The organism is Acinetobacter sp. 226 (assembly GCF_048147925.1).
Lineage (GTDB): Bacteria > Pseudomonadota > Gammaproteobacteria > Pseudomonadales > Moraxellaceae > Acinetobacter > Acinetobacter pecorum.
The window spans coordinates 1-57,671 of sequence record NZ_JAYWYX010000015.1; the positions used below are offsets into that span (position 1 = coordinate 1).

Annotated in this window: 53 protein-coding genes, 7 tRNA genes and 2 pseudogenes (1 of these 62 running past the window's edge); 20 read left to right on the plus strand and 42 right to left on the minus strand. The window is 43.0% G+C overall.

The window, feature by feature from the left end:
- Nucleotide 1 precedes the first annotated feature (1 nt).
- From VXP95_RS08510 to VXP95_RS08550, 9 genes and pseudogenes are all read right to left on the minus strand, one after another.
- Nucleotides 2-78, minus strand: a tRNA-Asp gene (locus VXP95_RS08510).
- A gap of 12 nt (nucleotides 79-90) precedes the next feature.
- Nucleotides 91-166 (minus strand) — tRNA-Val (locus tag VXP95_RS08515).
- A 69-nt stretch (nucleotides 167-235) separates the two neighbouring features.
- Nucleotides 236-312 (minus strand) — tRNA-Asp (locus VXP95_RS08520).
- A gap of 14 nt (nucleotides 313-326) precedes the next feature.
- Nucleotides 327-402: transfer RNA gene (locus VXP95_RS08525), tRNA-Val, on the minus strand.
- A gap of 21 nt (nucleotides 403-423) precedes the next feature.
- Nucleotides 424-500 (minus strand) — tRNA-Asp (locus tag VXP95_RS08530).
- A 48-nt stretch (nucleotides 501-548) separates the two neighbouring features.
- Nucleotides 549-625 (minus strand) — tRNA-Asp (locus VXP95_RS08535).
- A gap of 28 nt (nucleotides 626-653) precedes the next feature.
- Nucleotides 654-729 (minus strand) — tRNA-Val (locus tag VXP95_RS08540).
- Nucleotides 730-1,223: 494 nt separating this feature from the next.
- Nucleotides 1,224-1,757 (minus strand): cell wall-recycling L,D-carboxypeptidase ElsL, encoded by a 534-nt coding sequence (elsL, locus tag VXP95_RS08545; protein ID WP_416711845.1) that lies wholly within the window; start codon nucleotides 1,755-1,757, stop codon nucleotides 1,224-1,226.
- A gap of 140 nt (nucleotides 1,758-1,897) precedes the next feature.
- Nucleotides 1,898-2,251, minus strand: a pseudogene (locus VXP95_RS08550) (YbaN family protein); the annotation flags it as partial.
- Between the two features lie 87 nt (nucleotides 2,252-2,338).
- On the opposite strand from VXP95_RS08550, the gene VXP95_RS08555 reads away from it, so the two are divergent.
- The 3 genes from VXP95_RS08555 (at nucleotide 2,339) to dapE (ending at nucleotide 4,737) form a co-directional block, all read left to right on the plus strand.
- Nucleotides 2,339-3,214 carry a DUF1853 family protein gene (locus tag VXP95_RS08555; protein ID WP_416711846.1) on the plus strand — a complete coding sequence of 292 codons (876 nt, stop codon included), beginning with the start codon at nucleotides 2,339-2,341 and terminating at the stop codon, nucleotides 3,212-3,214.
- A 115-nt stretch (nucleotides 3,215-3,329) separates the two neighbouring features.
- Nucleotides 3,330-3,479 carry an entericidin A/B family lipoprotein gene (locus tag VXP95_RS08560; RefSeq protein WP_064096407.1) on the plus strand — a complete coding sequence of 50 codons (150 nt, stop codon included), beginning with the start codon at nucleotides 3,330-3,332 and terminating at the stop codon, nucleotides 3,477-3,479.
- 121 nt (nucleotides 3,480-3,600) lie between these two features.
- On the plus strand, nucleotides 3,601-4,737 hold the full coding sequence (dapE, locus tag VXP95_RS08565; protein ID WP_064102467.1) for a succinyl-diaminopimelate desuccinylase: 1,137 nt from the start codon (nucleotides 3,601-3,603) through the stop codon (nucleotides 4,735-4,737).
- A gap of 63 nt (nucleotides 4,738-4,800) precedes the next feature.
- On the opposite strand, the gene VXP95_RS08570 is transcribed toward dapE, so the two are convergent.
- The 6 genes from VXP95_RS08570 to pilG form a co-directional block, all read right to left on the minus strand.
- Nucleotides 4,801-5,259 (minus strand): hypothetical protein, encoded by a 459-nt coding sequence (locus tag VXP95_RS08570; protein ID WP_064096409.1) that lies wholly within the window; start codon nucleotides 5,257-5,259, stop codon nucleotides 4,801-4,803.
- 3 nt (nucleotides 5,260-5,262) lie between these two features.
- Complete coding sequence (locus VXP95_RS08575; protein WP_416681359.1) at nucleotides 5,263-9,720, minus strand: Hpt domain-containing protein; 4,458 nt, start codon at nucleotides 9,718-9,720, stop codon at nucleotides 5,263-5,265.
- Between the two features lie 168 nt (nucleotides 9,721-9,888).
- Nucleotides 9,889-11,961 carry a methyl-accepting chemotaxis protein gene (locus tag VXP95_RS08580; protein ID WP_064096411.1) on the minus strand — a complete coding sequence of 691 codons (2,073 nt, stop codon included), beginning with the start codon at nucleotides 11,959-11,961 and terminating at the stop codon, nucleotides 9,889-9,891.
- A gap of 46 nt (nucleotides 11,962-12,007) precedes the next feature.
- Entirely contained in the window at nucleotides 12,008-12,544 is a 537-nt protein-coding gene (locus tag VXP95_RS08585; RefSeq protein WP_064102470.1) for a chemotaxis protein CheW, read from the minus strand.
- 5 nt (nucleotides 12,545-12,549) lie between these two features.
- Nucleotides 12,550-12,918, minus strand: coding sequence for a response regulator (locus tag VXP95_RS08590; protein WP_064096413.1), 369 nt, complete (start codon nucleotides 12,916-12,918; stop codon nucleotides 12,550-12,552).
- A gap of 27 nt (nucleotides 12,919-12,945) precedes the next feature.
- The gene (gene pilG, locus VXP95_RS08595; RefSeq protein WP_064096414.1) at nucleotides 12,946-13,329 is read right to left on the minus strand and encodes a twitching motility response regulator PilG; all 384 of its coding nucleotides are present in this window, start codon (nucleotides 13,327-13,329) and stop codon (nucleotides 12,946-12,948) included.
- Nucleotides 13,330-13,615: 286 nt separating this feature from the next.
- On the opposite strand from pilG, the gene VXP95_RS08600 reads away from it, so the two are divergent.
- The 4 genes from VXP95_RS08600 (at nucleotide 13,616) to VXP95_RS08615 (ending at nucleotide 20,389) form a co-directional block, all read left to right on the plus strand.
- Nucleotides 13,616-14,263: a hypothetical protein gene (locus VXP95_RS08600; protein WP_416711869.1), complete on the plus strand. Its 648-nt coding sequence runs from the start codon at nucleotides 13,616-13,618 to the stop codon at nucleotides 14,261-14,263.
- Between the two features lie 51 nt (nucleotides 14,264-14,314).
- The gene (locus VXP95_RS08605; protein ID WP_416681352.1) at nucleotides 14,315-15,442 is read left to right on the plus strand and encodes an efflux RND transporter periplasmic adaptor subunit; all 1,128 of its coding nucleotides are present in this window, start codon (nucleotides 14,315-14,317) and stop codon (nucleotides 15,440-15,442) included.
- A 24-nt stretch (nucleotides 15,443-15,466) separates the two neighbouring features.
- The gene (locus VXP95_RS08610; protein WP_416711847.1) at nucleotides 15,467-18,574 is read left to right on the plus strand and encodes an efflux RND transporter permease subunit; all 3,108 of its coding nucleotides are present in this window, start codon (nucleotides 15,467-15,469) and stop codon (nucleotides 18,572-18,574) included.
- Between the two features lie 96 nt (nucleotides 18,575-18,670).
- Complete coding sequence (locus tag VXP95_RS08615; protein ID WP_416711848.1) at nucleotides 18,671-20,389, plus strand: proline--tRNA ligase; 1,719 nt, start codon at nucleotides 18,671-18,673, stop codon at nucleotides 20,387-20,389.
- A gap of 58 nt (nucleotides 20,390-20,447) precedes the next feature.
- Here VXP95_RS08615 and VXP95_RS08620 read toward each other — a convergent pair whose 3' ends face one another.
- The 9 genes from VXP95_RS08620 to VXP95_RS08660 form a co-directional block, all read right to left on the minus strand.
- Nucleotides 20,448-21,743, minus strand: coding sequence for a hypothetical protein (locus tag VXP95_RS08620; RefSeq protein ID WP_416706030.1), 1,296 nt, complete (start codon nucleotides 21,741-21,743; stop codon nucleotides 20,448-20,450).
- A 21-nt stretch (nucleotides 21,744-21,764) separates the two neighbouring features.
- Entirely contained in the window at nucleotides 21,765-24,050 is a 2,286-nt protein-coding gene (locus VXP95_RS08625; protein WP_416711849.1) for a hypothetical protein, read from the minus strand.
- Between the two features lie 33 nt (nucleotides 24,051-24,083).
- Entirely contained in the window at nucleotides 24,084-24,806 is a 723-nt protein-coding gene (locus tag VXP95_RS08630; RefSeq protein ID WP_144724008.1) for a hypothetical protein, read from the minus strand.
- An 11-nt stretch (nucleotides 24,807-24,817) separates the two neighbouring features.
- Entirely contained in the window at nucleotides 24,818-26,920 is a 2,103-nt protein-coding gene (locus VXP95_RS08635) for a hypothetical protein (protein WP_416711850.1), read from the minus strand.
- Nucleotides 26,921-27,127: 207 nt separating this feature from the next.
- Nucleotides 27,128-27,697: a dCTP deaminase gene (dcd, locus tag VXP95_RS08640; RefSeq protein WP_004280726.1), complete on the minus strand. Its 570-nt coding sequence runs from the start codon at nucleotides 27,695-27,697 to the stop codon at nucleotides 27,128-27,130.
- 124 nt (nucleotides 27,698-27,821) lie between these two features.
- Nucleotides 27,822-28,415 carry a LysE family translocator gene (locus VXP95_RS08645; RefSeq protein WP_416711851.1) on the minus strand — a complete coding sequence of 198 codons (594 nt, stop codon included), beginning with the start codon at nucleotides 28,413-28,415 and terminating at the stop codon, nucleotides 27,822-27,824.
- 260 nt (nucleotides 28,416-28,675) lie between these two features.
- The gene (apbC, locus tag VXP95_RS08650) at nucleotides 28,676-29,941 is read right to left on the minus strand and encodes an iron-sulfur cluster carrier protein ApbC (RefSeq protein WP_416711852.1); all 1,266 of its coding nucleotides are present in this window, start codon (nucleotides 29,939-29,941) and stop codon (nucleotides 28,676-28,678) included.
- A gap of 294 nt (nucleotides 29,942-30,235) precedes the next feature.
- On the minus strand, nucleotides 30,236-31,024 hold the full coding sequence (locus tag VXP95_RS08655) for a hypothetical protein (protein WP_416681338.1): 789 nt from the start codon (nucleotides 31,022-31,024) through the stop codon (nucleotides 30,236-30,238).
- A 387-nt stretch (nucleotides 31,025-31,411) separates the two neighbouring features.
- Nucleotides 31,412-32,215, minus strand: coding sequence for a hypothetical protein (locus VXP95_RS08660; protein ID WP_064096426.1), 804 nt, complete (start codon nucleotides 32,213-32,215; stop codon nucleotides 31,412-31,414).
- A gap of 183 nt (nucleotides 32,216-32,398) precedes the next feature.
- Here VXP95_RS08660 and metG point away from each other — a divergent pair, with 183 nt between their 5' ends.
- Both metG and VXP95_RS08670 read left to right on the plus strand, forming a co-directional pair.
- On the plus strand, nucleotides 32,399-34,459 hold the full coding sequence (metG, locus tag VXP95_RS08665) for a methionine--tRNA ligase (protein ID WP_416711853.1): 2,061 nt from the start codon (nucleotides 32,399-32,401) through the stop codon (nucleotides 34,457-34,459).
- Nucleotides 34,460-34,600: 141 nt separating this feature from the next.
- Complete coding sequence (locus VXP95_RS08670; RefSeq protein WP_074383447.1) at nucleotides 34,601-34,957, plus strand: hypothetical protein; 357 nt, start codon at nucleotides 34,601-34,603, stop codon at nucleotides 34,955-34,957.
- 214 nt (nucleotides 34,958-35,171) lie between these two features.
- On the opposite strand, the gene VXP95_RS08675 is transcribed toward VXP95_RS08670, so the two are convergent.
- Both VXP95_RS08675 and VXP95_RS08680 read right to left on the minus strand, forming a co-directional pair.
- The gene (locus tag VXP95_RS08675) at nucleotides 35,172-35,525 is read right to left on the minus strand and encodes a hypothetical protein (RefSeq protein ID WP_141667080.1); all 354 of its coding nucleotides are present in this window, start codon (nucleotides 35,523-35,525) and stop codon (nucleotides 35,172-35,174) included.
- 30 nt (nucleotides 35,526-35,555) lie between these two features.
- Nucleotides 35,556-36,137 carry a hypothetical protein gene (locus tag VXP95_RS08680; protein ID WP_416681329.1) on the minus strand — a complete coding sequence of 194 codons (582 nt, stop codon included), beginning with the start codon at nucleotides 36,135-36,137 and terminating at the stop codon, nucleotides 35,556-35,558.
- A gap of 96 nt (nucleotides 36,138-36,233) precedes the next feature.
- Here VXP95_RS08680 and VXP95_RS08685 point away from each other — a divergent pair.
- Nucleotides 36,234-36,415 (plus strand): annotated as a pseudogene (locus VXP95_RS08685) (MBL fold metallo-hydrolase); the annotation flags it as partial.
- 66 nt (nucleotides 36,416-36,481) lie between these two features.
- Here the strand turns inward: VXP95_RS08685 and VXP95_RS08690 are convergent.
- The gene (locus VXP95_RS08690; protein WP_404793566.1) at nucleotides 36,482-36,598 is read right to left on the minus strand and encodes a hypothetical protein; all 117 of its coding nucleotides are present in this window, start codon (nucleotides 36,596-36,598) and stop codon (nucleotides 36,482-36,484) included.
- A 265-nt stretch (nucleotides 36,599-36,863) separates the two neighbouring features.
- Between VXP95_RS08690 and VXP95_RS08695 the strand changes: the two genes are divergently transcribed.
- The gene (locus tag VXP95_RS08695; RefSeq protein ID WP_416711854.1) at nucleotides 36,864-37,844 is read left to right on the plus strand and encodes an MBL fold metallo-hydrolase; all 981 of its coding nucleotides are present in this window, start codon (nucleotides 36,864-36,866) and stop codon (nucleotides 37,842-37,844) included.
- A 393-nt stretch (nucleotides 37,845-38,237) separates the two neighbouring features.
- Entirely contained in the window at nucleotides 38,238-39,425 is a 1,188-nt protein-coding gene (locus VXP95_RS08700) for an ammonium transporter (RefSeq protein WP_416711855.1), read from the plus strand.
- Between the two features lie 70 nt (nucleotides 39,426-39,495).
- On the opposite strand, the gene VXP95_RS08705 is transcribed toward VXP95_RS08700, so the two are convergent.
- Nucleotides 39,496-40,119 carry a LysE family translocator gene (locus tag VXP95_RS08705; protein ID WP_064096433.1) on the minus strand — a complete coding sequence of 208 codons (624 nt, stop codon included), beginning with the start codon at nucleotides 40,117-40,119 and terminating at the stop codon, nucleotides 39,496-39,498.
- A 102-nt stretch (nucleotides 40,120-40,221) separates the two neighbouring features.
- The gene (locus tag VXP95_RS08710) at nucleotides 40,222-40,404 is read right to left on the minus strand and encodes an NF038215 family lipoprotein (RefSeq protein ID WP_416706040.1); all 183 of its coding nucleotides are present in this window, start codon (nucleotides 40,402-40,404) and stop codon (nucleotides 40,222-40,224) included.
- Between the two features lie 184 nt (nucleotides 40,405-40,588).
- Between VXP95_RS08710 and VXP95_RS08715 the strand changes: the two genes are divergently transcribed.
- The gene (locus VXP95_RS08715; RefSeq protein WP_416711856.1) at nucleotides 40,589-41,470 is read left to right on the plus strand and encodes a 1-aminocyclopropane-1-carboxylate deaminase/D-cysteine desulfhydrase; all 882 of its coding nucleotides are present in this window, start codon (nucleotides 40,589-40,591) and stop codon (nucleotides 41,468-41,470) included.
- Here the strand turns inward: VXP95_RS08715 and VXP95_RS08720 are convergent.
- A complete protein-coding gene (locus VXP95_RS08720) occupies nucleotides 41,461-41,784 on the minus strand; it encodes a DUF4870 family protein (RefSeq protein ID WP_064096436.1) in 324 nt (107 codons plus the stop codon). The genes VXP95_RS08715 and VXP95_RS08720 overlap by 10 nt on opposite strands.
- Before the next feature lie 193 nt (nucleotides 41,785-41,977).
- Between VXP95_RS08720 and VXP95_RS08725 the strand changes: the two genes are divergently transcribed.
- A complete protein-coding gene (locus VXP95_RS08725; protein WP_416711857.1) occupies nucleotides 41,978-43,177 on the plus strand; it encodes an NAD(P)/FAD-dependent oxidoreductase in 1,200 nt (399 codons plus the stop codon).
- Nucleotides 43,178-43,206: 29 nt separating this feature from the next.
- Here the strand turns inward: VXP95_RS08725 and VXP95_RS08730 are convergent, their stop codons facing one another.
- The 7 genes from VXP95_RS08730 to eat form a co-directional block, all read right to left on the minus strand.
- Nucleotides 43,207-43,359: a hypothetical protein gene (locus tag VXP95_RS08730; protein WP_171254956.1), complete on the minus strand. Its 153-nt coding sequence runs from the start codon at nucleotides 43,357-43,359 to the stop codon at nucleotides 43,207-43,209.
- A 129-nt stretch (nucleotides 43,360-43,488) separates the two neighbouring features.
- A complete protein-coding gene (locus VXP95_RS08735; RefSeq protein ID WP_171254957.1) occupies nucleotides 43,489-43,656 on the minus strand; it encodes a hypothetical protein in 168 nt (55 codons plus the stop codon).
- Between the two features lie 68 nt (nucleotides 43,657-43,724).
- Nucleotides 43,725-45,572, minus strand: coding sequence for a mechanosensitive ion channel (locus VXP95_RS08740; protein WP_416711858.1), 1,848 nt, complete (start codon nucleotides 45,570-45,572; stop codon nucleotides 43,725-43,727).
- A gap of 201 nt (nucleotides 45,573-45,773) precedes the next feature.
- Nucleotides 45,774-46,100, minus strand: coding sequence for a hypothetical protein (locus VXP95_RS08745; RefSeq protein ID WP_416681371.1), 327 nt, complete (start codon nucleotides 46,098-46,100; stop codon nucleotides 45,774-45,776).
- A 139-nt stretch (nucleotides 46,101-46,239) separates the two neighbouring features.
- Nucleotides 46,240-47,055: an ethanolamine ammonia-lyase subunit EutC gene (eutC, locus tag VXP95_RS08750; protein WP_064102490.1), complete on the minus strand. Its 816-nt coding sequence runs from the start codon at nucleotides 47,053-47,055 to the stop codon at nucleotides 46,240-46,242.
- A gap of 9 nt (nucleotides 47,056-47,064) precedes the next feature.
- Nucleotides 47,065-48,450, minus strand: a complete 1,386-nt coding sequence (locus VXP95_RS08755) for an ethanolamine ammonia-lyase subunit EutB (RefSeq protein ID WP_064096441.1) — start codon at nucleotides 48,448-48,450, stop codon at nucleotides 47,065-47,067.
- Nucleotides 48,451-48,475: 25 nt separating this feature from the next.
- On the minus strand, nucleotides 48,476-49,918 hold the full coding sequence (gene eat, locus VXP95_RS08760; RefSeq protein WP_416711859.1) for an ethanolamine permease: 1,443 nt from the start codon (nucleotides 49,916-49,918) through the stop codon (nucleotides 48,476-48,478).
- 149 nt (nucleotides 49,919-50,067) lie between these two features.
- Here eat and VXP95_RS08765 point away from each other — a divergent pair, with 149 nt between their 5' ends.
- The 5 genes from VXP95_RS08765 to VXP95_RS08785 all read left to right on the plus strand — a co-directional run bounded on the left by VXP95_RS08765 (nucleotide 50,068) and on the right by VXP95_RS08785 (nucleotide 53,929).
- Nucleotides 50,068-50,490 (plus strand): hypothetical protein, encoded by a 423-nt coding sequence (locus tag VXP95_RS08765; RefSeq protein WP_064096443.1) that lies wholly within the window; start codon nucleotides 50,068-50,070, stop codon nucleotides 50,488-50,490.
- Nucleotides 50,491-50,767: 277 nt separating this feature from the next.
- Entirely contained in the window at nucleotides 50,768-51,700 is a 933-nt protein-coding gene (locus tag VXP95_RS08770; protein ID WP_064102492.1) for a transporter substrate-binding domain-containing protein, read from the plus strand.
- 62 nt (nucleotides 51,701-51,762) lie between these two features.
- The gene (locus VXP95_RS08775) at nucleotides 51,763-52,506 is read left to right on the plus strand and encodes an amino acid ABC transporter permease (RefSeq protein WP_416711860.1); all 744 of its coding nucleotides are present in this window, start codon (nucleotides 51,763-51,765) and stop codon (nucleotides 52,504-52,506) included.
- Entirely contained in the window at nucleotides 52,506-53,189 is a 684-nt protein-coding gene (locus VXP95_RS08780) for an ABC transporter permease subunit (protein WP_416706045.1), read from the plus strand. Before VXP95_RS08775 ends, VXP95_RS08780 begins: the two co-directional genes overlap by 1 nt.
- Before the next feature lie 14 nt (nucleotides 53,190-53,203).
- Nucleotides 53,204-53,929 (plus strand): amino acid ABC transporter ATP-binding protein, encoded by a 726-nt coding sequence (locus VXP95_RS08785; RefSeq protein ID WP_171254964.1) that lies wholly within the window; start codon nucleotides 53,204-53,206, stop codon nucleotides 53,927-53,929.
- Between the two features lie 69 nt (nucleotides 53,930-53,998).
- Here VXP95_RS08785 and VXP95_RS08790 read toward each other — a convergent pair whose 3' ends face one another.
- Nucleotides 53,999-54,760 (minus strand): ferredoxin--NADP reductase, encoded by a 762-nt coding sequence (locus VXP95_RS08790; RefSeq protein WP_416711861.1) that lies wholly within the window; start codon nucleotides 54,758-54,760, stop codon nucleotides 53,999-54,001.
- 85 nt (nucleotides 54,761-54,845) lie between these two features.
- Between VXP95_RS08790 and gigC the strand changes: the two genes are divergently transcribed.
- On the plus strand, nucleotides 54,846-55,724 hold the full coding sequence (gigC, locus tag VXP95_RS08795; RefSeq protein WP_064096449.1) for a LysR family transcriptional regulator GigC: 879 nt from the start codon (nucleotides 54,846-54,848) through the stop codon (nucleotides 55,722-55,724).
- Between the two features lie 34 nt (nucleotides 55,725-55,758).
- On the opposite strand, the gene VXP95_RS08800 is transcribed toward gigC, so the two are convergent.
- The 4 genes from VXP95_RS08800 to upp form a co-directional block, all read right to left on the minus strand.
- The gene (locus VXP95_RS08800; protein ID WP_416706047.1) at nucleotides 55,759-56,379 is read right to left on the minus strand and encodes a cold shock domain-containing protein; all 621 of its coding nucleotides are present in this window, start codon (nucleotides 56,377-56,379) and stop codon (nucleotides 55,759-55,761) included.
- 170 nt (nucleotides 56,380-56,549) lie between these two features.
- On the minus strand, nucleotides 56,550-56,909 hold the full coding sequence (locus tag VXP95_RS08805) for a hypothetical protein (protein ID WP_416711862.1): 360 nt from the start codon (nucleotides 56,907-56,909) through the stop codon (nucleotides 56,550-56,552).
- Between the two features lie 202 nt (nucleotides 56,910-57,111).
- Entirely contained in the window at nucleotides 57,112-57,405 is a 294-nt protein-coding gene (locus tag VXP95_RS08810) for a cold-shock protein (RefSeq protein WP_064096452.1), read from the minus strand.
- An 84-nt stretch (nucleotides 57,406-57,489) separates the two neighbouring features.
- Nucleotides 57,490-57,671, minus strand: the final stretch of a protein-coding gene (gene upp, locus VXP95_RS08815; protein ID WP_064096453.1) for a uracil phosphoribosyltransferase. It continues 454 nt past the right edge of the window; the window shows 182 of its 636 coding nt (coding positions 455-636); its start codon lies beyond the right edge, outside the window; its stop codon occupies nucleotides 57,490-57,492.

Consider the following 57,671-nt stretch of genomic DNA (forward strand, 5'->3'; position numbering starts at 1 on the left):
ATGGCGCAGCGGACGGGGCTCGAACCCGCGACCCCCGGCGTGACAGGCCGGTATTCTAACCAACTGAACTACCGCTGCATCGTAAGAATCTGGTGGGCGCTGACGGGATCGAACCGCCGACATTCTGCTTGTAAGGCAGACGCTCTACCAACTGAGCTAAGCGCCCTGATAAAGATTGTCAATCTTTAGTTTATTAAATTCAGGCTCAGGGACCTCAATTTAATTTCTCTTGAAATGGCGCAGCGGACGGGGCTCGAACCCGCGACCCCCGGCGTGACAGGCCGGTATTCTAACCAACTGAACTACCGCTGCATCGCAAAAGAATCTGGTGGGCGCTGACGGGATCGAACCGCCGACATTCTGCTTGTAAGGCAGACGCTCTACCAACTGAGCTAAGCGCCCTCAAAAGGTCTATCGTATAAATGGCGCAGCGGACGGGACTCGAACCCGCGACCCCCGGCGTGACAGGCCGGTATTCTAACCAACTGAACTACCGCTGCACTTACACAATGTCTCTAATGTGGCAAACGAAAATCAAGATCTTAAAGTGGCGCAGCGGACGGGGCTCGAACCCGCGACCCCCGGCGTGACAGGCCGGTATTCTAACCAACTGAACTACCGCTGCAACTATAAGGTCTCAACGTGAAAGAGCTTGGTGGGCGCTGACGGGATCGAACCGCCGACATTCTGCTTGTAAGGCAGACGCTCTACCAACTGAGCTAAGCGCCCTTTCTAAACGTCTATCATCGTTTGATGGGTGCATTATAGAGAATCTGCACAGCCTGTCAAACGCTTTTCGGAATGTTTTCCACTTTTTAGGTGTGAGTGATTAAAAAATAGGTTGTTTGTTAAAAAAAACAACACTTTTTGTTTATTTTTTAAGTCTCTACCGAAATTTTTTAATTTTCAAAATGAAAGTTGAAGCAAAATTTTGTGTCTTACCTTGCGAAGTTTCAGTCTTAGTGATGCCATGTGCTGCAATTCTGATTAAGGATTATACAAAGCTTTAAAATACTCGACGTTGTGTTCATGTAATCTTTCAGCTGTCATTTATTTTTATTCAGAACATGACAGAAAACCTAATCTGCAACTCATGATTTAATCCGTTTCATGCGAGGAAAATACCATCTGGGTCAGATTGATGAATTTCTTCTGCTGTCTCAAACAAGCAGATTCAACCCATAAAAATAAAATCATTTTCACATGATCTTAAAATCTACATTTTATTCGCTCTTGGAAAAATCCAGCAAATTTAGATCCAATGGCTGCTCTGAAATATAAACCAGTGCATCCTCACTGATCAGGTCAAATAGTTCAGCGATCTCTGGATTACGCATGCGGATACAGCCATGAGACAATGGCTCCCCCATCTTTTCAGTTTCTGGAGTGCCATGAATATAGATATATCGTTGATAGGTATCACAGCCCGGGCCTTGATTAAAACCAGCTTCAAGGCCACTCAGCCATAAAATGCGTGTCAGAATCCAGTCCCGCTGCGGGAATTCTGCCGCCAATTCGGCATTATAAATTTCACCTGTCGCCTGACGTGCAACAAATACACTATTTAAGGGAGCATCCTGACCAAATTTTTCGGCGACCTTGTGCCAGCCACGAGGAGTCTGGCCACTGTTTTCAGTTTCGCCAATACCATTTTTACCCGTAGAGATCAGATATTGCCTGTCTAGACGTGGCAGATACAGTTTTTGTTGAGCAAGGTCAATCAGGATGTCGGCTTGATCGAGCTGTAAGGTATTCATGACTTGTTATTCTCTGACTCTACTTTCTTTAATTCTGCTTTGTTTGACTTTTCTGGATTTAACTGGCTCTCTGCAGACTGCGCTGCCGGCATATCTGTCTTTTCTAGGTCGACTAGATTTTGCTGAATGATGACCGGATTGGGTTCAGGGCGTCGCCATAGCCAGATCGCGACAATGAGCATGGTAATATCAGTAAATGCTTTGACTGCCAACGGCGCCGTGGTAAACAGCATGATAATTCCACTGATCAGCATCATAATACTGGCTAACCATTTGGCCTTACGCGGCACAGTACCGTGGGCACGCCAATCTCTTAAGGTCGGGCCATATTTAGGATGATTCAATAACCAGGCATCCATTTGTGGCCAGCCTTTGGATGAGGCCCAGGCGGCCAGAATCAAAAAGACCGTTGTTGGCATACCCGGCAGGATTGCACCGATAAAGCCCAGGATCACAAACAGCACCACCAGACTTCGCCAAAACAACACTTTCATACATCAACCCTAACCGCAGAATTCAGGTAGTATAAAGCGTTTTCCGATACTGTCCGTTGTATTTCTGCACTTTTCACAGGTTGTACTATGCCCTTTTCCAGTTTAAACCAAAATCTTGTAGAAGTATGGCAACGTTATCAACATCCTCTGGTGCGTCAGTTGGCATTCGCTGTCGGCAGTCCGAATATCTTGTCCGGTATTCCGGATAAACTTGAGCTTATGCATCACTTTGAACTGCATGACAGCCAGACCTGGCAGCACTATCTCAGCCGTTACCATCCACGTTTAGAATTTCTTGATCAGCATCCAGAAGAATTAATCGAATTTGTGCAGCAACTGAAAAGTACACGTTTAGGGCTGCGCTTTGAAATGCTGATCTGGTTCTGGTTACTGGATGATGCCTATCATCCGTATCAGCTGCTTGCTCATAGTCTGCAAAAGATTGAAGGCGCAAAAACCCTGGGGGAGCTGGATTTTCTGTTATTAAATACTGATACAGGACAGATTGAACATTGGGAAGTGGCATTAAAATATTATCTGGCCGAAGCAGATTTTAGCCTGCCACATTGGTATGGCCTGAACCGTACCGATACTCTGATCAGAAAAATGAAACATTTCACACAAAAACAATTCCAGTTTGATGAGGCTTTGCAGTATTCCATTCAAAGACGATATTGCATCCTGAAAGGACAGTTATATCTACCTGCACATCGTGCTGACCAGCCGATTCCTGCGTGGATCAATACCGAACGTCGTCTGGGTTTATGGGGACAGTATATTCCTGCAGCCCGGCACGGTTTCTACCGTCTGCAACGACATGAATGGATTTATCCGCAAGCCCAGCCAAGTAGTTTGACTGCGCGCTGGTGGACGAATGGACTTTATAAAAAAGCCGACAGCAACGATTTTTATATGTACCGACAACCGGTGCTGATTCTGAACTCATCGCATAAGCCCCTATAAAGCATTACATTTATTAACCGAAGCACTATGAAAACCACATATTTTTTAGAGCGTATATTTTTTACTCTAAGTCCCACATCATAATAATTTTATTATTGATTATACGGAGATGATGATGAAAAAAATTCTTGCTGCTTCATTAATGATGGCTTTTGTATTGACTGGCTGTAACACCGTAAAAGGCATGGGCAAAGATGTGTCTAAAGCGGGGAATGCAGTAACCAACACTGCTGAAAAAACTTCTGATGAAATTCGTCAAAACTAGTTTTTTCCTGATCGTTCACAGAACCCTATCTTAGATAGGGTTTTTTTATCTCATTCATTCACATTCAAGCTCATATTCGCCTATCATAGGGCCGAGAAAATTATCGACTGTTGAAAACTGCATGAGCTCTTCCGCTACCCTCGATTTAAGTCTGCAACTATTACGCCAGCCTTCCGTTACCCCTATCGATCATGACTGCCAAAATATTATGGCTGAACGTCTAGAGAAGGTTGGTTTCAATATTGAATCCATGCGTTTTGAAGATGTAGATAACATCTGGGCACGCAAAGGTACAGAAGGCCCGGTATTCTGTTTTGCTGGCCATACCGATGTCGTTCCAACAGGGAATCTTGATGCCTGGAACTCAGATCCATTTTTACCTGAGATCCGTGATGGCAAGCTTTATGGTCGTGGCAGTGCCGACATGAAGACCGCTTTGGCAGCTATGGTGGTTGCAACAGAACGTTTTGTAGAAAAACATCCAGACCATAAAGGCTCGATTGCCTACCTGATCACTTCAGATGAAGAAGGTCCGTCGATTAATGGTACGGTGAAAGTGATTGAAACACTCGAAGCGCGTAATGAAAAAATCACCTGGTGTCTGGTTGGTGAGCCGTCTAGTACCAATACGTTGGGTGATATTGTCAAAAATGGCCGTCGTGGTTCGTTAAATGCCAATCTCACAGTCAAAGGCAAACAGGGTCATGTGGCCTATCCCCATCTGGCGGTAAATCCGATTCATACTGCCTCTAAAGCGATTGCCGAGTTATGTGACACAGTCTGGGATCATGGCAATGAATATTTCCCGGCAACCTCTTTCCAGATTTCCAATATCAATGCAGGTACAGGCGCAACCAATGTTGTTCCCGGTACCATGAACCTATTGTGCAACTGGCGCTATTCAACCGAAGTGACTGCCGAAGAACTCAAATCACGTACCTTGGAAATTCTGGATCGTCATGGTGTGGACTATGATGTTTCCTGGACTTTGTCGGGCTTGCCTTTCCTGACTCCTGTCGGCGAACTGGTGAATGCAGCTAAAAATGCTATTCTGAATGTAACAGGCACTGAAACCGAACTATCCACTTCAGGTGGTACTTCTGATGGCCGCTTTATTGCGCCTACCGGTGCACAAGTACTGGAGCTTGGCGTGTTAAATGCTACGATCCACCAGATCAATGAGCATGTCAATATTGCCGACCTAGAGCCACTGGCTGAAATTTATGAGCAGATCCTGGTCAACTTACTTGCGAATTAAATAAATAGATAACGTAATAAAAAAGGAACTCTATAGAGTTCCTTTTTTAGTTGTTGCTTTTAGTTACAGTCCAATTGCAGCCTGAATATGGGTCATATTTGGAATATGGAACAGCCGCTCATCCATGCGCACATATTGAAAGATGGCAGGATCATTTACCTGCTGATCGACATCGACTACTTCGGAAATACGAATCCGGATGGTGTTCGGCATTTCATTGCACATCAGGGCAAAGCGCTGATTGATTTCATCGCCCTCAATCACCAATGCCACCCCATTTTGACGTAACGGATCATTCACTGCATAGACCGGCAACTGTGCCTCATGCCATTCCACGGTCTTGACCTGGGTATTGCTATCCAGGGCTGACAGGACAATGTTTTGTGGCAACAGCATCGGTTCTTTACCATGACAGTCAATAATATAGGCATCAATAAATCCGGTCGATACCGTAATCAGATGCTGAAGTTCCTGCTGGCTAATCTGATCAGCCAGTTTGCCGCTTGAATTGGTCTGACTCATGTATTACCCCTGTTTTTCAGCAATCAGTTGTTGAATATTGGCCAGCAGTTCCGCTTCCTGGAACGGTTTACCCATATAGTGCGTTACGCCCAGGCTAAATGCACGTTCACGATGTTTCTCACCGGTACGTGAGGTAATCATGATAATCGGCAAGTCACGGTGAATATCATGGTGACGGACCAGATTGGTCACTTCAAAACCGTCCATGCGCGGCATTTCGATATCCAGCAACATTAGATCCGGTCTGACGTTTTCAAGCTGCTCGATCGCATCCACACCATCTTTGGCAGTGACAATATCATAGCCTTGACGTTCAAGCAGACGCGACGTTACCTTACGTACAGTCACCGAGTCATCGACAATCATTACCAGACGGCGTGCATTGGAATAACGTGATCCATCACGCTGATCATGCAGCTGTTTGACACGCTGTGTCGCCTGAATCTGACGGGCAATATTCTGTCCATCAAGAATCAGACAAACCTGACCATCACCCAGAATCGTAGCACCCGCCACTACACCGATAGTGGCAAACTGATGTCCAATCGGTTTCACTACAATTTGCGCTCGTGAACCGACCAGCTGATCGACCAGCAAGGCAATGGTTTGACCACTATTGCCTTTGATCAACAGCACCGGCAATGAATGTCCAACATTATTCAGACGTGGAATCGGCTGGTTACCCACAAATTCAGATAAATAACGCAGCTTATATTTTTCGCCATCGATCTTGAAATAGTCGTCGTTACTGTTGAAGTACGTTTCCAATGTGATCGGCGCAATACGCACAATTCGGTCAATCTGAGCCAGAGAAATCGCGTATTGCTGATCGCCTACTTTCACCATCAAGGCATCGCTGACTGCTACGGTAGTCGGTACACGAATGGTAAAGATAGTGCCTTGGCCCAGTTGTGAACTGACCGACACATGACCACCCAACAATTTGATTTCACTTTGTACTACGTCCAGACCGACTCCACGACCGGAAATCTGGGTCACTGCTTTCGCGGTACTGAATCCCGGATGGAAAATAAACTGTAACAGCTCTTCCGAATCCAGTGTCTGGTCTTCTTTGATCAGGCCTTGACTTAAGGCCTTCTCACGAATTTTCTCTGCATCAATCCCCTTACCATCATCACTAAAGGACACGATCACATCGGTTCCCTGACGGCTGATATTCAAGACAATCGAACCGACTTCCGGCTTGTTCAGTGCGATACGATCTGCAGTATCTTCCAGACCGTGATCAATTGCATTACGCAGCATATGCTCGAATGGGGTGACCAGACGCTCCAGAATATTCCGGTCCAGTTCACCTTCGGTATTTTGCACGATCAGTTCTGCAGGACGGTTCAAGGTGGTCGAGGTTTGACGCACGATACGCTGTAAACGCGGCAGCATCCGGTCAAACGGAACCAGACGGGTACGCATCAGGCTTTCCTGAATTTCGGCCTGAATACGGGATTGTTGTAATAACAGCCCTTCAGTTTCGCGAATTTTGTCGGCTAAGGTACTCTTGAAGTCGACCAAATCCGATGCAGATTCTGCCAGTGATTTAGACAGCTGGTTGAGCGACGAATACTGGTCCATTTCCAGCGGGTCAAAGTCAGCATAGCGCGAATTCTCTGAACCATGTTTGGCAATAATCTGTGATTCCAGCTCTCCTTCCATTCGACGCAACTGATCGGCAAGACGCTTGATCGCCAGTTCCATTTCGTTCAGTGTATTGCCAAGCTGGCCCAGATCCATCTCGATACGTGAACGGTTAATCGAGTTCTCACCAGACAGGTCAATCATCTTCTCGACCAGATCGGCAGAGATACGGATCATCTCGTTATTGGTATCGCTGGCTCCACTATCCGCCCATTCACCCATCATGTGTGGTGGTTCAGTACCATCGCCTTCAACAAAGCCAAAGTCGCTGACCACCAGATTGTCTGTTTTCGCCAGACGCTCAGGCAATTGTGCCGTGACATCCACAAAGGCGATCTTTTTCAGACTGCTGTGCAGCTGCTCAAAACCGCTATAGTCGCGCTGGAAAATCGCCTGTCTTAACCAGGTCAGGGTTTTCTGCAACAGACCATCATAGGCATTCGAGTTAAACTGATAGACGGCAAACTGCTCGAAAGACGTTTCCAGCTCATAGGCAACGCTGGCCACTTCTTCAACATCTACCATACGTGCGCCACCCTTGATACTGTGGGCAGCACGCTGTAATTGCAGCAATAAACTACGGTCACTACGCTGGTCAAACCATTGATTGAGCAGCTTCTCGGCATTTACCAGAATTTCTTCGGCTTCTTCGAGGAAAGATTCTTCTACAATGGATTTCAGTTCATCTTCTTCAGAACGTTCCACTGAACTATCATTAATTGCATCAGCAGAAGGTTGCGAAATTGCCGGTAATTCTTCAGTTTCAGCCAGATCAGCAACTGGTTGCTCCGTCGTTGCTGATTCTGCCAGTTGCGGTTCAGAAATTGCTGTAGCTTCAATCTCTTCCACTTCAATTGCAGCAGCTGCGCTTTCAACAGCAGTCCCAGCCTGTCCAGAAACTAGCGACTGAATATTCTGCAGAATTGAAATCGCTTCCGTTGCAGGATAGTCAATGCCTTCATCACGAATGGATTGAATCCGGTCCGAAACGTTGTCCTGTACCAGACGGATAACCTGGATTAAAGCAGGGGTCACGGCAATTTGCTGGCGGATTACACGTTCATAAATGCTTTCCAGTTCATGCGCAATCAAGCCGATATGTGAAGCTGAGATCATGTTTGCACCACCTTTTAAGGTATGCAAATGACGCATCAGGTTATTCAGCGAAGCTGTATCATCCTGCTTTTTGCTCCAGGTATTCAGGTCTTCATCAATGCCTGCAAGCAATTCATCCGCTTCTTCCAGGAAGATACTTAATAATTCTTCATCAAAATCACGGTTGGTTTCAGCACTTTGCTGCTGCTGACGATCCAAAGCAATACGCTGGCTCAAGCCTGCAAAATCGACACTGCCTGTTGCCACAGGTTCGGCTGCCTGGGTAACTTCTGTCGTTACCTGAACATGCTGAATTGCATGATCTTCAGCAGGTATTTCAAGATCCTGCTGCACAAATGCAGACAATTCACTGAGTATTTTTTGAATTTCTTCATTCAGAATGACACGCTGCCCTGCGGCCAGGGTATCAAACAAATGAATAAACTCTTGATGCGCCTGTGCAAACAGCTCATAGGCATAATTGCTCTTCAATAACACTGGCTTTTCAAGCAATGCATCATAAGCCGATTTCAGATCACTGGTAAATTCATGAATGCCCTGGGCTGCCCGGCTCTCTGTATGGGCCAGCAATTCTGCAGCCTGCTGACTGAGTGCCTGAATATATTCCGGATAATCAACCTGGGCGCGTTTATCAAATTCAAACTCGGCATCCAACAACAGATCAATATCCAGTTCAACCAGTTTGGACACCAGACCCTGGGTCTGAATGCTATTTTCAGTAACGGCAAAGCCATAATCATGCCAGACACGTTCAAAGGTCGCATAAACCGTATCCAGTTTTGCGATATTGCCCTGACGTAGCAGGTGCAGATAGTCACTCACGAACTCCGCATACTGAATCAGTAAAGCAGTTTCTTTTGAAGTAGAAGCAATTTCATCCTGTAGCAAAGTTTTGAACAGATGTTCCACCTTGGAGCTGGCTTCAAAAATCTGCTCAATCTGCGCCATGGATGAACTGCCGCGCAGGGTATGAATCGCACGGATCAGGGCATTATAATCTTGTGATTTTTCATCTTCAGTACGAAGGAAAGTCGCAATCGTATCCAGATGCTCTTCTGCTTCTTCAATAAAGATTGCCACTGTCTCTTCAATATCACTGCGAACAGGGATTTCTACTTGAGCTAGAGCTGGCTCAGCTGCACCTAACCCATTGTCTGCATTATCTGCAAATTCAAGACCTGTTATTTGACCTTCTGCAGTTAAATGATCTGCCAATATCAATAATTCCTGCAGTGCAGGTTCAGGTGTAATTTGTTGTTGTAATTGTTGCCCCAACAGCACCATTGGGCGCAGATCGAGATCAAGCGGCTGGACTTGTTTGAATTTCGGATATAAAGCATATTGATAGATATTCAATACTGCTTGAGCAAATTTCTGCACGGTCGGTGTCAGTGGAATTGAACCCGACAAAACCCGATTCAGGGTATCTTCCACTGCCCAGGCCATCTCTCCTGCCGATTTGGCACCGACCATACGGCCTGAACCTTTCAAGGTATGAAAATGGCGACGAATAGTCTTCAGATTTTCTTGATGATCTGGATGACTTAACCATTCTGGAAATAAAGCATTTAACTCAACGAAGATTTCTTCAATTTCTTCAACAAAAATTTCAAGAATTTCTGCATCTTGGTCAAGATAACTATCTTCAGGAAGCGTTGTCGTTTCAACTAAATTTTTTAATATTTCTTTCATAGCTCATGCTTCTTACGTTATGCCGCCAAGAAGGGCGCTCAAACTTAATTGTGACCGTCACGCGATACCTAACGTATGAAGTTAAGTACATCTTGTCGAGGCTTTATCTGTATTTCTTGAACGTGTCTCAACCGCAGTCAAGACACATTTCCCCCATCATTTCTGACTTTATTCAGGCAGTTTAAAGTCAGCTACAGATTCACGTAATGCATCGGCCATGTTTGCCAGTTCAGATACCGAACGCGCTGTATCGAAAGTCGCACTGGTGGTTTGCGAGGTAATTTCCTGTACGACATTCATCGTGGTCGCAATATGACCCGCAGAAGCCGACTGCAGTTTCGCAGCATCAGAAATGTTCGCAATCAGTTTTGCCAGGTTATTCGATACCGTTTGAATCTCATCCAGTGCCACACCGGCATCTTTAGACAGGTTCGCACCACGTACAACCTCAGCCGTGGTTTGTTCCATCGAGATTACGGCTTCGTTCGTATCCGTCTGAATGGTTTTTACCAGACCTTCAATCTGCTTGGTTGCAGAGGCAGAACGTTCCGCAAGACGCTGTACTTCATCGGCAACGACCGCGAAACCACGACCTGCTTCACCCGCCATCGAGGCCTGAATCGCTGCGTTTAATGCCAGGATGTTGGTCTGGTCGGCAATATCGTTAATCAGGGCTACGATGTTACCAATTTCCTGAGAAGATTCACCCAGACGTTTAATACGTTTTGAAGTTTCCTGAATCTGTTCACGAATCGTGTCCATACCCTCAATCGAGCGATGTACAACATCAGCACCATTCGCAGCAATTTGTACTGAACGCTCTGCTACCACCGCTGATTCATCGGCGTTGGCAGATACCTGGTCAATCGACATCGCCATTTCGTTAATCGCTGCAGAAGCACCAGCAATTTCTTGTGCCTGATGTTCAGATGCTTCAGCTAACTGGTTGGTAATGCTTTGTGTGGTCGCGGTATATTGCGCAACTTCTTGTGAAGTTTCAGTAATACGCGATACCAGGTCACGTAACTGGTCGATCGCAAAGTTAATCGAGTCGGCAATCGCACCGGTAAAATCTTCAGATACCGTTGCATATGAACGCAAATCACCATCTGCAAGGTCGGCGATCTCATCGAGTAAACGTAAAATCGCATTCTGGTTACGGTCATATTCTTCTTGTAAACGGCCTACACGCTGCTTATCTGACAAGCCACGCAGAGAAAGTAACTTGAATACACACAGCAAGAAACCGACTAATAATGCAATCAGCAGGACAGCTGGAACTACCGTTTTAAGACCTGAGTTACCTGATAATTTATTCAGGTTGTCTAAAAGCACATCAGACTGGGAAAAAATTGATGCAGCGGCCTGACGAACTTTGACGATCTGTGCAGAGTTTTTAAGAATAATTGCTGATGCAGATTCGAGTACGTCATCATATTCAGCCTTGATTCCTTCCAGAGATTCACGCAGGGTTGGATCATCAATACGCTGTACACCCAGTTCAGCAGAACCATTTAACTGAGCGTTTAAATATGAGCCGAAAGTTTCGGTATCGGCACTGAAGTCATCTGCAGATTCACGTGAACCATCAGTACCCGTCAGTACCAGACTGATCGAACGCAAGATACGTTCCGCAATAAATACCTGGTTTTTGGCAATAACAACCTGGTTCGACGGCATGTCTTGACGTGCCATCTGGTCAACCATCAAGTTATATTCAGCTTGAATCCCCGGAATTGCCTCACCAATCGCGATGTTGGTGTCGTATAACTGGTTAATAATCTTTTGTTGCGAGGTAATCAGATCAATACTGCTGGAAACTTCTGTCCACTGTTTATCAACCGCCTGCAACGCATCATTATTGGAGTGAATACTTTTAACTGTCTCAAGATTTTCAGCAAAGGCTTTTTGCGAGTCAGTCAGGTTTTTCATAGCTTCTGGCGTACCTGAAGCGGTCGCCTCAGTCGCCTGGCGCGAAATGGTTTGCGAGAGGAGACGCAGGTCACCCAGACTCTGAGTGAGTTCGTTGGTACGTGGTACACTATAAAAAAGATACAATAAAGTGATCAGTGCGGCTAAAAGACAGCCTGCTGCTCCATAGATCAGCGGTTTTGATTTCTCACTATCACCGAAGACACGTGATAACTGATCTATTTGCGTTTGAATCTTAGCTAAAAAAGCATTACCGCCCTTGCGGCCAGTGCTCTCACCTGTATTTTTCTTTTTAAGTTTAAAGCCCATGCAGCCTCTCCCCGGTTGACGCCTTGCTTACTTTCGAGCGCGACATTTAATTTATAAATTTTATAGATGCGTTCATAAATTTTGGATTTTGCAACAGACGACTGAATAAAAACACATGCCACTGCTGGTTGTGCTGATGGAAAAACCCCTGACAATATTCTTGTAAGTTTTTATCCAATTCAGATTTCTTCGAAAAGAAACTTTTCTTATTGAAATGTTGTATACCCAAAACTTGATCTACGACCAAACCCACATACTGGTCATTATGGTTGATGCATAATACTTTTTGAGTCGGTGAAAATTGGCTGCTTTGCCCTGATACATATTGCGTCAGATCAGAAACAGACAACAGTCTTCCCCGGATATTCGCCAAACCCAATACCCAGGCTTGTGTCTTGGGTACCGGCGTATATTTTGGGGGATAAATCACTTCTGATACTTCCCCCAGCGGAGCAACAAAATATTGCCCCATCATCTCAAAAGCAATGCCCGACCATCGGTTAACTTCATTGCCATTGGAAACGTAGTTTTTATTTCCACGTTTCGCAATGCGAAGCAATTCGATAAATCCATTTGCTGCCATAGAGCTTATCCTGCATTGAGGTGCTGCTTAATTACATCTATTAATTGTTTTTCATCGACTGGTTTTGTTAGATAGTCCGCTGCGCCTTGACGCTTGCCCCATACGCGGTCAGTAGCCTGATCCTTGGTACTCACAATCACGATTGGAATGTGTTTGGTTGTTGCCCCACGTGCAATCTGGCGGGTCGCCTGAAAGCCATTCACGCCCGGCATCACTACATCCATCAGAACCAGATCCGGCAGTTCTGCCTGTGCCATGGTGACCCCATCTGCCCCATTAGCTGCTTCAATCACATCAAAGCCATGTTTAGAAAGAATCTCTCTAAAGCGAAAAGTTTCTGTCGGTGAGTCATCCACAATTAGGATACGTGCCATGCCAATTCCCCAAAAAAATCAAATATATTAAGCACTAATATGGTTACGGATTGCAGTTAGCAATTCATCTTTACTAAAAGGTTTGGTCAGGTATTCATCGGAACCCACGACACGACCTTTGGCCTGATCAAATAAGCCATCTTTACTTGATAGCATAATCACAGGAATATTCTGGTAATTCTGAGAGTTTTTGATTAAGGCGCAGGTCTGATAACCATCTAGGCGCGGCATCATAATATCTACAAAAACGATATCCGGATTTGCTTCGGCAATTTTTGATAAAGCCTCAAAACCATCTACCGCAGTAATGACTTCATAACCTTCACGCTGAAGAAGAGTTTCTGCAGTACGACGAATGGTCTTTGAGTCATCAATAACCATAATTTTTAGATTTTGGAATTTATCGTCCATTTGTTTAACCCTTCCCATTTTAGAAACTATATGCCATAAGGCTCATAGGATTATTTTATTACGATCGATAAACATTTTTAACATAAAGTCACTTGCATTATCAATGAACATTTTCTACACAAGTAGACAAAATCATTTATTTTTAACAACAGCTTCACATTTTATTATGGTTATTGGTTTTTTTTTGACTAACGGTAGTTTTTTATTGATAAATTTAAGTCTAATATAACAAGATTATTACTTTAAAATAAGTAATTTAGCCAACTTTAAATTCGGGGAGCCAATGATGATTCAGTTTTCAACAAAACTTGCTGTCATTGATAAAAATAAAATGACTGGTCAATTCATTGTTGCTGTATTGTTGCTCTTGCAGCTCAGCTTAACTTGTGCGAGCAGTAACCAGCTCCCACAAAAAGCCACTTGGTATCGTTATTACGACAGTAAAGGTGTGGCCAATATCAGCACCAATGTAACGCCCAATCATATCCGTTATGGTTATGAGGCACTTGACCAGAATATGCAGGTCATAAAACGTGCCCGTCCTTATAACGCTGAAGCCGATATCAGACAAGCCCCGCAACGTGCTCAACAGGCGCAGCGGATTGCGGAAGACCATAAACTTAAGCGAGCCTATAACAATAGTCAGACTGCCTTGCAAAAAAAGAATGACAGCCTGACCCAGTTAAAAAAGCAGATTGATTTTCAGCAAGAGCAAATTAAGCAATTGCAAAAAGATCGGATCATGTTCGTTCGCCAGGAACGGGAATATTTACGTAAAGGTCAAAATCCACCGGCGCACCTCAAAACCATGCTGGAAAATAATCAGAAAAATCTCATTTCCCAAAAAGAGAATATTCAATCTTTACAAAGTCGCTATCGAAATCTGGAAGCAGAATACGACAAAATTATCGCCCGTTTAAAAGCACTTGAATAAATGCAAATAGTTGGCCAAGGCTTTGATTCATAGCCAACTAAAAGGACTCATATGCAACCTGCACCGCACTCTCATGATTTAAATATGCTTTCGCCGCGCTCTGTGCTAATCGTGAGTGCACTTTGCTTAAATATGTTTTCAGTGGCTTGCGACAAAAATGAACCTGCAGTGCAAGCCGAAACCCCAAAATCTATTGAAGTCATTTCACAGGATTTAGTTGCGGTTCAATCTGGCAATTCAGTTCAAAAAACCGCATTTACCGGCACCATCCGTGCAGTCAATCAAAGCAGCATACAGGCACAGGTCTCTGCCACTGCTACCAGCGTAAACGCGCAGGTAGGTCAATCAGTTAACAAGGGACAGGTACTGGTACGCCTGAATAACCAGGACAATGCAGCCCGTCTGGCACAAGCACGTGCCAACCTGGCCTCCACTCAAGCGCAAGCCAATCAGGCCCGCAATATGATGCAGCGTAAAAAGCGCCTGCTCGATCAGGGTTTTATTTCAAAAGTAGAATATGAACAAAGTCAGGTGGACTATCAGGCACAGCTGGAAAATGTCCGTGCCCAGCAAGCCAATGTTGATATTGCCCAGAAAGCAGATCGTGATGGCATCATGACCAGCCCGATCAGTGGTGTAATTACCCAGCGCCAGGTTGAGCCTGGCCAGACCGTTGCAATTGGACAAACCCTGTTTGAAATCGTCGATCCGAAACGGCTGGAAATTCAGGCACGCGTACCCAGTGATCTGCAATCAGGTTTAAGGCTGGGCAGTAAAATCGAATACACTATTCAAGGTAATCCAAACCGGCTCACTGCCGTAATTAGCCGGATTTCCCCTATTGCAGATCAGGCCAGTCGCCAGATCGAATTCTTTGCCACGCCAAATGAAACCATTCCCTCGCTAAGTATCGGCTCCTTCGTTGAAGGCAACATTCTGAGTTCACAACAGATTTCCGGACAGCTGATTCCATTGGATACCATTCAGGATATCCAGAACAAACCCTATGTCTGGGTGATTCGCCAGAATAAAATTATCAAGGTCAATGTTCAGGTACTAGAACAGCGTTATAGCGATAACATTGCCGTGGTTCAAGGACTGGAAAATGGTGATCAGGTCAGCCGGGTTAAGTTTAGCGAAGCCGATCTGCAAAAAACTGTCACCCTTCGCGCCAACTAAAGCCATTCATACAGGATCATTGATATGTGGTTTACCCGAATTAGTGTGAAGTATCCGGTTTTCACCATCATGATGATGTTCTGCCTAATGGTGCTGGGGCTGGCTTCATGGCAGCGGATGGGCGTTGAAGAATTCCCTGATGTCGATTTCCCTTTTGTGGTGATCTATACCAATTATCCAGGCGCTTCTCCGGAAACGGTTGAATCGGAAATCACCAAGAAACTCGAAGATCAGATCAATACCATTTCCGGTTTGAAACAGGTGATTTCCCAGTCTAGTGAAGGCCTGTCCATCATCACCACCGAATTTAATCTAGATGTGACCTCTACCACAGCAGCTCAGGACGTGCGGGATAAAATCGCCTCTGTGACTGCTGAATTCCGGGATGAAATTCAGGAACCGATTGTCGAACGTTATGATCCGACAGCAAATGCAGTGATGTCGATTGTATTTGAATCTGACAATATGGACGTAAAAACACTGAGTTCATATCTGGACCAGCGGATTGTGCCACAACTGCGTACAATCCCAGGGGTCGGTACGGTCAATCTGTTAGGTGATGCACAACGCCAGATCCGGATCCAGGTAGAGCCGCAAAAACTGCAAGCTTTTGGTATCGGTGTAGATAGTGTCATTAATACCTTAAAGGCAGAAAATATTGAAGTCCCGGGAGGCACTCTCAAGTCTGGGAATTCGGAACTGGTCATTGAAATCAATTCCAAAGTGCTGCATCCCCTCGCCTTCGGTGATCTGGTCATTGCCAATAAAAACGGCGTACCGATTTTTCTCAGACAAGTGGCCAATATTCAAGACAGTCAGGCAGAGCTGGAATCCGCTGCCTTTTTGAATGGTAAAGCTGCAGTTGCAATTGATATTTTGCGCAGTTCAGATGCAAACGTTATTGAAGTAGTAGACAAGACCTACGCAGCTTTAGAAAATATTGAAGCACAGCTTCCGCAAGGCACCACCTTACAGGTGGTGGTGGACGCCTCCAAAAGTATCCGTGGTACCATTGGCGATGTAGCCCGCACTATTGTGGAGGGTGCAGTGCTGGCTGTGCTGATTGTCCTGCTGTTCCTGGGTTCTTTCCGTTCAACCGTAATTACCGGTTTGACTCTGCCCATTGCACTCTTGGGCACGCTGACCTTTATCTGGGCCTTTGGCTTTAGCATCAATATGATGACTTTGCTGGCACTGTCCTTGAGTATTGGTCTGTTGATCGACGATGCGATTGTGGTGCGTGAAAATATTGTCCGGCATGCCGATATGGGCAAAGATCATGTGACTGCTGCACTCGATGGCACCAAAGAAATTGGACTCGCTGTACTGGCCACCACGCTGACCATTGTTGCCGTATTCCTGCCTGTGGCCTTCATGGGCGGTATTATTGGCCGCTTTTTCTACCAGTTCGGGGTCACGGTAAGTATAGCCGTGCTGATCTCAATGTTTGTCAGCTTTACCTTGGACCCGATGCTCTCTGCACACTGGGCAGAAAAGAAAAATGATCCGAACAGAAAACCAGGCCGGATACAACGTTTTTTTAACTGGATTTCCGGCAAACTGGATAATTTAAGCCATGTCTATGAAAAACTGCTAAAACTGGCACTGCGGTTTAGATTTATCACCCTGCTGATTGCCGTTGCTTCATTATTTGGTGCCTTGGGGTTATCCAAGCTGATTGGTACCGAATTTGTACCGGTCCCGGATAAAGGCGAAATCAGGATCAAGTTTGAAACACCGGTCGATTCATCACTTGAATATTCACAAGCCAAACTGCAGCAGGTGGATCAGATTATTCGTCAACATCCGGAGGTCAAAGCCACCTATGGGGTGATTAATGGTGCAACCGACCGCGGTAAAAACCATGTCAGTTTACGGGTGACCGTGACACCGCGTACCGAGCGTGAAAAAACCCTGAATGAGCTGAATAATGAATTCCGCCAGCGTCTGCAATCGGTTGCCGGAATCAGCATTACCTCGGTGGCATCCGCTGATGAAACCGTATCAGGTGGTCAGAAACCGATCATGATTTCAATCAAAGGACCTGATCTGGATGAACTGCAAAAAATTTCCGATCGTTTTATGACGGAAATGGCTAAAATTGATGGCATTGTTGATCTGGAAACTTCATTGAAAGAGCCCAAGCCGACGCTTGGTGTCCAGATCAATCGTGTCCTGGCCAGTGATCTAGGCTTATCGGTGAATCAGATTGCCAATGTGGTCCGTCCACTGATTGCCGGTGATGATGTCACCACCTGGCAGGATGAAAAAGGTGAAACCTATGATGTAAATCTGCGCCTGACCGAAAACCAGCGTAGCTTGCCAAGCGATTTACAGAATATGTATATCACTTCGAATAAAACCACTGCCAGCAATCAACCAATTCTGGTTCCTCTTTCAAGCGTGGCCAAATTTGAAGAAAAGCTCGGCGCTTCGCAGATTAACCGACGTGATCTGGCTCGTGAAGTACTCGTAGAAGCGAATACGTCTGGACGCCCTGCAGGCGACATCGGGGCTGATATCAGCCGCTTGCAAGAAAATTTCGATATGCCACCGGGCTATAGTTTTGACACCCAGGGTTCCAATGCCGATATGGCAGAATCTGCAGGTTATGCCTTGACCGCGATTACCCTATCAATTGTATTTATCTATATTGTACTCGGTTCGCAGTTCAACAGCTTTATTCACCCTGCGGCAATTATGGCTTCATTGCCATTGTCGCTTATTGGGGTATTTCTGGCCTTGTTCCTGTTTAATTCGACCATGAACCTGTTTTCGATTATCGGGATCATCATGCTGATGGGACTAGTGACCAAGAATGCGATTCTGCTAATCGACTTTATCAAGAAAGCCATGGACCGCGGTGAAGACCGTTATGATGCGATTATTGAAGCAGGTAAAACCCGTCTGCGTCCCATTCTGATGACCACCAGTGCCATGGTGATGGGGATGGTTCCGCTGGCCTTGGGACTAGGCGAAGGGGGGGAACAAAGTGCACCCATGGCACACGCCGTGATTGGTGGCGTGATTACCTCTACCCTGCTGACTTTGGTGGTGGTCCCGGTGATCTTTACCTATCTGGATGACTTTAAGAATTTTATGCTGCGTCAGGCATGTAAAATCATGGCATAATTTAATGCAACACAATGAGGTGACATTCCCAAATGCTCACCTCATTTTTTATTGTATAATCCCTGCTTTAACGCTTAATTTTTTAGGACAGTTTCCATGCGCGCGAGTCGCTTTTTATTTGCAACTTTGAGAGAAACCCCGAACGACGCTGAAGTTATTTCGCATCAGCTCATGCTTCGTGCCGGTATGATTCGTAAGTTGGCTTCAGGTTTATACACCTGGTTGCCGATGGGCGTTCGCGTATTAAATAAAGTTGCAGCGATCGTTCGCGAAGAAATGAACAATGCCGGTTCTCTTGAAGTACTGATGCCTGTAACTCAACCGGCATCACTTTGGGAAGAGTCTGGGCGTTATGTACAGTATGGCCCTGAACTGCTACGTTTCAAAGACCGTCATAACAATGATTTCGTGCTTGGCCCAACACATGAAGAGGTCATTACTGATCTTGCACGTAACGAGTTGAAAAGTTACAAGCAATTGCCTGCCAATTTCTACCAGGTACAAACCAAGTTCCGTGATGAAATCCGTCCGCGTTTTGGTGTGATGCGTTCACGTGAATTTATCATGAAAGACGCTTATTCTTTCCATGCCGATCAGGAATCTTTGCAAGAAACTTACGACAAAATGTACGAAGCCTACTGCAAAATCTTTACCCGCTTAGGTTTAGATTTCCGCCCAGTACAAGCGGACACTGGCTCGATTGGCGGTTCAGGTTCACATGAATTCCATGTCCTGGCTTCAAGCGGTGAAGATGATATCGCGTTTTCGACTGAATCTGACTATGCCGCCAACATTGAAATGGCTGAGGCGGTGCTTGTCGGTGAACGTGCAGCACCCACACAAGAACTCAAACTGGTAGATACGCCAAATCAGAAAACCATTGCTGATGTATCTGCCTTCTTAGGTACAGATCCTGCTCATTCAGTAAAAGCGTTGCTTGTACAAGGTGTTGCGGCTGAAGAAAGTCAAGATGTACCTGTGGTTGCGCTGTTCCTTCGTGGTGATCATGAACTGAATGAAATTAAAGCTGAAAAACATCCTTTAATTGCAGCGCCACTGACTTTTGCAACCGAAGAACAAATTCAGGCTTTAGGTTTAACTGCTGGTTTCGTTGGTCCTCAAGGTCTGGTAGAAAAAGGTTTAACTGTCATTGCGGATCGTGCAGCATCTGTATTGTCTGATTTTGTTGCTGGTGCAAACAAAGCAGATCAACACGCAACTGGCGTAAACTGGGAACGTGATGCACAGTTCACTGAAGTTTATGATCTGCGTAACGTGGTTGAAGGCGACCCTTCTCCAGATGGCAAAGGTACACTTCAGATCAAACGTGGTATTGAAGTGGGTCACATCTTCCAGTTAGGTCAGAAATATTCTGAGGCTTTGGGCTGTAAAGTTCTTGGTAAAGATGGCAAACCATTTACTGTAACCATGGGCTGTTACGGGATTGGTGTGACACGTGTGGTAGCTTCTGCAATCGAGCAAAACTTCGATGAGAAAGGTATTATCTGGCCTGAAGCGATTGCGCCTTTTGAAGTTGCGATTGTGCCAATGAATGCGCATAAGTCACCACGTACCATGGAAGCAGCTGAAGCACTGTATGCAGAATTGACCGCAGCGGGTTATGACGTCATTCTTGATGACCGGGATGAGCGCCCAGGCGTGAAGTTCTCCGATCTTGAAATTACCGGTATTCCACACCGTATTGTAATTGGTGAAAAAGGTCTGGATGCGGGTACGTTTGAGTATAAAGGCCGTCGTGATGCTGAATCTGTAAATATTTCTAAAGAAGAGTTATTAGCGAAAATCGCAAAGTAATTCCTTCTTACCATAAAAAATCCCGCTTCATGCGGGATTTTTTATGGTTATCTCAGCCTCAACAGAATTTATGACCACCAAAGCAGTTCGGCTTAAAATCTTGACCTTGTAATTTTAAATTGTTTAGAGGGAAATCAATTAAAGTCGGGTTTTTAATTTCACTTACATCCAGTGAACCGCCAACAATACAACCACTGATAATGCCTCCACAAATTCGGACATTATTAGTCAAGTCATGGTTAATTCCTGCAATCGTTTGTTGTAAAACCTCATTTGTAATTTGTACTTTATCTGATGGAGAGATACTGCCTAAATCCACCTCATCCTCCATTGCCAGCCACCATCCTTGATTCGCAGCGACTGCTGCACCTGGCCAAAGAATTTTTTGTGATTGTAATGATAAGGATGCCGGGTTATTTAAATATAAAGCATGGATTAAGCCAAGATTTTGATTTACTGTAATATCAGTCTTGAGACCTGTTAAATAGCCCGTAATTTGCTTATCGAGGGTCAGAGCACCATTTAACAACTGCGCTTTTAATGGACCACTGAAATCTATACGCTCCACTGTGCCTGTTCCTTTCAAGACAATTTCCTTCATACGTGTTCCTGAAACAATAGTAGAAGGAATAGCAAATGGGGCTGTTGATTCCTGCAAAGTGAAGGAATAATCATTTGATTTATAATGCAAATCAAGAGGCAAGGTTAAATCCCCTAATTTACCCCTCACAGTACCTTCAATATATTGGCCCGTAGATGCATAGTCCATAACCCGAGAAGCTGTGTTTGCTACACCTGATGCTGCTTTAGTCTTCATATAACCACTAAAACTGTTAATCCCATTAGGTGTATTGCTATTTTCAGCACCCAAAGTCAAAAGACCCTGAATTTTTTCGGCGCTTAGACGAAAGCCTAGGACTTCACGAGTAGATGCCTGATTTGGATTTTTAATCGCAAATTGAAGAAATGGATTGGTGATCAATGCTGAACTACTTGCGCGATCATCGGCAGTATAGTTCGAATTCGCGGGCAGACCACTTAATGCGATATTATCAATATCAATATCACAGCCTGCCGCCCCATTCACGCCACCGCAACCCAGTTGTAGCTTTTTAATATTGGTATTGATCTCCATCTCGGCTTCTAAACCTAATTTATAGAAAGAAATATTGGACTGATCATAGTTATTACCAAGATTATCTATTTGTTTAAAACCTTTTTGTACTTCCATCGAAAGAAGTGCCTGACCCTCTACCGTAGATAATTCTTCATCATTTAAGCTGGTCATTGCAAAACTTTGTTGTGTAATCGCACACATTGCTACAACCAGACTATTTAAAAGTATTTTTTTCATTTTAATGTCCTTATATTCTTATTAGCGTGGCGTAATACCCATCGTGCTACGAATCGTCCCGCCAGTCAGCGCAATATTTGCTATGTTTTGCATATTGCCATTGGTGGCCATTGCAAAATTGCTTTTAAATGGTGTCGCAATATTATTTGTATAATTCAGTTTGACCTGATTATCTAAAGTTACTGTATCGGCACTGACACGGATTTTTCCTTTAACACCCAAATGACCTTCCATCCGGTTAAAGTTAATTGAAGAAGTTTTTAATGCTCCAGTTGAATCCATATCTTCATTGACGATACTAAAATAGCTCCCCAGATTATTTTTTTCTGCATTTTCTTCTGCAGTAAGGGGTCTGAATTTAAAGTTTGCATCAAAAGATAAAAAATTAGTATCTGGTGAATCGCTGGTCGGATCCACTCCTGGAATGATGAGGAGCTCACCATTTCCATCGAGTTTAAAAGCAATATTGGTCAAAACATCATCACGTTTAGAAAAATTATCGTAAGGCACATAGCCCCCGCACTTAGCGACCGATGCATTGGTACAATTGTATTTAGAGCCTGGTAATTGACCAATCGCAAGCTCAGCTTTAGCCCCTATCAGCAGTTTATCGGCACGAATATAAATACCTTCATCTTCATAGCCAATAATACCTTCCGACTTGATCAGGGCATCGATATTCCTAAAACCCGCATAATAGTTAACTGCCTCACCATGATCGCCATTCTTGCCATCAATCAATATAATTGAGGTTGTGCTTGGCAAACCGGTTTTTTTATCAATTCCGTAACCTTCTGTAGATACCATCATGTTATAAGCAATTGCCTGCTTATTGTCTGCTCCATAAGTCGTTCCCGACAAGGCAACATTGGCATTCAAATTATAGATAGGAATACCGATTCCCCAAGAACCTCCGTCCCCACCAATTTCCGCCAAAGAGTTATCTGATATAAAGCGTGCTTTCGCAGCAATGGATTGAAAATCCATTCCACGCACGGCGATAAAGGCAAAATCTTCTCCATTCGCGGTAGTACTGAGTATTTGTTTAAGCACATTACTACTACTGCCTAGCGTCTTTTGCATATTCTCATTGATTATAAAATCGAGACTTTTTGCAGTAATGGTATTTATATATATATTGCCAAAGTCGATATAAGCATTTTTACCATGTAAGGTTCCGTCAGCATTACGTGTAGTCAATGGTCTAATATTAGAAAATTGCACAGCATGACTTCCCTTACCGGTATGCCCAATCTCAAATGTTGTTGGGGCCATAGTGGCTGGACGTCCGGCACTATTAGCACCAGTAAAATCCGCAGATAATCCCAGGTTCAACCCGCCTTCCCCAACCAGGCTACTGTATCCTGTGGCAGTTTTGTCCTGACGCTCCAGTACCCCATTTACTTTATTACTCACATCAAAAGTACCGATCTGGGTTTGATCAGCATTCATGGATAACCTTGCATTGGTCACAGCACCCGAAGCACCTAAACGCATAATATTTTTACGTTCGTTATTTGGCGTATTATAACGCAAGTCTATATTGACCCCAGGATTGGTCGGATTAACCCGACCAGCTACGAGATCAGTTGTATCTTCAGCACGTTTAAGATCCACATAATGATCTTGATTACCATTTCTCGTAGTGAGCACCACACCTTCAGCCGGGTCAATATACAAATATCCCTGACCCGCGAAATTAAAATTAAAGTCATTTAGAATTAAGCTATTTTCACCCAATTTATGACTAATCGTGGCATTTTTAAGTTGAAAATCGATACTGGCAATTGAGTCTTTATTAAATAAACCGGCACTGGTTTGTAATAGAACACTCAGCGGTGTAGAAGTACTCATTCCCAATACACCTAAGCTTTGATTAGATTGTTCCCCAGCAGTCCGAATACTATTCGCAGATTGGCTACATGGATTAGTGGTACAGGCAACCTTTACCAACTTTAAATCTGCAGTGGCTTGAAATGGGGAAATACTTGCCGCAAGCCGGAGACCAGCTCCCTGTTGTGTGGCACCTACATCTATTTCAAGTTGACTAATAATTGGTTTATTATTTTTTCCAGTAATTTCAAAATTATGTAAACCTAAACCCATTTTAGTACTGGGGTTTAAGTTTGGATCGTACCAATTCACTTGGGCAATAGTGGCTTTAGAAATTTCATGGGTAATGACCATACCGTCTTGTCCAGTCACCTCACTCAACTCCTGCTCTTCGATAATTTCAAGTGCATAACTTTGTTGTATAAGACACATGCATACCGTCAGCAACTTCAACTTTATTGTTGTTTTTTTCATTTCTATATCCTTATGCTGTACTTAGCGTTGTTACTAACAACGACTTTGTGCTCCACCTGTACAGTTATAACCAAATATTTTCAAATTGCCTGACATATGCAGATTTCCATGCACGTTCAACCCCATAAATCCTTTTTCAGCACCTTTATCAAATGAAGGAACATCTTGGGGCGCGGTTGTATAAGTTCCATCAGCATTATAAATACGGCCAGTATAGGTACTATAAACACCTGTATTGGCATAACCTTCTAAGGCGCCAGCACCTGTGCCCGTTTCAATCGAAACCGTATTAAAACCCAAGTTCCTGATTTTTAAAGGCTTGTCATCGTAAAAGGTAATTTGCATCGCCGTCTGTGGTTCATTACGGTGATTAATAATGGTTGTACCATCAATTGAAAACTTATCAATCTGAATTGTGCCTTGAATGCCTTTAAAGACTAACCACTTCTTATTTCCATTGGCATCAACATGGTTATTCGGCGCTATTGCCAGACGGCAAAATTGTTTTGTTGCTCCACAAGCGGTGGGATCTAGAACATAAAATACTTCGAGCGGATTACCACTTCCGTTAAGCCGGGAAATTTGAGCCTTACTTAAATCTGTTGCATAGATATGGTTCAAGGATAAAGTCCAGCTAAGGTCAGCTCCACCCTGCCCCACTGTATCGGTTAACTCTTGCTGATCAAGGGTTTCCAATCCGGCAAAACTGATCATAGAAGTACACAATAATGTACAGAATATGGTTAATTTGGACATTTTATACTCCTTTATAGACCAGTTGTTTTAATTTTCAGATGCTGAATCAGGACACCATCAATGACAGCAGATCCAAAATTCTTACTTACACCATCAGTATTTTTAAATACGATTCCTGTTGAATTCACACCATCCTTGGCTCGCAGCATATTGGTCCCCGGGACACGCTCTGTAGTCCCTATCGAGATGCTACTGTGAGTCGCATTGCGCCCCTGATAAAGTGCGCTAGTATCTGCAGCATTATTTTTAATTGGTGTACCACAACTATAGACATTACAGGTTGAACCCTTTAGATCGGTGGTTCCCAGTCCGCCTCCATAATTCTGATAGATTTGATTATAGATAGCAGGAATTTTAGGAATACGTGTCACTTCTAAAATAATATTATTACCTTCTGAACCGACTACAAAAGGCTGGTACATATTACCGAGCACCAAGTTAATATTAGGACTATAGAGATATAAACCTTCAGAATCATGAAATATCGGAGCAACACTGCCGTTCAAAGCCGGAGTCGGTCCATCACCATCAAGTGCATTGGTTTTTGCTGCAGTACTGAGACGAATACCTTTACTGTTAAGATTAGCATCGCTACTGCTGAGCGTTTCTGGCCGGTCATTAGTATTTAGCCGGATTATACTTGTCATACCTAAGGTTTGGCTGTAATCCTTATTATCAGATTCCAGGGTTTGAAATAAACGAACTTGCGAGCCATTGAAACTCAAACCATTGGCAACAAATTGGGTTCTTAATCGGTAATCCGTATCAAGCCCTGATGTTGGCCCACCTGTTATAGGATCTACCAGATTAGAGGAGTCAAGCGCGCGAGCAAAAATATCACTCCAGAAGCCCAGCTTGATATTATTATCACTTTCGACGCCTGCGATGGGGCTTAATGGGGCTTCCAAAGCAATATAACCTACATCTTTAGCAGCATCCTTAAACTGTTTGACATTCTCAGTTCCTGCCCGGAATAACCAGGGATTATCTGCCGATCCCCAACTAAAACCCTGATTACTATATCGCGTGCTTAGAGAACCATCACTTTTTGATAATGCCAGACCATAAATAAATACGTCTGCTTTGGTTCTTAGGGAACTGACGGGAGTATTTTTCGCCTCTAGCAAAGCAGCTGTTCTCGCATCTCTAAGGATGCTTGTATAAAGTTCTTCTGTTAGTCTTTTAGCCTCTGCTTCTGCAAGTTGTCCTGCTTCAAATTTAGCGCGGATTGTTGCTGCTGCATATGATGCATCGCTAAGTCGCTGTACTAAAGTAGTAATTTCTGCTCCAATAGTATTATTACGCGTGAAACCATTCAAACTTTTATAAAAAGTAGAATTGGTTAAATTTGTATTTGCCTCACCCGCACGACTACCATACAGTAACTGAATCATTTCATAGGTATTTGTAGTGGCATATTCCAAGGCTTTTGCAGCATATTTCAAAACCCCTGTGGAATCCTCACTAACAGGACGTGTTTTATAAATGGTTGTACCATCATTTATAACTTTTGCATCATCATCACCACCCAGAAATCCCCCATTAGTACCCGCTCGATAATAATTATGTCGCTCATTAAAATAGCGTTGAATAATTGTATCTGAATTAAAATAACGGTCAGGAATTTCAGATTGTAATTTGGTTCTTTCGGCAGTTAATTTATCAGGAATCGGCTGAGTATAAGTGCTGTATAAACTTGTATAATTCTTGTCATAAGTGGAATTATAGGTAGAAGTATATAAGGTGTTATACCCTCTAACGATTTTGCCTTGGAGAACATTGCTGTCATAAGAGGTTTTATAAATTTTATCGTAAGCACGCTGACCAAGTTGGTTATAGTTTTCGCCGGTTGGAATAATCCGAATAAAACCGGTATCAGCCTGCCCCGGATTTTGAATTCCTCTCGCATAACTGGAACCATCAGAAAGATCTTTGGGTCCCTGAAACACCATTTTAAAATCATCAAGGACGAGTGCAACACCCTCACCTGTGGTGTCGGAAAGAGAAGAGTCTGATAATTCCTGCATCGCATGTGCAGAAGGCAACAGGCTGAAACCGATGGTCATCGCCAAATAACTTTTGCGAAATTTTAATATAGCTTTGATCTGAGTCATCTCGCTCTTTCCTTTTTATCTGATGCTCCGCACCTTTATACTTCAGCTTCCCAGCCGCGTCTTTTTTATGGTTATGCGGAATCCATTATGCTGATTTTTAATACAGATGCCAAAGCCAATTAGGCGAAAAATAGCAGTTTCCGATGAATGAAAATCTCAAAAAAATAAACGGGACATAAAGTCCCGTCATTCAATAGCTTAAAGCAATTAGGTCTTTGGTAAAGTAACACCTGTCTGACCTTGATATTTACCGCCACGATCTTTATATGAGGTTTCACAGACTTCATCAGATTCAAAAAACAGCATCTGTGCCACACCCTCACCTGCATAAATACGCGCAGGAAGATTGGTAGTATTTGAAAACTCTAAAGTCACGTGTCCTTCCCACTCTGGCTCAAGCGGCGTCACGTTGACAATGATGCCACAACGCGCATAAGTCGATTTGCCCAAGCACACGGTCAAGACATTACGTGGAATGCGGAAATATTCGATGGTACGCGCCAAAGCAAACGAGTTCGGCGGAATGATACAAACATCCGACTCGATATCAATAAAGCTGCGTTCATCAAAGTTCTTCGGATCGACAATTGCAGAATGCACATTGGTGAATACTTTAAATTCACGTGCACAACGCACGTCATAGCCGTAGCTGGATACGCCATACGAAATCAGCTTTTGACCATTTTCATCCAAACGTACCTGGTTTTCTGCATACGGTTCAATCATGCCGTGTTTTTCGCTCATTTCGCGAATCCAACGATCAGACTTAATTGCCATTGATATAATCCAAAAATCTTAAGAACAAGTTATTGCGACGTACTTTAACTGAAATTGCCACTAATGAAAATAAGTGAAAGTCTGAGAGCTCATGTTGCCCAAAAATTGCTGATCGAGATTCAGCTTATAAACTTAAAAGTGCAGAATAACTTAAAGGAATAGAAAAGCTCATTAGCACCAGCGAAGCCGTTTTCTGCAGGTTTTTCTGATTGAGCCAGCGGCTATTTTTTCTGGCTAGGATTGAGCCTAAAAAAGTCCAGAAGAATGCAATCGGGATCAGTAAAAGCAAGAAAACGAGCATATGAGCCACATAATGTTGGCTGCTTTTCCAGACAATCACAGGAAAAATGGCTGAGGCAAACAAAAGTGCCTTGGGATTAAGTAAGGTTGCTAAAAACAATTCACGTGCGCGAATTGAGACCTTATCAAAATTTTCACTCAGCTCTGCAGTCCGCCATAATTTCACAGCAAGGAACAGAATATAGCCAGCACTAAAAAGTTTGAGAATGGTCGGTAACAGCGGAAGATGAACGGAAATTTTCCCGATCAGAATGCCCCATAAGCTAATGGCGATCAGATAACCAAAGGCTTCAGCAGGAATTAAACGAAATGTTTTTTTAAATCCGACCTGAATGCCTGAAGATGCCAATAAGGTATTGGTTGGGCCTGGTGTTAAAAGAATGGTTGCCACTAAACCAATAAAAAACCATGAAATCATAGTTTGACCTCGCTCTAATCCGCGTAGCATAGAATAGTTAAGTCAAAGCTGCAAAAAAATAATTGTAAGAGAAGATATAAACCCCAAAAAAATCTATTTTTATTTAATAAATTCAAATATCTATATAAAAATTTAGAACAAAAACCAAACAGTCATTTCAGTCAATTTCAATCATTTAAATCGAGCTATTTTAAAAATGAATAATAAAAAAGCCCTAACTTTTAGTTAAGGCTTAATGATTTTAATTTTCTGTCTTTTAATTAAAATATCCGGCTATGATCTTTTTCCGCTTTTGGTAACTGTGCTGCGATTTTCTCTGCAATTAACATATAGCTATCTGCTGCCTCGTCCCCTGCAATCACGGAAGGTTTCCCTGCATCGGCATTTTCACGAATTTTAGCGTCCAGAGGTAAGCGGCCCAGTAATGGAATTTGATATTGCTCAGACAGTTTATCGCCACCACCTGTACCAAAAATCTGTTCCTCAAAACCACAATTTGAGCAGATATGGGTCGACATGTTTTCAATCACGCCCATGACTGGAATCTGTACACGGTTAAACAGCTCAATGCCTTTGGTCGCATCCAGCAAGGCCACGTTTTGTGGTGTTGTCACAATCACTGCGCCTGTTACAGGAATACGCTGTGCTAAGGTCAACTGGATATCGCCCGTGCCAGGCGGCATGTCGATCATCAATACATCCAGATCTGGCCAAAGAGTCTGATTAAAGAGCTGCATTAATGCACCCGTAGCTTTTGGACCACGCCATGCCACTGGAGTATTGTGATCACCGGTTAAATGTCCAATCGATAATACCGCCATTCCATAGGCATCAAGAGGTACAAACTGCTCTGCTTCGATCATCGGTGTTTTACCGGCATTGCCGAGCATGGTCGGAATACTTGGACCATAAATATCAGCATCCAGTACACCTACCCGCAGGCCCATTTTTTTTAGAGCCAAAGCCAGATTGACAGTAGTAGTCGATTTACCCACCCCACCTTTGCCAGATGACACCAGAATCACATTCTGAATACGAGGATGTTTCGGGACATCACGCTGTTGTGGTGCAGCTTTTTGAATCGGTGGATTATTCGGATCAGCATCTTCTGCCTTTTCAGCTTGAGCCGAAGCATCCACCACAGGAGGAAGATCTGGTTTTTGTGGTGCTGCAGGTTGGCTTGAACAGCTTTCTCCCTCAGCATGGCTATGTCCGCAACCACCCGAATTTTTACTTTTAGGCCCAGTTTTTTGCTGAATCACATGCATATTCAGCTCTTGAATACCACATTTTTGCAAAGCTTCTGCCAGCTCATCATGAATCTGTTGCAGTTGTTCTTTTTCTTCTGGATAGGTATTCAGGGTAATTTGCAGAATCTCACCCTGTACATTGACCTGTGTAATGCGATCTTTCAAGGCATTACTGGAATTTGGCAAAATATAGTTTTGCAGTACGTTCTGCACAGCTTCTTCGTTCACCTCCTTGGAAGGCGAAAAAACCGATTTAAGCGAAGAAAGCCACGACATAGGTTACTCCAAAAATGTAGATCGACATCTGAATGGCCTAGTTTAACGGGGTTTTAGGCGAAGGTTAAGCACTGTATTGGAGAAGATGAAATAGATATGTTCAATTTCCAACTATTTCACTTGGTTTTATAAAATGTTTCATGAAATCTTGGCACATATAAATAATGAAAAATGAATGAGAAAGAAGTAAATGAAGACATATTATTTTTGATGTAAACATTATTTTTTATATTAGGTTTCTATATTTTAAGCCACTCTAACCTGCTGTGATTAAAGTGGCTCTATGATCATAAATTACTTATGATTTTTACTGTTTTCAGACTTGCCCTGTTGTTCCTTGGTGTTTTTATCCTGATCCTGTTTTGATTCATCTTTTTTGGATTCGGAATCATTTGCTGAATCTGTATCTTTCGCGTCTTTCTGCTGATCAGCATCACTGTCTTTAGCTTGAGTATCCTTCATCTTGTTCATGGTATCCGTCGCCATCTGTTTCAGCTCGGCGAATTTAACAGAAGCTTCACTTACTAATTCCGTGATTTTTTGTTTAGTATCTTCAAACTTATGCATGGCTTCGTCTTTCAAATTTGCCATACCGGCCTGCTGATCGTTCTGATCATCTTTAGAATTCTGTTTATCTGACTTATCCGATGATTTGTCTTGAGATTTATGATCGGCTTTGGCCTTTTTCGCGTGATCTGTCTCTTGCTCACCATTTTTCTGGCTGTCAGATTTGCCATGTTTTAGCTCATTCAGAAGCTTTTCACCTTTTTGCAAAAGCTCCTCACCAATTGCAATTGCTTTGGCTTTTAAGTCATCCATTTTGAAACTTTCAGTTTTTTGATCTGACTCATTCTCTTTAGAACTGTCTTTTTGCTCAGTATTTACATTTTTGCTGCTATGCTGAGTATCAGACTTCTCCTCGGCATTGGTCTGAGCATTTTGTCCATTCTTGTGTTCCTGATTATGCTGTTTATCGATCTCGTTCTGCTTTTGCTCTTTTGAAACCTGATCATTCATTTCACGTGCATGTTGTTCTTTATCTTGGTTCTGCTTTGAAGTACTTGTCTGGTTATTCTGAGTCATGAGTACCCTCCTAAGGTGTCATAAATAAATTATCAGACAATTTTTTAGCACAAAGCATGCAATGAAGTAGCTGAATTAAGCAAACTGCAACAAAGCCTGTACATGTTGTTGCTGATCATTGCATCAGATAGCACAAACCTCACGATCTCAAACTTTAATCACTGCCAGCCGCAAAAAAATCGTGATTTGTGTTTTGAACATTCTGTTCATCTTCATTCTTTACACTTCTGCTAAAACATTTTTCTGTCATTCTGACATCGCATTTCCTGTAGCTCGCCCATTCAAATACTGTTATAGCCTGATTGTTAAAGCTAAAGGATGCTTGGTGTTAATCTACATTAAACCTTTACAGGATGATTAAAACTACTGGTAACCAGAGATCTTAGCTTAAGCACGCACGGTACTCATAAAACTTAATACCGAGAACAGCCAGATAAACAGGATAAAACTACGCGCTTGGGTGAAATGTGCCACATCTGTGCCATGCAAAATGTTATGACGACTTGCGGTCACATTCGAGCTTGAATCCATCTTATAGGCTGCCAGTTCGGCAAAGTATGGATTCATTTCCGTGGCAATTTTCGATTTATGCCACAGACTCTTAATTTCATTGCCTTTTAAACCGGGAACAATTTTATAGACATCAACAAACTTGGTTCCATTTTGTTTTAAGTAGCCTTGTTGAATCAGCACATCGGTCAATAAGCCTTCAAGCTGTGCATAGAGCAAAGGCACACAACCTGCATAACAGCCCAATTTATACATTTTAAAGGCTTCAATGATCACTGGACGGCGTAAGGCTTTATGGGCTTCATCTATCTGCATCGCATCAAAAGCCGTGAGCAGCTCTTTTTGAAAGTCTTCGCTATTGATGACATCAAATAAATGAAAGGTTTGGACATCTTCATGACGATGCCTCTGTTGCCAGAAGTGCATCAGGTTCAAGGCATCATTGGCGACTTTTGAACCGACAGGTTGATCGAGCTGATCTGCCCACACATTAAAGTATTCATCTTGCTGTGCCAGATCACGCAAGGTTTCGATTAAAAATGTATGTTCGCCTTGCGAGATTTGTTCTAAATAGCTTTGAGCATCTTCAAGAATGCGTTTGCCTAAAGTCTGTTGTTTGATATTCGATTTAATCCGCGTGACGGGTTGATCGTCTTCATAGTCGTCGTAATCGTCATACATGGTCAAGCACTCAAGCAAATAGCGGATGAGCTATTATCCCCGATAATTTTGCCATAAAGTAGCATTTCATCTCGATGCAACTTTGTTATTGAAAAAGAATTCACCAAAAGCCTTATGCAAGTCTTCTCCATCTCATGTAAAATTATCGCCCATTGCATAAAATACGAATGAGAGAGTGAATCCGTGCGTAAAATTTTAGTCACCAATGCCCTTCCTTACGCCAATGGCCCGATTCATATGGGTCACTTACTTGGCTATATCCAAGCAGATATTTGGGTACGTGCCATGCGCGCGATGGGTCATGACGTGACTTATGTCTGTGCGGATGATGCTCATGGTACAGCGATCATGCTGCGTGCTGAAGCGAATGGCATTTCCCCTGAAGCGCAAATTGCCAATGTGCAAAAAGAACATATCCGTGATTTTGACGGTTTCGGTGTGCATTTCGATCATTATGATTCTACGCATAGTGATACCAACCGCGTCCGTGCTTCAGAAATCTATATCAAAAACCGTGAAGCTGGCAATATTGCTGTTCGTCCTGTAACGCAGTTATTTGATCCTGAAAAAGGCATGTTCCTGTCAGACCGGTTTATTAAAGGTACCTGCCCGAAATGTAAGGCTGAAGATCAATATGGCGATTCATGTGAAGTGTGCGGTACGACTTATAACGCAACTGAACTACTGAATCCAAAATCGACTTTAAGTGGCGCAACACCAGTCGAAAAATCATCTGATCATTACTTCTTCAAACTGCCTAACTTTGGTGAATACCTGCAAAAATGGACCCGTGATGAAGGTCGCCTGCCGGTATCGATTGCCAACAAGCTGGACGAATGGTTTGAAAATGGCTTAAACGATTGGGACATCTCACGTGATGCACCATACTTTGGTTTTGAAATTCCTGATGCGCCAAACAAATACTTCTATGTGTGGGTCGATGCGCCAATTGGCTATATGTCGAGTTTTGAAAATTACATCAAGACTAAACGTCCTGATTTAAGCTTTGATGATTTCTGGAAAAAAGATTCTAAAAATGAAGTCTATCATTTCATTGGTAAAGACATCGTGTATTTCCACGCCCTGTTCTGGCCGGCAATGCTGGAAGGTGCAAATTACCGTACGCCATCAGGCTTATTCGTGAATGGTTTCCTGACTGTCAACGGTCAGAAGATGTCTAAATCTCGTGGTACGTTCATTAAAGCTGAAACATATTTAGAGCATTTAAACCCAGAATATTTACGTTATTACTTTGCTTCTAAACTTTCTGACAAAGTTGAAGATTCGGACTTGAATCTTGATGACTTCGTGCAAAAAGTAAATTCAGACCTCGTCGGTAAAGTTGTGAATATTGCCAGCCGTTGTGCAAAATTCATCAATACCAAATTTGATAACAAGTTAAGTGCAACATGTGCAGAGCCTGAACTGGTTCAAAGCTTTATTGATGCGGGTGATTCTATTGCAAAAGCATACGAAGACCGTGAGTTCTCGGCAGCGATCCGTGAAATCATGGCACTTGCGGACAAAGCCAACCAGTATATTGACGAGAAAAAGCCTTGGGCACTTGTTAAGCAAGAAGGTCAGGAACAACAAGTGCATAACGTATGTTCTGTGGGTATTAACCTGTTCCGTCAATTGGCAGTGTATTTAGCACCTGTATTGCCGACACTGGCTCAACAGGTTCAAGATTTCTTGCAACTTGAAAGCTTCGATTTTGCTTCTCGTGAAACGATTCTGCTGAGTCATGAAATTGCCTTATTCCAGCCGTTAATGCAACGTGTAGATCCAAAAGCTGTTGCTGCTATGGTGGATGCATCTAAAGATTCTTTAGCTGCTCCTGCTGCTGAGCCAACTAAAGCTGAAAAGAAAAAAGAGAAGAAGGCTGAGAAAAAATCTGAGCCTAAAGTTGGCGAAGCTGAAATTATTGGCATCGAAGACTTTATGAAAGTTGACCTGCGTGTGGCTGAAGTTCTTGAAGCTGCTACGGTTGAAGGTTCTGACAAGCTTCTTCAATTGACTTTAAATGTCGGTGAAGCTGAGCCACGTAACGTATTTAGCGGTATTCGTGAGTTCTACCAACCTGAAGACCTCAAAGGCAAATTGGTGGTAATGGTGGCGAACCTCGCACCGCGTAAGATGCGTTTTGGTATTTCAAACGGTATGGTTTTAGCTGCCGGTAATGGCGAAGGGGTTTGGGTGATTTCACCTGAATCTGGTGCAAAACCGGGTGATAAGGTTTCTTAAGATTTAGATTTTAAGATGGGAAAAGCCTCTACTAATGTAGGGGCTTTTTTATACCATTTGTACAATTTATTTTCTTGTTTTTTAAAATTATATCTATAGAATCGAAACGCTTTTTATTTTTTATAATTATTCGGGGTAAACATGAAAAAATTATTAGTTTCAGTTTTAGCAATGTCAACACTTGTATTTACAGGCTGTTCAGTTCGTATGGCTGATATGACTGTGGCTTCAACTAAAAACTATAACCTAAACTCCAATCAGTTTGTTAAGGGCGAACGTGTTAAAGGCGAAGATAAAGTTCCAGTAATTTTATTCCCACTTGGTATTCCTAATTTCAAAACAGCAGTAGATCGCGCTATTGAAAAAGACCGTTGTACGGTAGCACTTTCAGATGTGGTCATCACTCAATTAAATCAGGCATTCCTTGTTGGCCAAATTGGCTATCGCGTAGAAGGTACTCAAATTATTGACCGCTCTCAACCAGAATGCAGTAAATAATTTATTTAAAAAGCCTCTACTAATGTAGGGGTTTTTTTATTGGGTATTTCCCTTTCCCTAAGGGAGAGGGAGAATCTTTGAGAATTCGACGACAATATTTAATCAGATGATTTTCGACATGGATGTCGCTCGTTCGTTAGGGGCATACGGACGTGCCCTCTAACGAACAAAGGGGTTTTGTTACTTTTGCCCCGACAAAAGTAAAGACTGATATCTATTCTTCTGAGATTTTTTCCCACTGATAAACGCAGTAACTACAATATCCTTCATTCCAAGTAACTTCCTCTGGAGATAAACTTGCAGGACATCTTTCACACTCATGGATAGCGCTTTCCTCACAACATAGACAGATTTGCTCTTCCATAGAATATGTTTCTTCACCACATTCTGGACAAATTGCGTAAGGTTCTGAACCACCATCTTTATAATGGTAATAACCATAGTTTCTTTCACAATCGACTGAAACTGCTGAATTGATTACTTGTTCAAATGAAAGCTCATCATGACAAGCCACACATTCATACGAGGTATATTTAGCTGAAACTTGTGTATCAATAGGCTTTAACAAATCTGAACCGCAATTTGAACATATTGCATTTTATATTAAGTCTTCTTGTTTAGCTGAAAAATAAGTATTTTTTTCTAGCGCGTGTAAGCATTCTAGCTTTTCTTTATCATAAACATTTTTGACATCAAGTAATTTCTGCCAATAATCCTGCCCTAGTAGTTTAGACGGTTCTTCATTCAAATATACTCGAACAAAATCATTAATAATATTAAAACTATGAGTCAACATTGCCTCTATAGCCTTAGGATTATCCGTACTGAAATAATGCTCAATATTATTTCGATATTTTTGTATTTTCTCTAATTCCTTCCAATTAACTTCAATATCTAAGCTTTTAAATCTCTCTTGAATTCCTTGAACATCGACTGTTTTTAATCCATCACCCACAAAAAATAATTCGCCATTTATAAATTTGGGTTTAATTTTTTGTTTTATTAAAACTTCATCACTATTAGGATCACTTAGTTCTGAAAGGTGGTGCTTGAATAGTAGCAATATTCCAGAAAATAAATTTCTTGTACAAGAAATTAATCTTTTAGGATTTTCACCAATTAGTTCATAATCTTCAATTCCAAGCTGAATAGAATCAATTGCATTATTTAATATTGTCATTTTCATTCCATATAATTGTTTTAAATAATTTATCTATTCACTTCATTAATTACAAATGCTAAAACTACATATCTCTTTAAAATATATAACAAATCTATGAAAAATTTAAGCCCCCTATTCCTCGCACTCGCTCTTAGCACCACCGCCTTCACCACCCAAGCGGCTGAACCCACCATCACCCAACAAAAATAAGTAGCTGGCTACTCTACCATCACCAAATCGGTAACACCCAAATTACTGCACTACTTGATGATACAAACTATTTAAATCCATCTATGCTTTAAGACTTAATCAATACATAAAAAAGCCCCTATCTCTAGAGGCTTTTTTATTGCTGGGTTTACTTAGCCTTGTAAGATAAATTCCCAGATGACATAACCTAGTCCGAAACCAATCAGCCCATATAAGGTAATGATAAAAAATACAAAGCTGGCATTGTTTTTTCTTTTCCAAAAACTCATATCGATACCCAAAGCTGTTCGTGATATCTCATGTTAACGGGCTTTTTTAAAAAAGTGAAACTTATCTAAGTAATTTATTTATAAAAATATTTTAAAATAAAGACATTTTATTTTTAGAAAAAAATCAATATACAGTTTTCAACTTAATGCTTAGTACAGATGTTCAATTCGTTATCTCTCTTTAAAAAAAGTAAATGTTTTTATATTCTTTTTCCGTAGTTTACATGCTAATACATAGAACAAACTCCACAACATAAGAATTGTCATGAATATTTTAAAAACTTCCCTCTTCACCTCTCTATTTTCATTGTCTGTTTTAGGGGTAAGTATCCACGGTCAAGCTGCTGAACCTGTATCTCCTGCTCAACAGAAACAGGTGGCCGGTTATTATCAATATCCATTTGGAAATTTACAGGTCACCGCCCTGCTGGATGGCACAAATTATCTGTCCAAAGCTTTATTTAAGGATATTCCACCAGCTCAGGCAGATCAGATTTTAAAAAAATACTATATCGATCAGGCTAAAGGCATCCAAACTTCTGTAAATGCTTTTTTGGTCAATACCGGCTCAACACTTGTGTTGGTAGATAGCGGTGCTTCTAGCTGTAACGGTCCCAATTTTGGTTCGGTTCTAACCAATCTGAAAGCAGCAGGTTATCGTCCTGAACAGGTCGGGGCAATTTTATTAACCCATTTACATGCTGATCATGTCTGTGGCATTAGCAATAATGGCGTGGCAAATTTTCCAAATGCGACCATCTATATTTCCCAACCTGAAATGGATTTCTGGATGAATCCGAAAAGCGTAGAAAGTTTGCCGCAGCAAAGACGTGCAAGCTTTACTGGCACAGTCGATAAAATTAAAAATGCCATTGCTCCCTACCAAAGCAAGAATCAGCTAAAAACCTTCAAAGTTGGCGACAAGATTCAGGGTTTCAATGTAGTCAGTTCGGCTGGTCATACACCGGGACATTTTGGTTTTAGCTTAAAATCACAAGGTCAGGAAATGGTGTTTATTGGGGACATCGTGCATTCGCACAGTATCCAATTTGACCGTCCACAGACTGCGGTAGATTTTGATATAGATCCCAAAAAAGCAGTAAATACCCGTTTAAAGTATTTTGCCGAATATGCAAAACAGGGCCAGACCATTGCTGCACCACATTTACCCTTCCCGGGCATTGGTCATATCTATTCTACGGACAGTAAAAGCTATCAGTGGATTCCAGTACATTTTAAAGATTAATTGAATAGTGGATTCCAGTACATTTTAAAGATTAATTGAATACTTCAATAATTCGATCTAAACATGAAACCCTAATTTTTTAGGGTTTCATTTATTTTTAAATTTTTTCTTAAAAATCTTTCACTTTTCATGTGCACCTTTAGCACGCTTTTTTAGCACCGTTTTTCTTACGATAAATATAAACATCTAAAAATATAATATAAATTTCAACTTTATGAATTTTTCCCATGGCTTAGTTTGGTGCACAAAAATTGTATTGTGCTTTATATCGAGTCTTATCAATTTCAAGAAATTCTTCATCAAAATTTCCCTTGTTCCTGCCTCTTTTCGAATCAGTTTGCCTCTATATACTGGATTTCTTTTGTGATTCTACGCACTAAATTGGAACGCACCATGCAAAATGCAGACTTATTATTTCTTCTTCTGGGTGCAGTTCTAGTGCTTGCCATGCATGCAGGATTTGCTTTTTTAGAACTAGGGACAGTTCAGCATAAGAATCAGGTGAATGCCTTAAGTAAAATTTTAACTGACTTTGCCATCTCCGCCATCGCTTATTTTTTAGTGGGTTACTATATTGCCTATGGTCAGCATTTCTTCCACGATGCCCATACGCTGGCAGCCGATCATGGCTATAACCTGATGCGCTGTTTCTTCCTGCTCACCTTTGCTGCAGCCATTCCAGCGATCATTTCAGGAGGAATTGCTGAACGTGCCAACATGCGTGCTCAAGCTTTAGCGACATTATTTCTGGTTGCCCTGATCTATCCATTTTTTGAGGGCATGATCTGGAATGGTAATTTAGGCTTTCAGGACTGGTTAGCTCATACATTCGGTGCCAGCTTTCATGATTTTGCAGGTTCAGTGGTGGTGCATGCCATGGGCGGCTGGATCGCATTGGCTGCAGTAATTCTGCTCGGTGCACGTCATGACCGCTATAAAAATGATGGCCGGATTACTGCACATCCACCCTCTTCAATTCCTTTTTTGGCCTTGGGTTCATGGATTCTAATTGTCGGCTGGTTTGGTTTTAATGTCATGAGCGCACAACGCCTCGATGCTATTTCTGGACTGGTTGCGATTAATTCCTTAATGGCAATGGTAGGGGGAACTATTGCTGCCAAAATAGCAGGTAAAGATGACCCGGGCTTTCTGCATAATGGACCCTTGGCCGGACTAGTAGCGATCTGTGCAGGCTCTGATGTGGTACATCCCCTTGGCGCTCTTTTCATCGGCATCAGTGCCGGCATAATTTTTGTAAGACTCTTTACCTATACCCAAAATAAACTCAAGGTCGATGACGTATTAGGAGTCTGGCCTTTGCATGGGGTATGTGGTGCTTTTGGGGGGCTTGCAGTTGGTATTTTCGGTCAGCAATGGCTAGGCGGCATCGGAGGTGTTTCTATTCTTTCACAACTATTTGGTACAGCTCTGGCGATTATTACTGCTTTGGCAGGTGGCTTCCTGGTTTATGGTTTGCTTAAGGTTTGCATCGGTATTCGTCTGAGTCAGGAAGATGAATTTATGGGTGCAGACTTGTCTATTCACCGGATTTCTGCTAACTCCGACGATAATATTTTTTAACGACCAAATTAAAATAGCCCCAACAATAGGGGCTTTTTTTATATCTATAAGCTGAACTTATAAGAAATAATTACTTCATCCCAAAAATCAGCTTCAAACCTAATACGGTCATCACTGCTCCTGCTGCGCGGTCAAAGATGGCCTTAAATTTCAAATAAACACGACGCGGCTTTTCTGCAGACAATGCCACTGCCACCAGAGAACACCAGCCTGCATCAATAAAAAAACACAAGATGGGTAAAACAAAATAAAAATGGGTTGGAATCTCTTTAGGTAATAGCGCAGTAAAAATACTGGCTAATACAATGGCAATTTTGGGATTGGACAATTGTGTAATCAAACCGGTGGTAAACGCACGGCGTAACGACATCTGCTTGGTAATCGCAGCATCTGCCTCAATCGGATCTTTGGCATGTCTAATAATTTTAAAAGCCAGCCAGAGCAGATATAAACCACCACAAATTTTTAAGGCCAGATAGGCGGAAGGTACAGCCAGTAAAAATGCCTGTAAGCCCAGCACTGCCAACAGACCAAAAATGGCAGCCCCAGTCCCCGTACCTAAAGCGGTGAATAAGCCATGCTTACGTGAAATCGCAATTGAATTTTTTGCCACATATATAGAAGTCGGCCCTGGACTCATCGCACCTAACATCAGGGCGAAAGCAATAGAACCTAAAATCCAGAATGATTCCACGTGACTATCCCAGCTTAAAAATGAATGCGCTATTTTAAGTAAAAATAATTAATTTTGCTTTAATATTTCTACACAAATCTCTTAATATTTCATGAGGTCATCTTATTGTTTCAGTTGATCTCGTGCGGTCACCGAGGAGTCAATCCTCTTATAATCCCGGTCATGGACAGGCACACCACCGATAATCATTGTACGGCTTTCGGTTTTAGGCTTATTCATTGCATCATCACAGCCCGACAAACCAAGCAGTACACCAGCTAGAACTGCATAGGATAATATTTTCATTATTCTACCCTCCTCAAGGGAGTTCCTATTTCTAGATTAACATTCCTGCTCAAATAATCAGCAAAATATTTGTGACATTCTGCATCAAAACCGATGTCTAGCTATAAGAAATAACCTATCCTAAGTCTCTAATTCTTTTATTACCTTCGTCATACTGGTAAAACAACCTACTATCTTGATTTTTATGTTTGAAATGATTGCTCATAATATTCCCGATCAACAGATTTTTATTAAAGATGTTTCTGTGACCCTACGGCGTCTGGATCTGGTACATCCCCAGATCTCGGGAAACAAGTTCTTTAAATTAAAATATAATTTTCTTGAAGCGCAAAGACAGGGTTATCAGCATATCCTGAGTTTTGGAGGCGCTTACTCCAATCATATTGCGGCAACTGCATTTGCTGCGCAGCACTTTGGCTTTAAATCTGTCGGAATTATTCGAGGGGAAGAACTGGCTGGTCGACCATTGAATCCAACATTAGCCACCGCCCAAAAATTCGGAATGCAACTGCATTTTGTCAGTCGTGAACAATATCGACGTAAGCATGAGGCTGATTATTTATTGGAATTGGGACAAAAATTTCCTAGGCATTTTGTCATTCCTGAAGGTGGAACCAATGCATTGGCCATTCAAGGTTGTCAGGAAATTCTAAAAGAAGATGATACTCAATTTGATGTCATTTGCTGTGCGGCAGGAACTGGCGGAACGATTACAGGTTTGATTGAAGCCAGTCAGGCCCATCAGCAGGTTTTGGGATTTTCAGCACTCAAAGGTTCATTCTTAAAAGATGAAGTCGCCCGACTTACCAGCAAAACCAACTGGAATATTCTCGATGACTACTGTTGTGGTGGTTATGCCAAAACCTCACTGGAACTAATGCAGTTTATTCAGGAGTTTGAATCCCGGTTTTCAATTCCACTGGAGCAGGTCTATACCGCCAAAATGCTGATGGGGATTTTAGATTTGATCGAAAAAAATTATTTTCCGACCGGATCAAGACTGTTGGTGATTCATAGCGGTGGTCTGCAAGGCCGTAATGTTCCCTTTGCTCCGATTCAGGCCTGAACCGGCTGATTATTATTCAAGGCAATTAATCCTTTGACCAAGCGGTAAATATGCCAGATAAAGACTACAAACACGATCAGGAAACCAATCAGAATCATGGTCAACAAGCCTCCGATGATATAGCCTAGCAAACTGATCCAGAAAGTTTTAATCTGCCAATCGACATGACTTTCCAGCCAGGTTCCGCGCATTTCGTCACGCTTGATATAATTCATCACAATCGCGATAAATGGTGTAACACCAATAATAAATCCTAAAATATACAGGATATAAGTAATCAGATTATATTGTTTTAAATCATCTGCACTTGCCATTCGCTTTTTCCTTCTTATTATGCTTTTTATGGAGTTGGTAAAAAAACTATGCATGAGTTTTAAGCAGCTTTCAAATATTTTATGTTTAAAATCGGGTGCACATCTGCAATCTAGGGACTGTTTTTTCTGGAATAGAGAAAGCTGAAATAAAATTGTCTATAATGCTTTCCTTTTGTTCTCCCTTGAGTGTGTGATGTCTTCCAAGCAATACGATGTTCTCGTCATAGGCGCCGGTGCCTCAGGTTTAATGACAGCGTATATGGCTGCGCAACGTGGGCGTAGAGTCGTGGTGGTAGAAAAAGCCAATAAGGTTGGCAAAAAAATCCTGATGTCAGGTGGCGGAAAATGTAATTTTACGAATCTGTATGTCGAACCTGAAAATTACATTTCACACAATCCGCATTTTGTCATTTCGGCCCTGACTCGCTATACCAACTGGGATTTTATTGGACTGGTATGCGAATATGGCATCGAATATGAGGAACGCAAACATGGACAGTTGTTTACCTTAAATGGTGCCAAAGATATCCTGTCAATGCTATTGGCAGAATGCGATAAAACCGGTCTGGTCGAAATTAAAACCAATTGTGAAGTCAAAGCAGTCAATGCGGTAGATGATCAAGGTTTCCAGGTTGCAACGTCTTTGGGGTATTTTGAAGTTGAGTCTGTCGTGGTGGCATCTGGCGGTTTATCGATTCCTACGCTGGGCGGTTCAGGAATTGGCTATGAAATTGCAAAACAGTTTGGACATCATGTCTATCCGACCCGTGCCGGACTGGTCCCCTTTACTTTCTCTGATGGATTTAAAGACGTTACCACGCGTTTGAGTGGTAATGCCGTAGAAGCAACACTTTCTAATGAGCTTAATAGTTTTACCGAAGCGCTGCTATTTACCCATCGCGGCTTAAGTGGACCAAGTTCCCTGCAGCTTTCCAACTATTGGGATGTTGGTCAGAGTTTTAAGGTAGATTTCCTTCCAAGTGTTGATCTGTTGGATTTTTTCAAATCCAAAAAACAAAGCCAGCCGAAAGTCCTGCTACGTACGCTATTGAATGAATATTTACCGAAAAGTGTGGTTCTGGAATTGCAGAATTTGATCTGGGTTGATGTTGCAGAAACTTCAATCGGTAACATCAGTGATGATAAGCTGGAACAGATTGCGGCGCGTCTGCATGGTTTTGAAGTGAAACCCTCCGGAACTGAAGGCTACCGGACTGCTGAAGTGACTTTGGGTGGTGTAGATACCACTGAAATATCCTCAAAAACCATGGAAAGTAAAAAGCAGAAAGGCTTGTATTTTATTGGTGAAGTTCTGGATGTCACCGGACATTTAGGTGGCTATAACTTCCAATGGGCATGGTCATCTGCGCATGCCGCATCGGAATATGTTTAATCAATAGATGATCTGGATTAATACTTTATTCATTCCAGATAATCTGTTTTAAACAGGTTGAGATTGGCCGTACTTTCTAAACGGTTAATCGCAAGCTGCATTTTTCGCGTTGCTTCTCGCAGATGTAATGGCAGTTCATCTGCTGTAGATGCAATGAATGTATGCTGTAGTGCTTTCCACATATTGTTGATCTCCTTGTCCTTATATTTTTAATGCAAGAAGAATACCAAAATCATTTTAGTATTCACTTGAATATTATATATATTTTAAAGACCATATTCTATTTTTAAGTACGAAGCTGGATTTCACTTTTAGTTAAATTCATCAGTTTCAGGAAGTTCCTTTTCCAGCTCTTGCTCAGACTGTTCGTCCTGTTTGCTCTTCACAAAAATAAATCGGTAGGCGGCAGTAAAAAAGCCAATGGTAATTCCTGCGATGACTAAAGGCGCCAGGACCTTGTTAGGTTTCTTGGTATTCATGCAATTTTCCTTAGGACTGAAAAAAATCGACCACTTAAGCGTGGTCGATTTCTCTTAGAAATAACAGGTTATTTCAGGTCATCTTTGTTTTGGGTAGAACGGTCAATATCAACATTCGGCTCTTTTTCTCCGGTTGAACCAAATGGATTATTGGCTGGCGGATGAGTCGGATCGACTTTTACTGAATCCGGTACAGCTTGATCCTCGCCCGGGACCGGATCAATACCCAAAGACTCATCATCCTGTGGCGCAGTCGTAAGGATGGCCGGTGTCGTATGAGATAAATCGTCATCTATAGGGGTATTATCTGAGTCTTGATTTGGCACGATACCTGCTCCTGGAGTTGTGATTGAAGAATCATTAGTACCTGTTCCGGTAGTACGGTTTTTGCCACCTAAGCCAGAGAATATACTGTTTTCAGCTTTGTCTTTGACCGGATTTGGATGTTTAGCTTCTCGTTTGGCTTTGTCAATCAGATCTGTAAGTACACGCTCAGCAGGTTGACGGCCGCCCAGACCAAATGCCAAGGCAAATGCCACCGCTACAGCACCTAGAGTTAAACCGAATGCCAGGTTAACAATTGAATCGGCAATGCCCATGGCACGCAGACCCATTGCTACAACTAGTCCCATGATCAGAACACGAACCAGATTCCCTAACCAGTGTGAACTCTTGTATTCGCCGCGCTGTACGATATTGGCAACGATATTGGCCAGCCAGAAACCGATAACCAGAATTACCGCACCTAGCAGGATGTTGGCACCAAAGTAGATGAACATCGCAATCAGGCCACTGATCTGTTCAAAGCCAAGGCGATTCGCTGCTTCCGATACTGCAAATAGCATGGTGAAGAAAACGATCAGATAACCGACTACACTTGAAAGTTTAGTCGTTCCTAAAAAGCGCTGGACGTCCAGTTTGGCAGGAACTTCATCAACACCTGTACCGGCGATTACTTCAACTACCAGAGCAGCAACCAGTTTAGACACCACATAAGCCAGTATCAGAATCAACGCAGCAGCGATGATATTTGGAATGGCATTCATGATTTCATACAGCATGGCTGTAGCAGGCTGAGAAATTGCCTCGATACCGAGTGCTTCAAATGCAATGATGAGTGCAGTAATAATGACCACGGCGAAGATGAATGTACCAATTACCTGGGCGACATTCGAGTTTTTAAAAATTCCTACTTTTTCAGCATGCTGTTGTAAATTAAAACTATTTACCAGTCCTTCCACGATACCACGTAAAATTTTAGCCAGGATATAACCGACAAAAATGATCACTGCAGCAATAAAGATATTTGGTAAATAACTTACGACATCAGTCAGCATATTTTCAACCGGTAACAACAGACCGTTGAGACCTAGAATCGAGAGTACGATTGGCAAAAATAGCAACAGGATTAACCAGTAAACAATTTGACTGATGTTTTGGCTGATCGGACTGACACCTACTTCCGCACTGAGTTTTTCATCCAGTTGCGTTCGGTCAAGTACCTTCTGCAATCCCATCTTGACCAGATTGGCTACAATCCAGCCTATGAATCCAATTGCAATTGCACCTAGTAACTGCGGGATAAATAACAGGAACTGCTCGATCATATTACTGAATGGACCACTGACACCAGTAAGATTCAGTACATTCAGTGCACCAATCACGGCAATAATCAGAATAATCCAGAATACGACACGGGCAACAATACTTTCTACATTAGAGTGATGGCCTGTCGCCGTATTTAAGTGTGTATTGGTCCCCAGTTTCTGCAAGAGCTTTTTAACAGCTGCCGAAACCAGTAACGCAATGATCCAGCCAATTACTAAGATGGCAATTGCACTAAGAATGGGATAAAACTGATCCCAATAGTACATTGCATCGAAGCCACCACGCGGGCTTCTCATATAATCATTCATGTTGTTCTACCCTCATTGTTATTAAGCTATTTATCTGAAATCGGGGCATGTCCCTGAAGCAATCAGCCCCTTCTTCTTCCGGATTCATATTTGGATTTGATGTTTTCAGACTTACACCAGGTAGATGGCACTGCCTTCAAACATCATGCTCCATTGCAAAAAAGCCCCAGTGGTTCACTAGAGCTTTTCAGGTATTTTTAGTTATTGGGTGGCCTGCCCATCAGTCGCGGTTGCAGTTGCTTCTGTACCATCAGTTGCAGTTGCTTCAGTTCCATTATTCATGGTAGCAGTGCCTTGTGTAGGCTCACCGACTGGGGTAGAATTATTTGGGGTAGCAGGCTGCACATTTGGATTTGGATGCCCAGCAGGCGCATCACTTGCATCTGGCTTCATGTCAGAAAACATATAAAACAGTAGGGCAAGTAAAAAAATACCGACCAAAATCAAGATATAAACAGGGATACGCTTTTTCTGCGTCACGTCTGCCTGATGATTCAAAGGTGGTTTTTTATTGAAATCATCGACCATAACCATCCTCACTCTTTGTTATTCATAAGTAGATTTTTAGAATAACAAGCTGTGAATAAGGCTTCTGTGACAAAACATGGTGAGATGGTGACGAGATGTAAGTCACTAATCCCTCAGAATTCTCTCATTGATGCCTTGGTTAAAATAGCCGTTTTACTGAGGTATGTTGCATATCGACTGGGGTTTGGTGTTCATCTTTCAACTGCACCCCTGAAAGCTTAAGTTCGCAGGATTTACGCATCAATGCCACCAGTCGCTGAATGGCAATTGGATATGCCAGACCTGCAGGCCGCACATTGGAAATACAGTTACGCAAGGCATCATGACAGCCTTTAAAAGCATTATAAGTATAGTAAATACCCATACTGTCTGGTGAGCTTAAGCCTGGCCGCTCACCAATCAGCATAACCAGCATTTTGGCTTTCAAGATTTCTGCGACTTCATCCCCTAAAGCGACCCGACTGCCTTGTGCAATTACCATGGGCGCAACCTTCCAGCCTCCCTCCTTGCAAGCGTCTATCAAGGCTGGAACAAAATAAGGTGCATTTTCCTCAATAGCACGCGCCGACAGCCCATCTCCCAGCACAATGGCTACATCCCAATGTTGCTGATGTTCGGCCCGGTATTGCTGCAACATCGTTTTGGATTGTTGTGAAAGCACACGCCCGAGATCGGGACGTTTAAGATAAAGATCTTTCTCTACCGCCTGACTGTCAATTTCCAGAATGGGTAGTCCTGTTTTACTCAAACCCGCTTTTAACGATTCAACATCAAGTGGCTTCAGTACGGCATCTTTGGCCTGAGCATGCGCTAGCTGAAATTCCAGACTTGGTCGAGTCGGCAAGCTGCCACCAGTTCGGCCTAAGGCAATCCGTGCATCAGTAAAAGCTTTCAATTTCTGCCAGGGATTATCCTGTAATTGGGACTCAAATTTCACATCGGCAATCAGTTTCATAGTACTTCCTCAAGACAGGATTAGACGTGAAAATTGCTTCGGTAGCTCGGTCGGCCAGTGCAGCTGATTGGACTGTTGCGCCAAAATTCCCTGCTGCTCCAGCCAGTGGTCAAATTCGGGGGCCGCTTTTAATCCCAGTAATTGCCGGATGTAGAGCGCATCATGAAAGGAGGTCGTCTGATAATTCAGCATCACATCATCTGAACCGGGAATACCCATGATAAAATTCAGTCCGGCATTGGCAAGCAAGGTCAGCAGTACATCCATATCATCCTGATCGGCATCGGCATGGTTGGTGTAGCAAATATCGCAGCCCATTGGCACACCGAGCAGCTTGCCACAAAAATGGTCTTCCAGTCCGGCCCGGATAATCTGCTTGCCGTTATACAGATATTCCGGCCCGATAAAGCCGACTACAGTATTGACCAGCAAGGGATTAAACTTACGTGCCACGGCGTAGGCACGCGCTTCCACAGTCTGTTGATCCACGCCATGATGGCCATTGCTAGACAAGGCACTGCCCTGTCCGGTTTCAAAATACATGACATTTTGGCCCACGGTGCCGCGTTGCAGGCTTAAGGTCGCCTCATAACCTTCCTGCAACAGCGCCAGATTGATGCCGAAACCGGTATTGGCTTTTTCGGTTCCCGCAATGGACTGGAACATTAAATCAATCGGAACATTTTTATTTGCCAGCTGAATGCCGGACGTGATATGGGTCAAAACACAAGACTGGGTCGGAATCTTATATTCCTGGATAATATGATCGAGCAGTTTGAGCAGCTCAGTCAAATTCTGCAGATTATCTGTCGCCGGGTTGATTCCGATGACCGCATCTCCATTGCCATACATCAGTCCATCCAGAATCGAAGCTGAGATTCCCATCAAATCATCAGTCGGATGGTTCGGCTGCAAGCGGGTGGAAAGATGCCCTTTCAGACCAATGGTATTTCTAAAACGTGTGATTACACGACATTTTTTTGCCACTAGAATCAGATCCTGATTGCGCATAATCTTGCTCACTGCCGCGACCATTTCCGGAATCAGACCCATTTTTAAAGCAGCAAGTTTTTCTGTGGTGGCATCTGCACTGAGCAGCCAGTTACGAAAATCTCCAACAGTAAAATGCGAGATCGGATAAAAGGCATCAGCATCATGTTCATCCATGATCAGGCGGGTGACCTCGTCCTTTTCATAAGGAACCACTGCTTCTTGCAAAAACTGCTGTAACGGCACTTCTGCCAGACACATTTGTGCAGCGACCCGCTCGGTTGCATCAGTGGCCGCAATCCCTGCCAGCTGATCACCAGAACGTTCAGGCGTAGCCTTGGCCAACAGGGTTTTTAAATCCTCAAAAACATAATACTGACTGGCCACATTGATCTGATACAGCATAAGCGTTTTCTCCCTGATAGATAATTTATTTCAATTCCTTTTCTGCTGCCTCGATACGGGCAAATTCTTCTTCCGGTGTACCTACCACCAGATGATGACGGCTATACAGCAGGAAATAGAGAATCAGTGCAATGTAAATGGCAGCTGCCATTAACCAGACTTTTGGATCAACCAGAAAGCCTGCGACCACTGCAATGGCTGCAAGTACTAAAGCAATCGATGCCGTGACAATACCACCTGGTGCTTTATATGGACGTGCCAGATTTGGTCGAGACAGTTTAAGCTTGATGTAGGACATCATCATCAAGACATAGGAAATAGTGGCACCAAAGACTGCCATCAGAATCAGCAGATCACCTTCACCCGAAAGGGACAACAGGAAGCCAATAATCCCCGGAATAATGATGGCCAAATAAGGTGCATGATTGCTGTTGGTCAAGGACAGTTTTTTCGGTAAATAACCGGCACGTGAGAGTGCAAAAATTTGACGGGAATAGGCATAGATAATCGAGAAGAAACTGGCGATCAGACCCGCCAGCCCGACAAAATTCACGAAACTTGCCATCCAGGTATTGGCGCCATACACTGCAACCAAGGCATCCACCAGTGGTGCACCAGAATCTTTCAGCGTATCTGCACCTGCTGCGCCAGGACCGAGCAGCAAAATACTCAGGGCAAAGAATGCCAGAATCAGCATGGAACCAATCAGGCCACGCGGCAAGGATTTGGCTGGCTCTTTGGCCTCCTCGGCTGCCAGTGGCACCCCTTCAACTGCCAGAAAAAACCAGATCGCATAAGGCACTGCTGCCCAGATACCCAGATAACCCAATGGCAGGAAACTGCTTGCACCAACTGCTTTCGTACTGACTGCAATATCAAACAGGTTTGCACTATCAAAATAGGGCAACATGCCAAAGATAAACACCATCAAGGCAATCGCGGCAATGGCGGTGATCACAAACATGATTTTGAGTGCTTCACCTACACCTTTCAGATGCAAGCCCATAAAAACCAGATAGCTCACCAGATAAATGATCCAGCCGCCAATACCAAACAAGGCCTCGCAATAGGCGCCAATAAAACAGGCAATTGCTGCCGGAGCAATGGCATACTCAATCAGGATGGCACTTCCGGTCAGATAGCCGCCAAAGGGGCCAAAAGCAGTACGGGCAAAACTGTATCCCCCACCGGCGGTAGGCAGCATGGTCGACATTTCGGACATGGCCAAGCACATACACAGATACATGAATGCCACTACAATGGTCGCAATAAACATACCTCCCCAGCCCGCCTGTGCCAGACCGAAATTCCAGCCGGCAAAATCACCGGAAATCACATACGCGACCCCCAGACCAACAAGAAGCAGCCAGCCTACAGCACCCTTCTTGAGCTGTCGCAAGGCAAAATAATCTTCCTGTACTGCTGTTTCAGTCACACCGGTATCAATCACACTTTTTGATTCTGACATAGCAACCTCGTTATTTTTATCGTTGTTCCCTGAAAATATGCATAAGTCGTACCAGTTACGGGAGCTACAGCGAAGACATCCGGAACGCTGCCTTTCAGCGATGAAATGCGTTATAATTATCCACCTTTTCATTTATACACCCGAGTTATATGGCGTATCGTCAACAAAGTGTATCGCTTGATCTTGATACTGACGTCACACATCAATGCATGCTGCACTACAGCCGCGATCAGCATCTGATTGGAATTATTGAATTCAGCAAGCCAAGCTTCCTGCTTCGCTGGCAGGATCTGGAATATTTCCGTCGCCGTACCGAGGAATTTTCCGTGATGCCTTTTCCGGACTGTGTCAATGCAATGATTATCGATATTCGAGATGTAACGGCATGGCTGGATAATGAAGTGCCAATTATTCCGTGGCGCTTACTGGAAGAAGACTGTCCAGTGCGTCTGGTCGTGCCTGCAGACCGTATTGAGCACTATGCAGGATTCTTTGAACCGACCTGGCTCAGCTCCGATGTCGAAACCGCCATTCAGGAAATCCGTGAATCCATGGATATGTTTGTACATTAAGCTTGAAACAAAAAACCTCCGCAATGGAGGTTTTTTATGACTTATTGTTTTTTCGTCTTTTGAACCTAAGCCTCATACCTATTTGCATCTTGTCCCTGATCCACCAGGTTTTCTTTTTAAGTCAGTAACATTTCAGCAATAAATTCAGCTTGAGTCCTGCTGGAATTATCCACTAAGATGAATATAAACGAGCATTTAGACTTTATAGCAATAATCTTAATACAGTCTCAGCACAAAAATAGGCTCGATCATAATAATGGAAAAATGGAGTTTCACGATGAAATTAAAATCTCAATTGGCTACCTTGCTGTGTGCCACCCCGCTGATCTTGGGACTGAGTGCCTGTAGTGATAATCAGGCGCCAAATACTCAGCAAAGCGGCGAGAAGGCTTCCGGCACACTCAATAAAATCAAACAGTCCGGCACCATTGTTTTAGGTTATCGCGACTCCTCGATTCCATTTTCCTATATTGCCGACAACCCGAATCAACCCGTCGGCTATGCGCATGATCTGCAACTAAAAGTGGTCGAAGCCGTCAAACAGAAGCTGAACATGCCTGATCTAAAAATCCGTTATAACCTGGTAACCAGCCAGAACCGGATTCCTCTGGTTTCCAATGGTACGGTTGATCTGGAATGTGGATCGACAACTAACAACAAAGAACGTCAGCAACAGGTCGATTTCTCAGTCGGCTTCTTTGAAGTGGGTTCCCGCCTGTTAACCGCAACCGATTCCGGAATCAAGGACTTTAGCGATCTTAAAGGTAAAAAGGTCGTCACCACTGCCGGCACCACATCTGAACGTTATATCCGCCAGCACGAAAAAGAACTGGGTATTGGTGAAATTATTTCTGCCAAAGATCATGCAGAATCCTTTTTGATGCTGCAAAATGGCCGGGCTGCAGCCTTCATGATGGATGACATTCTGCTGGCCGGAGAAAAATCCAAGGCTAAAAATCCTGAGAAGTGGCACATTGTTGGCACTGCCCCGATTCATGAAATTTATGGCTGTATGCTGCGTAAGGGTGACCCCGAGTTTAAGCAGGTTGTGGATGATGCTATTAAAGCCACGTATAGCTCCGGTGAAATCAACAATATGTATAAAAAATGGTTCCAGTCGCCTATTCCACCCAAGAATATCAACTTGAACTATGCCATGTCTGATGCGTTAAAAAATTTGATCAGCAACCCGCATGACCGTGATCAATAAGCATTGAATCTTATCCACCTTACTTAAGCCTAATATGTTTAAGGATCTTTGTTGGAGTTGCGATGAATTATAGCTGGAATTGGGGTGTCTTATTGCAACCGACCGGGATTGGGGATACCACCTATCTGAACTGGATCATGACGGGTATTGGCTGGTTGGCTGTGATTGCGATTATCGCCTGGTCAATTGCCATGCTGCTGGGTAGCCTCTTAGGCATCATGCGGACCTTACCCAGTCCTACAGCTCGGGCTATTGGAACGGCCTATGTGACCATTTTCCGTAATGTGCCTTTACTGATCCAGTTATTTATCTGGTTTTATGTGGTGCCCAACTTTCTGCCCAGCTATATTCATAACTGGTGGATCAATGATTTAGGCGCCAATACCACGGCACTAATTTCTGCCAGTATCGGCTTGGGGCTGTTTACCGCAGCGCGGGTTTGCGAACAGGTACGTACCGGGATTGAAGCTATTCCAAGCGGACAGGTCAATGCCGGCTATGCCATGGGTTTTAGCACTGCACAATTGTATCGCTATGTGATCTTACCGCAGTCTTTCCGTTTGATCTTGCCACCGCTCAGTTCTGAACTGACCAACTGCGTCAAGAATACCTCGGTGGCTTCACTGGTCGGGGTTGCAGAAATCATTTCCCAGATGAAAACCATCAGTGAATACACCCAGAATACCATCGAGATTTACACCTACGTCACCCTGATTTTTATCCTGATCAATGTCTGCTTAATCAGTTTCATGAATTTTCTGGAAAAGCGCTTTCAGGTACCTGGACTAATTGCAGGAGTGAAATAATGGAAGGGTTCACTGCATTTTTTCAGGATTTACAGCTTTCCGCACCAGCACTCTGGCATGGTTTCAGTATCACTTTAAAAGTTGTATGTTTTGCCACGGTTGGCGGGATTCTGATTGGTACCTTGCTTGCTTTGATGCGGCTGTCATCAATCCGGGTATTGAAATGGCTTGCCAAAGGCTATGTGAATCTGTTTCGCTCCATTCCCCTGCTGCTGGTGCTGATGTGGTTCTATTTTGCTGTGCCCTTTATCTATACCGGGCTGACTGGCAAATACCTGACTATGGATACAGCCCTGGTATCCAGTATTGTCGCCTTTATGCTGTTTGAAGCCGCCTATTTTTCGGAAATTGTCCGTGCCGGGATTCAGTCCATTCCGAAGGGTCAAACCGATGCTGCCTCTGCACTGGGGATGAGTTATGGCCAGTCCATGCGACTGATTGTTCTGCCTCAAGCCTTTCGCAAGATGACACCGCTGTTATTACAACAGACTATTATTCTGTTTCAGGACTCGACCATGGTCTATGCCATTGGCCTGCTGGACTTTTTCCGTACCAGCTATGTCCGGGGGGACCTGATGTCTTTACTGACCCAATATATTCTTTTTGCCGGCTTGGTGTATTTCACCGTTAGCCTGATTGCCACGTATATCGTGAAAAAATTACAGCAGAGGTTAACTGTATGAACGAAGCCAAAGTCATGATTGACCTCCAGCATGTCAGTAAATGGTATAAAGATTTTCAAGTACTGACTGACTGCACGACGCAGATCCGGCAAGGTGAAGTTGTCGTTGTCTGCGGTCCTTCAGGCTCAGGAAAATCCACCCTGATTAAAACCGTCAATGGCCTAGAACCTATCCAGCAAGGCAATATTCTGGTCGATGGAATTAAAATTAATGATCCGAAAACAAATTTGAATAAATTACGCAGTCGCGTCGGCATGGTCTTCCAACATTTTGAATTGTTCCCGCATCTCAGCATTACCGAAAACCTGAGCATTGCCCAGATCAAGGTATTGGGCCGTTCTGAAGCCGAAGCCAAACAGAAAGGGCTTGCCTATCTGGATCGTGTCGGCTTAAGTGCGCAAGCCAATAAATATCCGGCACAACTTTCTGGCGGACAACAGCAACGTGTTGCGATTGCCCGTGCATTGAGTATGGATCCGATTGCCATGTTATTTGATGAACCGACTTCTGCACTTGATCCCGAGATGATTAATGAAGTGCTCGATGTCATGGTCGGACTGGCCCAAGAAGGTATGACCATGATGTGTGTCACGCATGAAATGGGCTTTGCCCGACAGGTCGCCAACCGGGTGATCTTTATGGATCAGGGAAAAATTGTGGAAGATTGCAGTAAAGACGATTTCTTCAATACCCCGCGTGGTGAGCGTGCCCAGCAATTCCTGAACAAGATTCTGCACTAAGCTGTCATTATTCACCTTGCAGATAAACAAGCTCATCCAAGGATGAGCTTGTTTATCTGCAAGTCAGACTTACCAGTAATTTTCTACTGCAATATTTCCTTCACCACGCCGGTTCATGGTTAGGCCACGGGCCTTTAAAGCTTCTTTGGTGTCGTTCACCATCTCCGGATTACCGCAAAGCATGACATGGGTCGTTTCCGGATTAAACGTTAAACCCGCTACCTTTTCCAGTTCACCATTGGCAATCAGCACCGGTAAGCGGTCGTGCAAAGGTGCATCAGGTTCACGGGTAATCACCGGGATAAATTTAAAACCGCTATGCCCTTCGCCAAAGGTCTGGGCAATTTCCTGAATCCGCTCTACATAAGCAAGTTCATCCTGGGTGCGTACACTATAAACCAGATTGATCTTTTCGTATTTGCTCCAGGTTTCAAAGTCTTGTAACATGCAGATAAATGGTGCCAGACCCGTCCCAGTACCCATTAGCCACAGGTCTTTCGGTAAAGGCAACTGATAACGTGCCAGAGTCAGATAGCCATAAGAAATTTTTTCCAGAAACAGCTCATCCCCGACTTTGAGATGCTGTAAATTGGAAGTAAATTTACCTTCGGGTACGACTACCGAGAAAAACTCCAGGATTTCATCAAAAGGGGATGAAACCACTGAATAGGCACGAACTACCAGTTCATCTCCCACCTGTAGGCCAATACGCGCAAACTGTCCGGCCGTAAACTTGAAATGTGCCGGGCGCGTCATCGTAAAACTAAATAATGTATTGGTCCAACGATGTACAGATAAAACTTTTTCTTGGGTAAATTTTTCAATTGACATGATTTCAACGTGGCATGAAAGACTATGCTCATGGTAGCATGGCAGCATAATTTATTAATATTTTTTAAATGTTAAGGCTCTACTCATGCGCATGACTTTACGCCAATTGGCTGTTTTTGTAGCAGTGGCACAAGAGGGTACCGTAACGAAGGCTAGCGATGCCGTCAAGCTTACACAAAGTGCGGCTAGTATGGCGTTAGCAGATCTGGAAGATGGTCTGGGTGCTCCACTATTTGACCGTCTGGGCAAACGCTTACAGCTGAATGATCTAGGGCGCTTTCTTCTCCCTCAAGCCCTGGAAATTTTAGGTCGCTGTGAATCGTTTGAACAAGTCGCCAAAGGCGAGCTGCAAAGTATCGATTTACGTTTAGGCGCAACTCTGACAATTTCAGATTATCTGATTCCTGACCTGATGGCCGATTTCCTGAAAATTCAGCCGCAAACCCATTTACAGCTTCAGGTTGGCAATACCCGTCAAATGATTGAAGCGGTAAATCAGTTCCAGCTGGATCTTGCCCTGATCGAAGGCTCCTGTCATCTTCCGCAGTTACAATGTATCCATTGGCGTGATGATGAGCTGGCCGTATGCTGTGCACCAGATCATCCCCTTGCACAATTGAACCGTGAGCTGACCGCTGAAGACTTCAAATCTGTGGAATGGATTTTGCGTGAAGAAGGTTCAGGTACCCGTGAAGTGTTTGACAATGCCATTTTAAAAGATGTGCCAGATGCCAGCATTCGTCTCACCCTTGGACATAATGAAGCCATCTTGAAAATTGTAGCAGGTGGAATCGGCATGTCCTGTATTTCCAAACTTGCGATTGAACCATTACGTGAGAAAGGTCAATTGGTGATTCTGGATACCCCATTCTGGTCGTTGACTCGTCCGCTATTTATGCTGGTGCATCGCCAGAAATATCAGGGCCCAGGGCTAAAAGCCTTTATGAATTTTTGTGAAAGCTAACAATAAAAAAAAGCACCTGAAGGTGCTTTTTTTATTACCATCTATTTTTAAATTGCCCTTCACATGGCTCGCCATCACGATCACCATCCATCATTGTTCCAGGGCAATGATTAATAAAGAATACCGCCTCTTCGTAAGAACGCATTTCTGAACAATGCTTTCGACCATCACAACTATATAAGTCAGCATGATTTGTTCTAGGGTTATTTACCAGCTGAGATGTATTAGTTACTTCAGCAGCCTGCATTTTTAATGTTTCTCTTTGATATATTCCCGATATAAATGGAATAAAAATAGCACCGAATATAGTTAAAATAATTAAACCAACAAGAAAATTTATAAAATTAAATCCCTTTGTCTTCTTCTCTGTTTTCCGCAGATTACTTTTTCTTTGATTGGGATTATTCACAAATTTACTCTGTGGTATATGACGATCAATTTCAACTTTAACATCCAGCCGGACAATATGGTCTGCCTTAAACTTTCCATTATCTTCCACAATCAGAAACTTTAATTTTTCCCCAATTCTTGGCGGAATTTTTTTATTGGGAAAGTCTGTGACATGAAAAAATAATTCTTTAGATTGCCCTTCGATCTGAATAAAACCAAAACCACGCTCTTCGTGAAAAGTTTTAATTTTCCCCTCTTGAAACATAATTCACTCTTATCTTTAATATTTTTAATAATTGTAATGAAAAAGAGACTATAAAGCTTTCTTGATTTTTTTGATGCTGAAACAAAAAAGCACCGCAAGGTGCCTGTTAAAATTGAAGAATAGATAAATTCCAAGTTAAAAATAGAAAATAGGCACTCTCTAGCGTAACTTTAAACTTCACCAAAAATCATAAAACCAACAGCTGATACCAATGCCAGCCATAGTGTCGGACTAAAGAAAAGTGAATTGCGTACCGGAACAGACACTGTAGGTGCCAAGGACTGTAAGGCAACAATATCTGGCACAAACTCATCCTGCACTTTAATATCAAGGCGCACCATATTGTCCAGTTTCATCTGACCTTGGTCGACAATGACTCTAAATTTAAGCCGTTCTCCGATTTGTGGTTCAATTTCAGGCGAAGGTAAATCCTGTAGCTTAAAACCTAATTCTTGAGCTTCTCCTGTGATCTGCAAAATACCCACAGCACCTTCGCAATCATAAGCTTTGATTTTTCCATCCTTAAACATGACATTTATCTCTATTAATCAACAAATGTATTTTAATTGAGGAGAAATAGGGAGGATTGTAGAGCTTTGGTGGAAATTTTATTGTTTGCGTAAAGAAAAACAGGCTTTAGGTTACAAAGCCTGTTTTAAACCTGCCACTGACAAATTCTTATATAAATAAAGAGGCACGAATGCCTCTTTATTTAGCCCTACCCATTGTAGATTAGCGCTTAAGGTTTGATAATAATGCAGAAGTAATTGACTGGTTATGTGCAGCAACCTTAGATTTTTTAGCTTTCTTTGATTTGTCTTCGACACGTTCAATCTTGATCGCTTTATATTTGTCACCATTTTCAACCACATTAAATTTCACGCGTTCATTGCGTTTTGGTTCCCCTTCTGCTGCAGGGAAGTCTGAAATATGGAAGAAGACATCTCCTTCAGTGCAGCCAATAAAACCGAAACCTTTGGCAGAATCATACTTCTTGATTTTGCCCTGATACAATTCATCTTTCATGCTGTTGTCCTATTCTGAAAATGCCTTTTCTACATTATATAAAAAAGAGGCTGTAGTAGCCCCTTTTTTCATTCCATTCAAAAATTAGTCTTTTTGAACTGAACCGAAGATTTTATCGCCAGCATCGCCAAGACCCGGAACGATATAACCATTTTCATTTAAACCGCTGTCAATGGATGCAGTAAACATAATGACATCCGGATGTGCAGCTTCTACACGTTTAATCCCTTCCGGCGCAGCCACCAGAACCATCACACGAATGTCTT

What these genes read in the sequence shown, in the direction of transcription:
- VXP95_RS08555 (WP_416711846.1), top strand. Translation starts at nt 2,339, where the DNA reads ATGCCCTTTTCCAGTTTAAACCAAAATCTTGTAGAAGTATGGCAACGT.
- pilG (WP_064096414.1), bottom strand. Translation starts at nt 13,329, where the DNA reads ATGGACGATAAATTCCAAAATCTAAAAATTATGGTTATTGATGACTCA.
- VXP95_RS08580 (WP_064096411.1), bottom strand. Translation starts at nt 11,961, where the DNA reads ATGGGCTTTAAACTTAAAAAGAAAAATACAGGTGAGAGCACTGGCCGC.
- eat (WP_416711859.1), bottom strand. Translation starts at nt 49,918, where the DNA reads ATGTCAGAATCAAAAAGTGTGATTGATACCGGTGTGACTGAAACAGCA.
- VXP95_RS08610 (WP_416711847.1), top strand. Translation starts at nt 15,467, where the DNA reads ATGTGGTTTACCCGAATTAGTGTGAAGTATCCGGTTTTCACCATCATG.
- VXP95_RS08715 (WP_416711856.1), top strand. Translation starts at nt 40,589, where the DNA reads ATGTTTGAAATGATTGCTCATAATATTCCCGATCAACAGATTTTTATT.
- dcd (WP_004280726.1), bottom strand. Translation starts at nt 27,697, where the DNA reads ATGGCAATTAAGTCTGATCGTTGGATTCGCGAAATGAGCGAAAAACAC.
- VXP95_RS08655 (WP_416681338.1), bottom strand. Translation starts at nt 31,024, where the DNA reads ATGACTCAGAATAACCAGACAAGTACTTCAAAGCAGAACCAAGATAAA.
- VXP95_RS08560 (WP_064096407.1), top strand. Translation starts at nt 3,330, where the DNA reads ATGAAAAAAATTCTTGCTGCTTCATTAATGATGGCTTTTGTATTGACT.
- VXP95_RS08770 (WP_064102492.1), top strand. Translation starts at nt 50,768, where the DNA reads ATGAAATTAAAATCTCAATTGGCTACCTTGCTGTGTGCCACCCCGCTG.
- VXP95_RS08765 (WP_064096443.1), top strand. Translation starts at nt 50,068, where the DNA reads ATGGCGTATCGTCAACAAAGTGTATCGCTTGATCTTGATACTGACGTC.
- VXP95_RS08645 (WP_416711851.1), bottom strand. Translation starts at nt 28,415, where the DNA reads ATGATTTCATGGTTTTTTATTGGTTTAGTGGCAACCATTCTTTTAACA.
- elsL (WP_416711845.1), bottom strand. Translation starts at nt 1,757, where the DNA reads ATGAATACCTTACAGCTCGATCAAGCCGACATCCTGATTGACCTTGCT.
- gigC (WP_064096449.1), top strand. Translation starts at nt 54,846, where the DNA reads ATGCGCATGACTTTACGCCAATTGGCTGTTTTTGTAGCAGTGGCACAA.
- VXP95_RS08735 (WP_171254957.1), bottom strand. Translation starts at nt 43,656, where the DNA reads ATGAATACCAAGAAACCTAACAAGGTCCTGGCGCCTTTAGTCATCGCA.
- dapE (WP_064102467.1), top strand. Translation starts at nt 3,601, where the DNA reads ATGAGCTCTTCCGCTACCCTCGATTTAAGTCTGCAACTATTACGCCAG.
- VXP95_RS08695 (WP_416711854.1), top strand. Translation starts at nt 36,864, where the DNA reads ATGAATATTTTAAAAACTTCCCTCTTCACCTCTCTATTTTCATTGTCT.
- VXP95_RS08700 (WP_416711855.1), top strand. Translation starts at nt 38,238, where the DNA reads ATGCAAAATGCAGACTTATTATTTCTTCTTCTGGGTGCAGTTCTAGTG.
- VXP95_RS08710 (WP_416706040.1), bottom strand. Translation starts at nt 40,404, where the DNA reads ATGAAAATATTATCCTATGCAGTTCTAGCTGGTGTACTGCTTGGTTTG.
- VXP95_RS08680 (WP_416681329.1), bottom strand. Translation starts at nt 36,137, where the DNA reads ATGACAATATTAAATAATGCAATTGATTCTATTCAGCTTGGAATTGAA.
- apbC (WP_416711852.1), bottom strand. Translation starts at nt 29,941, where the DNA reads ATGTCGTGGCTTTCTTCGCTTAAATCGGTTTTTTCGCCTTCCAAGGAG.
- VXP95_RS08720 (WP_064096436.1), bottom strand. Translation starts at nt 41,784, where the DNA reads ATGGCAAGTGCAGATGATTTAAAACAATATAATCTGATTACTTATATC.
- VXP95_RS08600 (WP_416711869.1), top strand. Translation starts at nt 13,616, where the DNA reads ATGATTCAGTTTTCAACAAAACTTGCTGTCATTGATAAAAATAAAATG.
- VXP95_RS08620 (WP_416706030.1), bottom strand. Translation starts at nt 21,743, where the DNA reads ATGAAAAAAATACTTTTAAATAGTCTGGTTGTAGCAATGTGTGCGATT.
- VXP95_RS08790 (WP_416711861.1), bottom strand. Translation starts at nt 54,760, where the DNA reads ATGTCAATTGAAAAATTTACCCAAGAAAAAGTTTTATCTGTACATCGT.
- VXP95_RS08660 (WP_064096426.1), bottom strand. Translation starts at nt 32,215, where the DNA reads ATGTATGACGATTACGACGACTATGAAGACGATCAACCCGTCACGCGG.
- VXP95_RS08630 (WP_144724008.1), bottom strand. Translation starts at nt 24,806, where the DNA reads ATGTCCAAATTAACCATATTCTGTACATTATTGTGTACTTCTATGATC.
- VXP95_RS08585 (WP_064102470.1), bottom strand. Translation starts at nt 12,544, where the DNA reads ATGGCAGCAAATGGATTTATCGAATTGCTTCGCATTGCGAAACGTGGA.
- VXP95_RS08590 (WP_064096413.1), bottom strand. Translation starts at nt 12,918, where the DNA reads ATGGCACGTATCCTAATTGTGGATGACTCACCGACAGAAACTTTTCGC.
- VXP95_RS08725 (WP_416711857.1), top strand. Translation starts at nt 41,978, where the DNA reads ATGTCTTCCAAGCAATACGATGTTCTCGTCATAGGCGCCGGTGCCTCA.
- VXP95_RS08570 (WP_064096409.1), bottom strand. Translation starts at nt 5,259, where the DNA reads ATGAGTCAGACCAATTCAAGCGGCAAACTGGCTGATCAGATTAGCCAG.
- VXP95_RS08780 (WP_416706045.1), top strand. Translation starts at nt 52,506, where the DNA reads ATGGAAGGGTTCACTGCATTTTTTCAGGATTTACAGCTTTCCGCACCA.
- VXP95_RS08740 (WP_416711858.1), bottom strand. Translation starts at nt 45,572, where the DNA reads ATGAATGATTATATGAGAAGCCCGCGTGGTGGCTTCGATGCAATGTAC.
- VXP95_RS08625 (WP_416711849.1), bottom strand. Translation starts at nt 24,050, where the DNA reads ATGAAAAAAACAACAATAAAGTTGAAGTTGCTGACGGTATGCATGTGT.
- VXP95_RS08800 (WP_416706047.1), bottom strand. Translation starts at nt 56,379, where the DNA reads ATGTTTCAAGAGGGGAAAATTAAAACTTTTCACGAAGAGCGTGGTTTT.
- VXP95_RS08575 (WP_416681359.1), bottom strand. Translation starts at nt 9,720, where the DNA reads ATGAAAGAAATATTAAAAAATTTAGTTGAAACGACAACGCTTCCTGAA.
- VXP95_RS08810 (WP_064096452.1), bottom strand. Translation starts at nt 57,405, where the DNA reads ATGAAAGATGAATTGTATCAGGGCAAAATCAAGAAGTATGATTCTGCC.
- VXP95_RS08635 (WP_416711850.1), bottom strand. Translation starts at nt 26,920, where the DNA reads ATGACTCAGATCAAAGCTATATTAAAATTTCGCAAAAGTTATTTGGCG.
- VXP95_RS08785 (WP_171254964.1), top strand. Translation starts at nt 53,204, where the DNA reads ATGATTGACCTCCAGCATGTCAGTAAATGGTATAAAGATTTTCAAGTA.
- VXP95_RS08670 (WP_074383447.1), top strand. Translation starts at nt 34,601, where the DNA reads ATGAAAAAATTATTAGTTTCAGTTTTAGCAATGTCAACACTTGTATTT.
- VXP95_RS08805 (WP_416711862.1), bottom strand. Translation starts at nt 56,909, where the DNA reads ATGTTTAAGGATGGAAAAATCAAAGCTTATGATTGCGAAGGTGCTGTG.
- VXP95_RS08730 (WP_171254956.1), bottom strand. Translation starts at nt 43,359, where the DNA reads ATGTGGAAAGCACTACAGCATACATTCATTGCATCTACAGCAGATGAA.
- VXP95_RS08755 (WP_064096441.1), bottom strand. Translation starts at nt 48,450, where the DNA reads ATGCTGTATCAGATCAATGTGGCCAGTCAGTATTATGTTTTTGAGGAT.
- VXP95_RS08775 (WP_416711860.1), top strand. Translation starts at nt 51,763, where the DNA reads ATGAATTATAGCTGGAATTGGGGTGTCTTATTGCAACCGACCGGGATT.
- VXP95_RS08690 (WP_404793566.1), bottom strand. Translation starts at nt 36,598, where the DNA reads ATGAGTTTTTGGAAAAGAAAAAACAATGCCAGCTTTGTATTTTTTATC.
- VXP95_RS08615 (WP_416711848.1), top strand. Translation starts at nt 18,671, where the DNA reads ATGCGCGCGAGTCGCTTTTTATTTGCAACTTTGAGAGAAACCCCGAAC.
- VXP95_RS08745 (WP_416681371.1), bottom strand. Translation starts at nt 46,100, where the DNA reads ATGGTCGATGATTTCAATAAAAAACCACCTTTGAATCATCAGGCAGAC.
- eutC (WP_064102490.1), bottom strand. Translation starts at nt 47,055, where the DNA reads ATGAAACTGATTGCCGATGTGAAATTTGAGTCCCAATTACAGGATAAT.
- VXP95_RS08605 (WP_416681352.1), top strand. Translation starts at nt 14,315, where the DNA reads ATGCAACCTGCACCGCACTCTCATGATTTAAATATGCTTTCGCCGCGC.